Source organism: Streptomyces sp. NPDC043870 (assembly GCF_056435785.1).
This window is the reverse complement of sequence record NZ_JBWKDT010000025.1, coordinates 1-57,388: the sequence shown is the minus strand read 5'-3', so window position 1 is coordinate 57,388 and position 57,388 is coordinate 1. Positions and strand designations below refer to the sequence as shown.

48 protein-coding genes, 1 tRNA gene and 3 pseudogenes (1 of these 52 cut by a window edge) are annotated in these 57,388 nt (G+C 71.2%); 15 read left to right on the top strand and 37 right to left on the bottom strand.

The window, feature by feature from the left end:
• Positions 1-262, bottom strand: partial view of a DUF2000 family protein gene (locus tag AC0699_RS26600; RefSeq protein WP_478664817.1) — the 5' portion only. The gene continues 218 nt to the left of window position 1, outside the view; only the first 262 of its 480 coding nucleotides appear in the window; its start codon is at positions 260-262; its stop codon lies off the left edge, out of view.
• A 49-nt stretch (positions 263-311) separates the two neighbouring features.
• On the opposite strand from AC0699_RS26600, the gene AC0699_RS26595 reads away from it, so the two are divergent.
• Positions 312-1,181, top strand: coding sequence for a helix-turn-helix transcriptional regulator (locus AC0699_RS26595; RefSeq protein ID WP_478664814.1), 870 nt, complete (start codon positions 312-314; stop codon positions 1,179-1,181).
• A 176-nt stretch (positions 1,182-1,357) separates the two neighbouring features.
• On the opposite strand, the gene AC0699_RS26590 is transcribed toward AC0699_RS26595, so the two are convergent.
• Positions 1,358-2,134: an SCO2400 family protein gene (locus AC0699_RS26590; RefSeq protein WP_478664812.1), complete on the bottom strand. Its 777-nt coding sequence runs from the start codon at positions 2,132-2,134 to the stop codon at positions 1,358-1,360.
• Positions 2,135-2,529: 395 nt separating this feature from the next.
• Complete coding sequence (locus AC0699_RS26585) at positions 2,530-3,537, bottom strand: 1-aminocyclopropane-1-carboxylate deaminase/D-cysteine desulfhydrase (protein ID WP_478664809.1); 1,008 nt, start codon at positions 3,535-3,537, stop codon at positions 2,530-2,532.
• A 221-nt stretch (positions 3,538-3,758) separates the two neighbouring features.
• Between AC0699_RS26585 and AC0699_RS26580 the strand changes: the two are divergent.
• Both AC0699_RS26580 and AC0699_RS26575 read left to right on the top strand, forming a co-directional pair.
• Positions 3,759-3,995, top strand: a pseudogene (locus tag AC0699_RS26580) (cytochrome P450); the annotation flags it as partial.
• A 407-nt stretch (positions 3,996-4,402) separates the two neighbouring features.
• A complete protein-coding gene (locus tag AC0699_RS26575) occupies positions 4,403-4,918 on the top strand; it encodes a hypothetical protein (RefSeq protein ID WP_478664806.1) in 516 nt (171 codons plus the stop codon).
• Positions 4,919-5,390: 472 nt separating this feature from the next.
• Here the strand turns inward: AC0699_RS26575 and AC0699_RS26570 are convergent.
• From AC0699_RS26570 to AC0699_RS26485, 18 genes and pseudogenes are all read right to left on the bottom strand, one after another.
• Positions 5,391-5,475 (bottom strand) — tRNA-Leu (locus AC0699_RS26570).
• 182 nt (positions 5,476-5,657) lie between these two features.
• Positions 5,658-5,789, bottom strand: a pseudogene (locus AC0699_RS26565) (ATP-grasp domain-containing protein); the annotation flags it as partial.
• A 67-nt stretch (positions 5,790-5,856) separates the two neighbouring features.
• Entirely contained in the window at positions 5,857-6,498 is a 642-nt protein-coding gene (locus AC0699_RS26560) for an HAD family acid phosphatase (RefSeq protein WP_478664805.1), read from the bottom strand.
• A 216-nt stretch (positions 6,499-6,714) separates the two neighbouring features.
• Positions 6,715-7,749 carry a sugar phosphate isomerase/epimerase family protein gene (locus AC0699_RS26555; protein WP_478664803.1) on the bottom strand — a complete coding sequence of 345 codons (1,035 nt, stop codon included), beginning with the start codon at positions 7,747-7,749 and terminating at the stop codon, positions 6,715-6,717.
• A gap of 34 nt (positions 7,750-7,783) precedes the next feature.
• The gene (locus AC0699_RS26550; RefSeq protein ID WP_478664800.1) at positions 7,784-9,193 is read right to left on the bottom strand and encodes an alkaline phosphatase family protein; all 1,410 of its coding nucleotides are present in this window, start codon (positions 9,191-9,193) and stop codon (positions 7,784-7,786) included.
• Complete coding sequence (eboE, locus tag AC0699_RS26545) at positions 9,190-10,359, bottom strand: metabolite traffic protein EboE (protein ID WP_478664799.1); 1,170 nt, start codon at positions 10,357-10,359, stop codon at positions 9,190-9,192. The genes AC0699_RS26550 and eboE overlap by 4 nt, the downstream gene beginning before the upstream one ends.
• Before the next feature lie 13 nt (positions 10,360-10,372).
• A complete protein-coding gene (locus AC0699_RS26540; RefSeq protein ID WP_478664797.1) occupies positions 10,373-11,221 on the bottom strand; it encodes a TatD family hydrolase in 849 nt (282 codons plus the stop codon).
• The gene (locus AC0699_RS26535) at positions 11,221-11,847 is read right to left on the bottom strand and encodes an EboA domain-containing protein (RefSeq protein ID WP_478664795.1); all 627 of its coding nucleotides are present in this window, start codon (positions 11,845-11,847) and stop codon (positions 11,221-11,223) included. The genes AC0699_RS26540 and AC0699_RS26535 overlap by 1 nt, the downstream gene beginning before the upstream one ends.
• Positions 11,835-12,713 carry a sugar phosphate isomerase/epimerase family protein gene (locus tag AC0699_RS26530; RefSeq protein ID WP_478664793.1) on the bottom strand — a complete coding sequence of 293 codons (879 nt, stop codon included), beginning with the start codon at positions 12,711-12,713 and terminating at the stop codon, positions 11,835-11,837. Before AC0699_RS26530 ends, AC0699_RS26535 begins: the two co-directional genes overlap by 13 nt.
• Positions 12,710-13,744, bottom strand: coding sequence for an SCO3242 family prenyltransferase (locus AC0699_RS26525; protein WP_478664791.1), 1,035 nt, complete (start codon positions 13,742-13,744; stop codon positions 12,710-12,712). Before AC0699_RS26525 ends, AC0699_RS26530 begins: the two co-directional genes overlap by 4 nt.
• 461 nt (positions 13,745-14,205) lie before the next feature.
• Positions 14,206-15,336 (bottom strand): inositol-3-phosphate synthase, encoded by a 1,131-nt coding sequence (locus tag AC0699_RS26520; RefSeq protein WP_478664788.1) that lies wholly within the window; start codon positions 15,334-15,336, stop codon positions 14,206-14,208.
• 94 nt (positions 15,337-15,430) lie between these two features.
• A complete protein-coding gene (locus AC0699_RS26515; RefSeq protein WP_478664786.1) occupies positions 15,431-19,162 on the bottom strand; it encodes a ThuA domain-containing protein in 3,732 nt (1,243 codons plus the stop codon).
• 322 nt (positions 19,163-19,484) lie between these two features.
• Positions 19,485-20,489 carry a sugar phosphate isomerase/epimerase family protein gene (locus AC0699_RS26510; RefSeq protein WP_478664782.1) on the bottom strand — a complete coding sequence of 335 codons (1,005 nt, stop codon included), beginning with the start codon at positions 20,487-20,489 and terminating at the stop codon, positions 19,485-19,487.
• 13 nt (positions 20,490-20,502) lie between these two features.
• Complete coding sequence (locus AC0699_RS26505) at positions 20,503-21,699, bottom strand: Gfo/Idh/MocA family protein (protein WP_478664946.1); 1,197 nt, start codon at positions 21,697-21,699, stop codon at positions 20,503-20,505.
• Positions 21,700-21,802: 103 nt separating this feature from the next.
• Positions 21,803-22,849, bottom strand: a complete 1,047-nt coding sequence (locus AC0699_RS26500) for a substrate-binding domain-containing protein (protein ID WP_478664779.1) — start codon at positions 22,847-22,849, stop codon at positions 21,803-21,805.
• Between the two features lie 105 nt (positions 22,850-22,954).
• Positions 22,955-23,986: an ABC transporter permease gene (locus AC0699_RS26495; protein ID WP_478664775.1), complete on the bottom strand. Its 1,032-nt coding sequence runs from the start codon at positions 23,984-23,986 to the stop codon at positions 22,955-22,957.
• A complete protein-coding gene (locus AC0699_RS26490; protein ID WP_478664773.1) occupies positions 23,983-25,509 on the bottom strand; it encodes a sugar ABC transporter ATP-binding protein in 1,527 nt (508 codons plus the stop codon). Before AC0699_RS26490 ends, AC0699_RS26495 begins: the two co-directional genes overlap by 4 nt.
• A 228-nt stretch (positions 25,510-25,737) precedes the next feature.
• A complete protein-coding gene (locus AC0699_RS26485; protein ID WP_478664770.1) occupies positions 25,738-26,919 on the bottom strand; it encodes an ROK family transcriptional regulator in 1,182 nt (393 codons plus the stop codon).
• Positions 26,920-27,186: 267 nt separating this feature from the next.
• Between AC0699_RS26485 and AC0699_RS26480 the strand changes: the two genes are divergently transcribed.
• Positions 27,187-28,029: an NAD(P)H-binding protein gene (locus AC0699_RS26480; RefSeq protein WP_478664767.1), complete on the top strand. Its 843-nt coding sequence runs from the start codon at positions 27,187-27,189 to the stop codon at positions 28,027-28,029.
• 6 nt (positions 28,030-28,035) lie between these two features.
• On the opposite strand, the gene AC0699_RS26475 is transcribed toward AC0699_RS26480, so the two are convergent.
• From AC0699_RS26475 to AC0699_RS26460, 4 genes and pseudogenes are all read right to left on the bottom strand, one after another.
• Positions 28,036-30,618, bottom strand: coding sequence for a SpoIIE family protein phosphatase (locus tag AC0699_RS26475; protein WP_478664944.1), 2,583 nt, complete (start codon positions 30,616-30,618; stop codon positions 28,036-28,038).
• A gap of 28 nt (positions 30,619-30,646) precedes the next feature.
• Positions 30,647-30,724: pseudogene (locus AC0699_RS26470) on the bottom strand (GntR family transcriptional regulator); the annotation flags it as partial.
• Between the two features lie 12 nt (positions 30,725-30,736).
• Complete coding sequence (locus AC0699_RS26465; RefSeq protein ID WP_478664765.1) at positions 30,737-31,681, bottom strand: beta-ketoacyl-ACP synthase III; 945 nt, start codon at positions 31,679-31,681, stop codon at positions 30,737-30,739.
• A 115-nt stretch (positions 31,682-31,796) separates the two neighbouring features.
• Positions 31,797-32,153: a VOC family protein gene (locus tag AC0699_RS26460; RefSeq protein WP_478664763.1), complete on the bottom strand. Its 357-nt coding sequence runs from the start codon at positions 32,151-32,153 to the stop codon at positions 31,797-31,799.
• A gap of 2 nt (positions 32,154-32,155) precedes the next feature.
• Between AC0699_RS26460 and fdhD the strand changes: the two genes are divergently transcribed.
• Positions 32,156-33,259, top strand: a complete 1,104-nt coding sequence (gene fdhD, locus AC0699_RS26455; protein ID WP_478664943.1) for a formate dehydrogenase accessory sulfurtransferase FdhD — start codon at positions 32,156-32,158, stop codon at positions 33,257-33,259.
• A 67-nt stretch (positions 33,260-33,326) separates the two neighbouring features.
• Here the strand turns inward: fdhD and AC0699_RS26450 are convergent, their stop codons facing one another.
• The 5 genes from AC0699_RS26450 to AC0699_RS26430 all read right to left on the bottom strand — a co-directional run bounded on the left by AC0699_RS26450 (position 33,327) and on the right by AC0699_RS26430 (position 39,444).
• Complete coding sequence (locus tag AC0699_RS26450) at positions 33,327-35,027, bottom strand: PHP domain-containing protein (protein WP_478664761.1); 1,701 nt, start codon at positions 35,025-35,027, stop codon at positions 33,327-33,329.
• A gap of 132 nt (positions 35,028-35,159) precedes the next feature.
• Positions 35,160-37,076: a LamG-like jellyroll fold domain-containing protein gene (locus tag AC0699_RS26445; RefSeq protein WP_478664759.1), complete on the bottom strand. Its 1,917-nt coding sequence runs from the start codon at positions 37,074-37,076 to the stop codon at positions 35,160-35,162.
• Between the two features lie 173 nt (positions 37,077-37,249).
• Complete coding sequence (locus tag AC0699_RS26440) at positions 37,250-37,678, bottom strand: (2Fe-2S) ferredoxin domain-containing protein (protein WP_478664758.1); 429 nt, start codon at positions 37,676-37,678, stop codon at positions 37,250-37,252.
• Positions 37,675-38,196, bottom strand: a complete 522-nt coding sequence (locus AC0699_RS26435; RefSeq protein ID WP_478664755.1) for an isochorismatase family protein — start codon at positions 38,194-38,196, stop codon at positions 37,675-37,677. Before AC0699_RS26435 ends, AC0699_RS26440 begins: the two co-directional genes overlap by 4 nt.
• A gap of 204 nt (positions 38,197-38,400) precedes the next feature.
• On the bottom strand, positions 38,401-39,444 hold the full coding sequence (locus AC0699_RS26430; RefSeq protein ID WP_478664752.1) for a bile acid:sodium symporter family protein: 1,044 nt from the start codon (positions 39,442-39,444) through the stop codon (positions 38,401-38,403).
• A 116-nt stretch (positions 39,445-39,560) separates the two neighbouring features.
• On the opposite strand from AC0699_RS26430, the gene AC0699_RS26425 reads away from it, so the two are divergent.
• The 5 genes from AC0699_RS26425 to AC0699_RS26405 all read left to right on the top strand — a co-directional run bounded on the left by AC0699_RS26425 (position 39,561) and on the right by AC0699_RS26405 (position 47,496).
• Complete coding sequence (locus tag AC0699_RS26425; protein ID WP_478664749.1) at positions 39,561-40,448, top strand: LysR substrate-binding domain-containing protein; 888 nt, start codon at positions 39,561-39,563, stop codon at positions 40,446-40,448.
• A gap of 295 nt (positions 40,449-40,743) precedes the next feature.
• Positions 40,744-42,543, top strand: coding sequence for an AMP-dependent synthetase/ligase (locus AC0699_RS26420; RefSeq protein ID WP_478664746.1), 1,800 nt, complete (start codon positions 40,744-40,746; stop codon positions 42,541-42,543).
• A gap of 139 nt (positions 42,544-42,682) precedes the next feature.
• Positions 42,683-43,942, top strand: a complete 1,260-nt coding sequence (locus AC0699_RS26415; protein WP_478664742.1) for an ABC transporter substrate-binding protein — start codon at positions 42,683-42,685, stop codon at positions 43,940-43,942.
• 12 nt (positions 43,943-43,954) lie between these two features.
• Positions 43,955-46,732, top strand: a complete 2,778-nt coding sequence (locus tag AC0699_RS26410; RefSeq protein WP_478664739.1) for an ABC transporter permease subunit — start codon at positions 43,955-43,957, stop codon at positions 46,730-46,732.
• On the top strand, positions 46,729-47,496 hold the full coding sequence (locus AC0699_RS26405; protein WP_478664736.1) for an ABC transporter ATP-binding protein: 768 nt from the start codon (positions 46,729-46,731) through the stop codon (positions 47,494-47,496). Before AC0699_RS26410 ends, AC0699_RS26405 begins: the two co-directional genes overlap by 4 nt.
• Here the strand turns inward: AC0699_RS26405 and AC0699_RS26400 are convergent.
• A complete protein-coding gene (locus AC0699_RS26400; RefSeq protein WP_478664734.1) occupies positions 47,453-48,307 on the bottom strand; it encodes a helix-turn-helix domain-containing protein in 855 nt (284 codons plus the stop codon). The genes AC0699_RS26405 and AC0699_RS26400 overlap by 44 nt on opposite strands.
• 100 nt (positions 48,308-48,407) lie before the next feature.
• Here AC0699_RS26400 and AC0699_RS26395 point away from each other — a divergent pair, with 100 nt between their 5' ends.
• A complete protein-coding gene (locus tag AC0699_RS26395; RefSeq protein ID WP_478664731.1) occupies positions 48,408-49,010 on the top strand; it encodes an NADPH-dependent FMN reductase in 603 nt (200 codons plus the stop codon).
• A 206-nt stretch (positions 49,011-49,216) separates the two neighbouring features.
• Here the strand turns inward: AC0699_RS26395 and AC0699_RS26390 are convergent, their stop codons facing one another.
• From AC0699_RS26390 to pqqA, 6 genes are all read right to left on the bottom strand, one after another.
• The gene (locus tag AC0699_RS26390) at positions 49,217-50,008 is read right to left on the bottom strand and encodes a Tat pathway signal sequence domain protein (RefSeq protein WP_478664727.1); all 792 of its coding nucleotides are present in this window, start codon (positions 50,006-50,008) and stop codon (positions 49,217-49,219) included.
• A 143-nt stretch (positions 50,009-50,151) separates the two neighbouring features.
• Positions 50,152-51,273, bottom strand: a complete 1,122-nt coding sequence (pqqE, locus tag AC0699_RS26385) for a pyrroloquinoline quinone biosynthesis protein PqqE (protein WP_478664725.1) — start codon at positions 51,271-51,273, stop codon at positions 50,152-50,154.
• Positions 51,270-51,524: a pyrroloquinoline quinone biosynthesis peptide chaperone PqqD gene (gene pqqD, locus AC0699_RS26380; RefSeq protein ID WP_478664722.1), complete on the bottom strand. Its 255-nt coding sequence runs from the start codon at positions 51,522-51,524 to the stop codon at positions 51,270-51,272. Before pqqD ends, pqqE begins: the two co-directional genes overlap by 4 nt.
• Positions 51,521-52,252 carry a pyrroloquinoline-quinone synthase PqqC gene (pqqC, locus tag AC0699_RS26375; RefSeq protein ID WP_478664941.1) on the bottom strand — a complete coding sequence of 244 codons (732 nt, stop codon included), beginning with the start codon at positions 52,250-52,252 and terminating at the stop codon, positions 51,521-51,523. Before pqqC ends, pqqD begins: the two co-directional genes overlap by 4 nt.
• A 101-nt stretch (positions 52,253-52,353) precedes the next feature.
• Entirely contained in the window at positions 52,354-53,259 is a 906-nt protein-coding gene (gene pqqB, locus AC0699_RS26370; protein ID WP_478664719.1) for a pyrroloquinoline quinone biosynthesis protein PqqB, read from the bottom strand.
• 11 nt (positions 53,260-53,270) lie between these two features.
• A complete protein-coding gene (gene pqqA, locus AC0699_RS26365) occupies positions 53,271-53,381 on the bottom strand; it encodes a pyrroloquinoline quinone precursor peptide PqqA (RefSeq protein WP_478664717.1) in 111 nt (36 codons plus the stop codon).
• Between the two features lie 258 nt (positions 53,382-53,639).
• Between pqqA and AC0699_RS26360 the strand changes: the two genes are divergently transcribed.
• From AC0699_RS26360 to AC0699_RS26345, 4 genes are all read left to right on the top strand, one after another.
• Positions 53,640-54,476, top strand: a complete 837-nt coding sequence (locus AC0699_RS26360) for an aldo/keto reductase (RefSeq protein WP_478664715.1) — start codon at positions 53,640-53,642, stop codon at positions 54,474-54,476.
• 122 nt (positions 54,477-54,598) lie between these two features.
• Positions 54,599-55,504, top strand: coding sequence for a LysR family transcriptional regulator (locus AC0699_RS26355; protein WP_478664713.1), 906 nt, complete (start codon positions 54,599-54,601; stop codon positions 55,502-55,504).
• 169 nt (positions 55,505-55,673) lie between these two features.
• Complete coding sequence (locus AC0699_RS26350) at positions 55,674-56,240, top strand: cysteine dioxygenase family protein (protein WP_478664711.1); 567 nt, start codon at positions 55,674-55,676, stop codon at positions 56,238-56,240.
• A partial coding sequence (locus tag AC0699_RS26345) for a YeiH family protein (RefSeq protein ID WP_478664708.1) occupies positions 56,240-57,388 on the top strand: 1,149 nt, incomplete at its 3' end. The genes AC0699_RS26350 and AC0699_RS26345, both read left to right, overlap by 1 nt.

Genomic DNA, 57,388 nt, shown 5'->3' with positions numbered 1-57,388 from the left:
TCCCCTCGAAGACGAGCACGGGCTGGCGGAACATCGGCAGATACGCGGTGTCGTCGGCGTCCGTGTACGGTTCGCCGATCACCTCAGGTGACGCCGTGCCGAGCCCGCTGACGACGAAGGCAGTCACATTCAGCCGCTGCCAGGGCTCCAAGTCGTCGCGCAGCAGAACGGCGATCTTCGTGTCGAAGCGAACAGCCACGTTCTCGGCCCCTGCACCGCTCTCGTCCCCGGCCCGGGTCCCGGTCTCATCCCTCGTTCTCATGCTTTGAGACTGCAGGCTGCACGCCTGCGTCGTCTTGTACGTTCTTTGCATGGCGTCCCGGCAGGAAATCTGTGCTTGGCGCCCGTCGGTCTCGGGCGTCATGGAGGTCTTCCACGCCCACTTCACTGAGCACGTGTACCCGATGCATGTCCACGACGCCTGGACCCTGCTGATCGTCGACGACGGCGCGGTCCGCTACGACCTGGACCGCCATGAGCGCGGCACCCCGAACGACACCGTCAGCCTGCTTCCGCCGCAGGTCCCGCACAACGGCTCACCTGCCAGCTCTCGTGGATTCCGTAAGCGAGTGCTCTACCTTGACATGACGCAGCTGGACGAGAGCTTCATCGGGCCGGCGGTCGACGGCCCGGACCTCACTGATCCCGTCCTGCGCAGACGCATCGGACAGCTGCACACCGCCCTCGCCAACCGGGGAGAAGAACTCGAGGCGGAGAGCCGTCTGGCCCTCATCAGCCAGCGCCTGCGCGAGCACCTGCGCCCCAGGCCGGCCGTCGGCGACGCGATGCCCGACCGCGGCATCGCCCAGAGCCTGCGTGACCTCCTCGACGATCGATTCCCTGGAGGCACCACGTTGGAAGAGGCCGCGCGCTTGCTCCACGCCCACCCGGCGCATCTCGTACGTGCCTTCAGCGCCGCGTTCGGCGTCGCACCCCACCAGTACGTGACGTCCCGCCGCGTTGACCTTGCCCGTCGTCTGCTCCTCGATGGACGGCCACCAGGCGAGGCAGCAACTGCGGCCGGCTTCTACGACCAGTCCCACCTCACTCGGCACTTCAAGCGGATCTTGGGCATCACCCCGGGCCGGTACGCCCGTACTGGGCCTCATAAGTTGAGCAGGGCTCGCCCGCGCTCGATGCCGCACCTGCTCAAGAGCGCGCCGAACAGCCCAACGGCCTAGGCGGCCACCAACACGCGCGGCGAATCGTGGTGACAACACAGCTGCCTTTGTGAACCATCCTGCTTCGGCTCAAACCAGCAAGGTCACGAACCTACGGCTGGAGTTTGTCGAACTTCGGCAGCTCCAGCCGTCCCTCTCGCAGTCGAGGGAGCGTGCCACCGTCCGCCCACTGCCGATCAGCCCGGCAGCAACAGCTCCGTCAGTTCATTCAGCACATCGGTCCCTGGCTCACCTGTGGTGACGGGTGCAGGGCTGCCCGTTGGCGAGGCGCTTGCGCCGGCACTCGCTGAAGGACTCGGCGACGGCGTCACCGACGGCAAGGGCGGCTGGCTCGGGCGGCCGGAGGACGGGCTGGGGGTCGGCCTGGCCTTCACGGGTGGCGAACTGACGGGCGCGGCGGACGCCTGCGGAGCAGGTGATTCCCGGTCCGTGGGCGTCGCGTCAGGGCGCCGAGTCCCACCGTCATTCCGGTTGCGGGCCGTTCCTCTGCCCGGGTGCGTGGCCGGACGGTCCGGTGAACGCGAGGCTTTGGGGGGTTTGCCGGTGTCGTGTCCTTGGGGCTCGTCCGGGGATGCCAGCTCCGGGCTCGGTGCCGCTTGTGGAAGGCCTGCGGAGTGCTGGGGCACCAACGACGCGCTTGCCAGGCCACCGAGCACAGCGAAAGTGGCCGCGGCAAGAGTCCGAACACCGTGCCTCTTCCAGCGCTGAGGACCACGGCGCCGGACCTCGGACAGGTCGGCGGCCGGGACTTGGGGGGTGGCGGAGGAGGGAACACGGCGGGGCTCGGCAGAGTCCGGCCCCTGGTTGAAGAGGACCCCCATCCCCACCGTGTCGACCGCCGGAGCGTCGCCGCCTCCATCGCTCAGCGGTGCCATGCCGTGGTCGTACGCCCCGCATTCCGGGCACGTCACAGCGCCGTTGAGAGTGCGGCGGCAGGGTACGCAGTAGTCCATGGAATCGACCGCTCAGCGGGACAGTCGCTGGAACGAAGCCTGGTTCCCTGACCCGGCCCCGCAACAGCCGTGCGTCGCACAGCAGCGCTGGGCAATGTGCAGCAGGATCCTTGGCATGTGCGAACCTCACTCACTCACCGGTCTACAGGTGGGCACCTGTTGTCGAGGTCTACGGGTGACGGCGTGTGAGTTGCTCAACCAGCGGCTGAAACGTGAGGCAGGTAACTCCCGTAAACATTCTGTCTGTTCCCGAATTTGCCCCCCTGCTGGGGCGGGCTGATGCCGCGCAGCCGGCTTGCCGTCACGTCCCTGCCGCATGCCCGTCGGTGCTCCGTTCTCGGTTCGCAACGGTGCAGAAGGCGCTGACGTCTGCCCACGGCTGACCGCCCTGAAGCTCAGAAGGCGTCCCGGGGGCCATGGGTGTGGAGGAAGAGAACAGGCCCGGTGCCCAGACGGCCGTTGGCCGCCATGGCGAGCAGGGCGGCCAACCCCTTCGCCGTATACACCGGATCGAGCTCCAGCAGCCCGCTCTCGGAGGCAAGGCGCTGCGCCCTTTCGCCCTCCGGTGTGGCGTGACCGTAGCCCGGTCCCAGCCACTCCCGCACCATCGTCACCTCGTCGGGCAGGATCCGGGTCCGTGGAAGGTTCGCGCCCCGCGCACGCAGCAGATCCTCCGTCCGGTCGGCCAGCGCGACCACGGCCCGGTCGTCGAGCCGCAGCGTGTCGTTGACGACCACGCCCACGACACGGGTGCGCAGCCCGGCCAGCCGGAGGCCAAGAGCCAGCCCTGCGGCGGTACCCCCTGAGCCGACGGCGGTGACGATGTGCGAGGGCTCCGGCAGGGTTCCGTCCGCGACCTGCGCCGCGAGCTCGAGGGCCACCTCGGCGTAGCCGAGCGTGCCGATCGGCGCGGAACCGCCCGCCGGCAGGAAGTACGGCAGCCGCCGTCCCGTGGTGTGGCGGAGGAAGAGCCACGGTGCGGCGGCGACGGTCCGGGCCTTCGTCCGGGTGAGGTGCAGGGTGGCGCCGGATCGCCGCAGTCGGTCCAAGTGCGCCCGGACGTGGTCGTTGACGGGCTGGTCGATCAGCGCGAGGGCGGTGGACAGACCCTGTTCACGAGCGTAGAGGGCGGTGGCCAGACCCCAGTTCGTACCGAGACCGCCCACCGTCAGGATCGTGTGCTTCCCACGGCGCCGCACGTCGGGAAGGATCCACTCGAGCTTGCGGACCTTGTTGCCTCCCCACCCGCCGGAGCCGAATCCGCTCTCGTCCTTGCACCACAGCGATACCCCGTCCGCCATCCCGGTCAGCTCGCGCACGGGCGTCGGCCGGTCGCCGAGCGAGAGGTGCGGCAGTGAGGTGACCAGCTGGGGAAACACCCGGTGCAGCAGCGGTCCGCTCATCCCCGGACTTGCCCCTTCCTCTCGATGGATTCACGTGGCGCGGGCCCTGCCAGCGTAGTGAGCCGGCATCCTTCGGTGCTCAATACTTCTCATCAACCTTCTCATCAACGTTCATGCGTTCCCCGAACGACGAGTGATCCGGAACCGACCGGCAAGTGCTCTCGTTCGGCTCGTCACCTTCACCTCGACGGGCCGCCGGAGGGCTGAGGCCGTACGGTCGGGACAGGCACATGCTCGACCTCCACCGGCAGGACGGCGGGCACCTGGCCTTCGGCCACGGCAGCCACCTGTGCCTCGGTCAGCAGCCGGCCCGCGCCGAGATGCGGGGCGCGTTCCCCGCGCTGCTCAACCGCTTCCCCACGCTGCGCCTGGCCGTACCGGCCGAAGGAGTCGGCCTGCGCCCGGAGACCGCGGACATCAACAGGGTGAAGAGCCTCTCGGTCACCTCGGACGTGTGACCGCGAACCGATGACGGGTGAGTTCGCATACGGCCGCCCGCCACCGCTGCGGTCGCTCGCCTGCAATGATCGCGCCCGCGTCGTCCTCGCCGCGCAGCAGCTCGAAGTGCCGGCCGCCCAAGAGGGTCGGCGCGAGCTTGCCCGCGCGGGTGACCGGCGGCCCGCTCCAGCGACTCGGCCGCCTGGGCTACATCGGTGCTCCCCTCGGCTACGGCCCGGCGAATAGCCCTACGGGCTTGGTCGAACCGGTAGGACATCTCGTTGCGGTCGGCCAGGTCGTTCACCGTCTGTACAGCCGCCGGTGTCGCCGGCCCGGGTGATTGCTCCCCGGACCGGCCGGCTGCCAGCATGAACCTGTGCTTATGGTCCCGAGCTGGGTATGGCAAGGCGGTCCGGTTCGCAGAGCATTGAGCATCGGCCTCCCGGTCGGTGTCTTCTTGGGGATATTCGTGCTCGCCGAATCCGGATCGTGGGTGGGCGCAGCCTTGGCGGCCGTCTTCCTCATCCCTTTCTGCGGAATCAGGATGGCCCGCCGGATGAGCAGAGCCTGGCCCGGAGCCAATGACCTGGAGTCCGCCGACCGGGTAGCGGTGGTTCGCGCCACCCGACGTGGTGAGGACACCGGCGATTCCCGACTCGCGCCCGCCGTCATCGACTACACCGGCGCGCTGCGGACAACCCGGGAACGAGACCGCCTCCTCCAACGGGTGGTGCTGCTCTTCGCCGCACTGGCTGTGGCCCTCGCCCTGAGCGACACCCTTACGGGGTCAACCCGGGAGGCCTTGGTGTCGTGGTTGTGGGTCGCGATCTTTCTCGTAGAACTGATCTGGTGGCCCAGGAAGCAGGCTCGCATCATGTCCAACGCAGAACGGGCGGAGAGGTCGGCCCGTCACGTATTGCGACAGAAACCGCCCGGCGAGTGAGACACGCTTCCCCGATCCCGCCGAATCGGCCCTGGTTCTCCAGCGCACGGAGCGCACGCCGAGCGAGCGGAGCCAGCACCCAGCGGCCGTTGTCACCAAGGGGCGTCCTGACCGTGAAGCGGTGCCGTGGTCGCTCCAAGCACTCCGTAGACAGCGGGCCGGCAACCACGGACGGCAGGAACGGGCCGGAAAATACAGCGCACGCCCCTATGGATCAACGAGGCACAGAAAGACAAGGAGACGGCGCGCAAGGGACTCGACGCGCTCCCCGTCACCACCAAGAAGCAATCCCACTCGACGCCCAGCCGATCCGGAACTCACCGAGAGCCTCGGAGGCATCACACAGCGCATTCTCGAAGCCGGCAGCGAGAAGAGGGGCCCGCTCTACGAAGCCCTGGGCATCACCATCAGCCACGAAACACGAAACGAGGACCGCGACCGTAAGGTCGAGGCCCTCGAATCCGTGTGGTTGTGTCCGAGGGGGGACTTGAACCCCCACGCCCGATAAAGGGCACTAGCACCTCAAGCTAGCGCGTCTGCCATTCCGCCACCCGGACTAGGTGTTTTCGCCGCTCACAGGGTGTTCCCCGTGGCGACATGGATAACTCTACCAGGGGTTCGAGGTGCCTCTGAACCGCATTTCGCGTGGTCAGTGGGGTGGCGGAGCGCCGACGTCCCTGCTCGCACCGAGCCGGTAGGCGCCACCACGTGGGGAGTACGGAACGCGATTGGATGCTTACGCGGCGGGCCGGGTATCGGCAATCTTCTCGATGTCCATGCCGCCTTCCACGGAGGCGATGGCGAGGAAGCGGCCCACGGCGCGGTCGAGGACGTACGAGACCTTGGTGTCGATGTCGACGGGCTGGGCGAGCGGCCGACGCGATGGCCGGCGGGTGGCCGCGGGACCGGGGATCCCGTCTCCGCGGCCACCCCGCCTTTCAGGACAGCTGACCGTCGTAGTCGGGCAGCTTGAACGTCCGCTCGGCATGACCGCCCACCAGGTCGGTGGCGCTGTTGCCGATATTGGCGATGATCTTGTAGCCCTTGGCCTCGATCTCCGCGCGCTTCCCGGTCTTGTAGGCGCTGACCTCATGGAACAGGTCGGGCAGATCCCGCACGTACAGACCGTCGACCGGGTAGCCGGCCTTCTTCAGGTTCCAGTCGGTGAGCGAGTAGATGATGCCGGGGCGGGCGGTGACGAAGAAGATGGCGACGCCGCGGGAGTCGGCGAACCGGGCGAGGTCGCGGACCTGGCCGACCGCGGGGGTCGGCAGCTCCCAGAAGGGGTGGAAGTCGGTCTCGAGCGAGGTGTTGTCGATGTCGAGAACGATCGCCTGCTTCTCGCCGGAGGGCTGCGCGGTCCGCTGCTCGATGTACGGGCGGGCGACGGCGACGACGGCTGCCACATCACGCTGCCAGGTCGCGTAGTCGACGCCGGCCGCCTGTGCGGCGGTGGCCGCCGCACGGGGCTGGTTCACCGCGGTCGCCGGGGTCGCGGCCGATGCCGCCGGGGTCGCCGTGGCGAGGGCCGCGGCGGCGAGCACCGCCGCCGTTGCGGTCCTCCATCTGCGTGCATGCATGGGGGGTTCTCCTGGGTCGAGGGTGGTCGGGGAGAGCCGCTCGTTTCACGTACGAACGAAAGGCCTTGGCATGCTCGCGTCCAATGATGTACGGAATGCAACATTCCCTCTACTGGTCAGTAGAGAGAAGAGTCGGAGACGTGTTCGCGAACCACGCGACCGCCCGTCGGCGGCAGTTCGCCGACGGGCGGGGTCACCGGCGTGCGGTGCGGTGGCTCAGCAGTCCTCTTCCCGCAGCGAGTGGAGGTGCTCGCTCGACTTGCGGGCGAACGTGAACGACTCGCCGGGGTTGTCGTGTTCGGCCTGCCAGTGGTGGTCGAGGCGGCCGCCACGGGTGCGTGTCACCGCCGAGATGAACCTCTGGTAGTCGATGTCTCCGTCCCCGACGTCCACCATGCGGTAGCCGTCGCGGGCGGCGTCGTCGCGTTCGCCGTCCTTGACGTGGAACAGCGGATAGCGGTCGGGCTGCCTGAGCACATAGCGCAGCGGGTCGAAGGGGGCGGGCGTGCCGTCGGCACGCTTGGAGAAGCGGAACTGACCCGCGTACGCCCAGTAGATGTCCATCTCGAGGTGGACGAGCTCGGGTTCGGTTTCGGCGAGGAGCACGTCATAGAGGCGTACGTCCGGCCTGTCGGTGGCGAAGGAGAACTCCTCGGCGTGGTTGTGCTGGTAGAACTTCATGCCGCGGGCCTTGGCGGCGGCGCCGTACTCGTTGAACTCCTCGGCGCAGCGCTTCCAGCCGTCGACGGTGGCGCCGTAGCGCCAGGGGCCGGAGGCGGTGCCGATGTGCTCGAGGCCGAGCGCCTGGGCGTCGTCGAGGACCTTGTCGAGGTTCTGGGCAAAGGTGTAGGCGTTCGGGTCGGACGAGTAGTAGCCGACGTGGCTGCCGATGGCGCGCAGCCCGTGGTCGCGGGTGAGCCTGCGGAGCTCGGCAAGGGTGATGGGCCCTGCGGAGCCCTGCGTGTAGCCGGCGTACTCGACCTCGTCGTAGCCGTACTTCTCGAGTTCGGCGAAGACGGCGGCGAAGCCGAGCGTGGAGACCTTGTCGCGGAGCGAGTAGAGCTGGATGCCGAGCCGTCCCGGGGGCAGTACGGGGCGGCCCCGGCCGCTTCCGTGGGCGGCGGCGGTGGCCGGGGCGGCCGCCGTGCCGAGGAGGGCGGCTGCGGTGGCTCCGGCGGCGACACCGAGCATGCCGCGTCTGCTGAGCTTGTGGCTGAGCTCGGGGTCGGGGGTCCTGCTCGTGCGGCTCATTGTGGATAACTCCTCGTTGTCAGTGGCGTCTGGTTCAGTGGAGTCCAGCGAGTTGAAGCAGCAGGGACTTCACATCGGTGGCCGCGACGCGGCCGGTTACAGCGCGGGGGGTGGAGCACAGAATGAGCGGCCCGTTGTCGGTGTCATCGCTCGTGGGGAGGCGGCCATGGCTGCCGCGAATGGGTGAGGGGTCGAGCGGTACGACGGCCATGCGGTAACGCATACCGAGTTTCTTGCGGGCGAGGGCCGTGGCGGCTTTGACGCGGACGTACGGGTCCTGGGGGTCCATGAAGAGCTCGACGGGGTCGTAGCCGGGCTTGCGGTGGATCTCGACGAGCTGGGCGAAGTCGGGTGCCTTGTCGTCGTCGAGCCAGTAGTAGTACGTGAACCAGGCGTCGGGATCGGCTACGGCGACGAGTTCGCCGGAGCGCGGATGGTCGAGGCCTTGGCTCTTCTTGCCTTCGTCGCCGAGGAGTTCGGCGATACCCGGAAGTCCGTCGAGGACTTCCCTGGTGGCGTCGAGATCCTCGGGCCGGCGTACGTAGACGTGGGCGAGCTGGTGGTCGGCGACGGCGAAGGCCCGGGACGCCATTGCGTCGAGGTACTCCATGCCGTCCTGCGTGTGCACTTCGAGGAGTCCGGCGCGGCGCAGTTCGCGGTTGATGTCGACATGCCGTGTGACACGGGTGATGCCGTACTCGGAAAGGGCGACGACGGTGCGGCCCTCGGCTCGCGCGTCGTCGAGAAGGGGGGCCATGGCCGTGTCGAGGTCGGCGGCCGCCTGGAGGGAGCGCGGGTCGTCGGGGCCGAACCGCTGCAGGTCGTAGTCGAGGTGCGGGAGGTAGCAGAGCGCGAGGTCGGGGTTGCGGGTACGGAGGATGTGGCGGGTGGCGCTGATGATCCAGCGGCTGGAGACGATGTCGGCGCCGGGTCCCCAGAAGTGGAAGAGGGGGAAGGTGCCCAGTTTCTCGGTGAGTTCGTCATGGAGGGCCGGCGGCCGGGTGTAGCAATCGGGTTCCTTGCGTCCGTCGGCGTAGTAGACGGGGCGGGGGGTGACGGTGATGTCGGTATCGGCTCCCATGGCGTACCACCAGCAGATGTTGGCGACGGTGTAGCCGGGGTGGGCGCGGCGGGCGGCGTCCCAGAGTTTGTCGCCGCCGACGAGGCCGTTGTGCTGCCGCCACAGCAGGACGTCGCCGAGTTCGCGGAAATACCAGCCGTTGCCGACGATGCCGTGCTCGGAAGGGAGGGTGCCCGTCAGGAAGGTGGACTGGGCGGCGCAGGTCACGGCGGGCAGCACGGTGCCGAGGGGGGCCTGGGAGCCGCTCGTGGCGAGCCGTTTCAGGTGGGGCATGTGGGTCAGGAGCCGCGGGGTGAGGCCGACGACGTCCAGGACGAGGAGGGGGGTGGGTCGCGCGGAGTCGCCCGGGGTGATGTCGCTCATGGGAGTTCCTTGAGGCCGAGGTCGATGAGCAGGTCGCGGGCGAGGGTGAGTTCGGCGGCGATTCCGTCGGTGAGCTGAGTGCGGCTGCGGGGGCGCAGCTCGGCAGGCAGTGCCTGCCAGGTGTACGTCTCGACCTCGAGGTGCCGGGTGAGCGGAGCGGGGCCTCCGACGAGGCGGGCCAGGGTGTCCTGGAGTACGGGAAGAGTGGAGGTGAGCGGAGGGGCGGGCGGTGCGTGCAGGGGGACGTGGAAGTGGGCGCGCCAGGGAGCACCGTCGGGGAGGGTGCCGGCGGCCAGGGCCTCGTGGAGGTCGTCGGTGCCGCGCAGTCCTGCGGCGGTGCGGGTGCGGGTCTGGTGGAGGAAACGGGGTTCGGCGAAGGCCGCGAGGGCGTCGCGTACGTCGGGGAGGTGGGGGTGTTCGGCGTGCAGTGCGGCGGAGAGCTGCGCCTTGGGGATGGTGATGCCGGCGCCGGTGAGGGCGTCGAGGGCGGGACCAGGTTCTTCGAAGGAGGTGGCGAGATGGCAGGAGTCGACACAGATGCCGATGCGGCTGCTCGATATGGCGCTGAGGGGGCGGATCGCGTCGGCCGTGGTTTCGACGGTGCAGCCCGGTTCGGGTTCGAGGGCGATCCGGATGGATTTGCCGGTGAGTTCTTCGAGCGCGTCGAGGCGTTCGGCGAGCGTGCTCAGTGCGGTGCGGGCGGTGGTTGCGGCGTGGCCGTCGAAGCGGGTGCGCCATGCCAGCGGCAGGGTGGAGACGGACCCTTCGCCGACGTCGTCGGGCAGCAGTGCGGCAAGGAGGCGGGCCAGGTCTCCGGTGTGGGTGAGCCGTTCCGGTTCGGTCCAGTCGGGCCGGTAGACGCGGTACTTGACCTCGTCGGCGGCGAATCCCTCATACGGGAATCCGTTGAGGGTGACGACCTCCAGCCCGCGCCGGTCGAGTTCGGCGCGCAGGCCGCGCAGTGCCGCCGGGTCGGTGATCAGCGCCCGGGCAGCGTCCTTGGCGAGCCAGAGGCCGATCCCGAGGCGGTCACGCCCGAGGCGTTTGCGGACGGGCTCGCAGTGGTCGCGGAGCTGGGCGATGACGCCGTCGAGGGTCTCGGCCGGGTGGACGTTGGTGCAGTAGGAGAGGTGGACGGTGGTGCCGTCGGGGTGGCGGAAGCGCATGCGTCTCGCCTCCTCATTCCCCGCCGCGGAGGATGGAGTTGCCCTCGTGCAGGGCCTCGGCGGGCGGGACGTCGAGCTGGAGGCGGCCGCTCTGGCCGTAGAAGGCGACGGGGTTGCGCCACAGCACCTGGTCGACGTCGTCGTGGGTGAATCCGGCGGCGAGCATGGCGTCGGCGACCTTGCGGGTCTTCAGCGGGTCGCTCTTGCCCCAGTCGGCGGCCGAGTTGACCAGGACGCGTTCAAGCCCCTGGGCCTTGAGGACGGTGACCATCCGGTCCTCGTCCATCTTGGTGTCCGGGTAGATGGAGAACCCGAGCCAGCAGCCGGCGTCGGCGGCGTCCTTCACCGTCGTCTCGTTGAGGTGGTCGAGCAGCACGCGCTCGGGAGCGAGTGCGGATTCACGGACGACGTCGACGGTGCGGCGCAGGCCGGCCGGCTTGTCACGGTGCGGGGTGTGGACGAGGGCGGGCAGTCCGTGGTCGGCGGCGAGCTGGAGCTGGGCGGCGAGGGCGGTGTCCTCGGCGGGGGTCATCGAGTCGTAGCCGATTTCACCGACGGCGACGACGTTGTCCTTGACGAGGTAGCGGGGCAGTGCATCGAGGACGGGGGTGCAGCGGGGGTCGTTGGCCTCCTTCGGGTTGAGGGCGAGGGTGCAGTGGTGGGCGATGCCGTACTGGGCGGCGCGGAACGGTTCCCAGCCGAGGAGGGAGTCGAAGTAGTCGAAGAAGGAGGCGGGTGAGGTGCGGGGCTGACCGAGCCAGAAGGACGGTTCGACGAGGGCACGGACGCCCGCGGCGTACATCGCCTGGTAGTCGTCCGTGGTGCGGGAGGTCATGTGGATGTGCGGGTCGAAGATGCGCATCAGGACTCCTCCGTGGGGGACGTCAGGGTGAGGACGCGGTGGAGGTCGGCGGGTACGGGGCGGCCTGCGGCGATGCGTTCGGCGGCGTAGTCACCGAGCATCCGGGCGAGTTCCGCGTCGCCCCGGGCACGGCGTTCGAGACCGTCGGCGGCGTCCACGGGCACTCCGGTGAACAGACACTTCAGGAGGGCGTGGCGCCAGGAGTGCGGGTCGAGGTGTTCGGCGGCGTAGGGGCCGACGGCGGCTGCGACGAGCCGGGTGTCGTTGGTGCGCAGGGCGTCCTCGACGAGAAGGAGACCGACGGCGGGGTCGGGCGCGAGCTGCGGCAGGGCGAGGAGCACGGCGCGGCGTTCGGCGGCGGTGCCCTGCTGGTAGAGGCGGGTGAGGGTGGCCGCGTCGGCGTGGGCCTCCCGGAGGAGGAGGGTGCGTACGGAGTCGGAGTGGTCCTGGCCGCAGTGGCGGCCGGCGGAGGCGAAGCGGAGTTCCCAGGCCGGGACGGCGTAGAGGGTGGTGGCGTCGGCGGGCGCGGCAGCGGTATGGGCGGCTTCGGCCAGGGCTTCGTGCAGCCAGGCCCGGGCGGCGCCACCGAGCCGGGTGTCGAGTTCCTCGCGGGTCAGGATCGCCATTCCGGTGCTCCGTTCATGGGGGCCGGGGCCGGGGCGTTCCGGCGGAGGAACTCGATGGAGGCGCGGGCGAGTTCTGGGCCCGCGTGGGAGTGGCGGGGCAGTTCGACGACGGTCAGGCCCTGGTAGCCGGTTGCGGCCAGGGCGTCGAGGACGGGCGGGAAGTCGATCTCGCCGTCGCCGAACGGGAGGTGTTCGTGGACACCTCGGCGCATGTCCTCGATCTGGACGTGCCGCAGCCAGGGGGCGGCCTGCTTGACGCAGTCGGCGGGGGATGCCGGTTCCAGGCACTGGCAGTGGCCGATGTCGAGGGTGAGGCCGAGGGGTTCGGGGTCGCCGAGGAGGGTGCGGAGGTGGTCGAAGTCGTCGATGGTGGCAAGGAGGTGGCCGGGTTCCGGTTCGACGGCGAGCGGGACACGGGCAGTGGCGGCGGCGTCCAGGACGGGAGTGAGGGCGGCTTCCAGGCGCTGCCAGGCGGTGGTGGCGCCGGTGCCGTCGGGGGTGATGCCGCTGAAGCAGTGCACGGCGTGCGCGCCGAGGTCCGCGGCGACCTGAACGGCACGGACGAGGAGTCCGGCACGGGCGGCGCGGCCGTCGGGATCGGGGTCCAGGAGGGACGGGCCGTGCTTGCGGCGCGGGTCGAGGACGTAGCGGGCGCCGGTCTCGACGGTGACCTCCAGTCCGAGGTCGGCGAGGCGGCCCGCGAGGCGGCGGGTGCGGGAGGCGAGGTCGGGGGCGAGGGGGTCGAGGTGCATGTGGTCGAGGGTGAGGCCGACGCCGTCGTAGCCGAGGTCGGCGAGGAGCGCGAGGGCGTCGTCGAGTCGGAGGTCGGTGAGGCCGTTGGTTCCGTAGCCGAGGCGCAGGCTCATGTGGGGCTCACCTTCCGGGCGAGGCGTCGGGCGACGGGGATGAGCGCGAGAACGGCCAGTCCGAGGCCGGCGGCCCCGGCGCGGGCGGCGAGGGCGGCCTGCAACGGGATCATGGCGCGGATACCGGCGCCGACGGCGCGCTGGGTGAGGGGTGGGGACGGGTTGAGAGCGGCGTGGAGGAAGGGGGTGACGGTGGTGCGGGCGTAGGTGGTGGCGGCGAGCGCGGCGAGGAGTTCCGCAACCGGGGGCGAACCACCGGGCCCCTGCGAGGGGGTTGGTGGGCGGGGCAGGCTCCGCTCCCCGGTGCGCGGGGGCAGCGGCGTCCCGCCGTGAATGCTCGGGGGCGGCGCCGCCCCGCCGTCCGCGCTGTGCGGCGCGGGCCGGCCGGGCGTACGGACGTGGGCCGTCAGGGTGGCGAGCGTCAGGGCCGTCGCCAGGGCCGCGAGGGGCGCCTTGGTGGAACCGCCCTGGACTTCGTGGCGGGAGACGGAGGTGATCGCGTAGGTGTGGGCACCCAGGAGACCCGCGTGCGGGAGCGCGCGGGCCAGGCCGGTGGGGTGAGTTGCCGTGGCGCCGAGCAGGAGGTCCAGGGCGCGGGCCGATGCCATGGCGGCCGGGCCCGCCGGGGTGTGCTTGAGGCGCAGGTCGTACGACCAGACGGTCGCGGTCAGTGCCGATGCCACGAGCAGGGCCGGACGACCGGCCCGCGCGGCGAGGGCAAGCCCCGCCGCCGTGAGGGCACCCGCGGCGGCCAGGGCCGCGGCCTGGCCGATCCGGCCCGAGGGGATCGGCCGGTGCGGGCGGTCGACGGCGTCCTCGTCGCGGTCGGCCCAGTCGTTCAGGGCCATGCCCGCCTCATAGAGGCACAGGGAGGAGCCGATGGCGAGGGCGGTGCCCCGGTTGGCGCGCAGGCCGGCGGAGGCCGCGCCCGCGAGGGCGTCACCGGGGACGGTGAACAGGGCGGAGACGCGCAGCAGTTCGGCCCACGCCTTGAGCCGCCCACGGCACACCTCGGCAGCACGTGGCCCCACCGCTCCCGGCTGCTTCGCCCCCGTCGGATCTCCCGTCGGATCTCCCGTCGGATATCCCGTCGGATATCCCGTCGGTCCTCCTGTCAGTCCTCCCGTCAGATCTCCCGTCGGCGCGGCCGCACACCCGGCCAGGCCGCGCCCGGCCGTGGCCCCGCGCCCGGCCCCCCGTGCCGTGCCCGGGTCGCCGTCGCCCGCCGCGGTCCCTGGCGAGGCGGTCCGCGCTTCCGCGGACCCCGGTACGGTGCCCGGCCGCTCCGTACGCCCGCGGTCGATGCTTTCCGCGGGTGTGGGCTCACCGTGCGCCTGCGCACGTCGCGGCGCGGCCCTCCGCGCCCCGCGCCGAGGTGCGGGGTCCGGGTGTGCCGGTGACAGGTGTGCCGCTGTCCCGCGCAGAAAACCCAGAAGAGCCAGGGCGCCCAGGGCGCCCAGAGCACCGAGGGCGCTCCGTCGACGGCGCCCCGTCACCGGGACTCCCCCAGCCGCGCCGCGAAGGCGAGCAGCGCGGCGTACTGGTCGGGCAGTGCCGCCGGGGCGCCTGCGTCCGGGTCCTTGAAGTAGAAGGCGAGTTCGGGGAGCGGGCCGGACAGGCCGGCCTCGTGGGCGCGGGCCACCAGTCGCGCGAGGTCGAGCACCAGTGGCGCCGCGAGAGCCGAGTCGCAGCCCTGCCAGATGGTCTGGAGGACCATCCGCGAGCCGAGGAAGCCGTCGAAGGCGATGTGGTCCCAGGCGGTCTTCCAGTCGCCGAGGGCCGGTACGTCGTCGATGTGGACTTCGCCTTCGGGGGCGGCGCCGAGCGTGTCGGTGAGGACACGTTCCTTTCCGGCGTTCTTCGCGGCGGCCGCCGCGGGGTCGGCCAGCGCAGCCCCGTCCCCGCCGCCCAGGAGATTGGTGCCGGACCAGGCCCGTACGGACAGGGCGCGTTGTACGAACATGGGGGCGAGCACGGAACGGAGCAGTGTCTGGCCGGTCTTGCCGTCCCGGCCGGCGTGGGGCAGTCCGCCGGCACGGGCGGCGTCCTCGAGGGCCGCGGTGCGCAGCCCGGTGGAGGGGGTGAAGTTGACGTACGGGCAGCCCGCCCGGATCGCCGCCGCCGCGTAGAGGGAGCTCGCGGGGAGTCGTTCGGATTCCTGAGCCGGTGCGGGCTCCGTCGAGGCGACGTTCACCACGACGACCCGGGCGAGTGCGTGGCGCTCGCGGAAGGCGACGATGTCGGTGGTGAAGGCCGCGATCAGCTCGGCGTCGCCGCGCGAGTCGCCCGGCAGCGGGCCGCCCGCCCGGATCTCGTCGTTCGCGGCGGCCAGTTCGCCGTGGACCGCCGACGGCAGACCGTGTGGCAGGACACCACCCTCGGCCAGCACCTCCGCCCGCTTGGGCAGGGGGCAGCCGGCCGTGTCGTGACCGCCGAAGACCAGGGAGGACAGCGGCGGCAGCCCGGATCCGGCGAAGGGCGCGGTTTCCGTCACCATGCCCGTCGCCGGGTGCAGCCCGGCGGTGACCGCCGCGCATCCGGCGACCGCGGCGGTGGCGACGGAGCCTCGTGCTCCGACCAGCCAGACCCCGGTGCGCGACACCGATTCGTTCCTGCTCGGCACGGCTGCCTCCCTGCTCTTCCTGTGGTGGGACGGCGGGCGGGGGTACGGCGTCTCCCCGCCCGCCGCCGGCTTGTGGAGTCCGGCAGGGGCCGCCCTACGAGGAGGAGGGCAGCTCCTTGAGCTGGATGTTCCGGAAGGACACCTGGTCGTCGGCCCCGTGGTTCTGGATGCCGATGTAGCCGTCCTTCAGGCTGCGGGCCGGGTCGGTGTTGGTGAAGTCGTTGATCTTCACCCCGTTGAGGAAGACCTGGAGCCGCTCACCCTGGACCTTGATCTCGTAGCTGTTCCACTGGCCGGGCGGCCGCAGCACCCGGTCGCGGGCCTGGATGTCCGCCGACTTGAAGCCGTAGACGGCGCCGGTGGTGCGGTCGGCGGCGTCGGTGGCGTCGATCTGCACCTCGTAGCCGTTGTTCACCGCGGACCAGGGGTCGTCGGAGGCCGGGAAGCCCACGAAGACACCGGAGTTGTCGTCGCCCGCCATCTTCCAGTCGAGCTTGAGCGAGTAGGACTTCAGCTCCTTGGCCTGGTACCAGAGCATGCCCATGCCGCCCTCGGACCGGAGCTCACCGTCCACGACGCCGAACTTCCCGGGCCCGGCCTGCTTCCAGCCCTCCAGCGTGTGGCCGTTGAACAGGTCCCGGTAGCCGGTCTGCGGCTTGCAGTCGGCGTTGACCTGCCCGGCGGCGTAGCGCAGTCCGCCCAGCAGATGCTGCCGGAAGGCCGGTTCGGCGTAGGACTCCTTGGTGTGTCCGCCGCCGGTGTAGAAGGCGCGGCCGCCCTGATAGGTCTGGCACCAGGCGATCGGGTGGTCGCCCTTCATGGTGCCGCCCTGATAGGTGGTCTCGTCGAGGGTGGCGAGGACGCGGGCCTGAGCGCGCGGGTTGGTGCGGTAGTTGTACCACTCGTCGGTGCGTTCCCACGCCTCGTCGAGGTGGGAGGTCGCCGGGTGGTCGCGGTCCTCGACCCGTACCGTCGCCTTCTGGATCTGCGGGTGCGAGTGGAAGTACGCGCCGACGAGTCCGCCGTAGAACTCCCAGTCGTACTCGGTGTCGGCGGCCGCGTGCACGCCCATGTAGCCGCCGCCGGTGGCGACATAGTTCTCGAACGCCTTCTGCTGTTCGGCGCCCAGCACATCACCGGTGGTCGACAGGAACACCACGGCGTCGTACCGGGCGAGGTTGTTCGTCGTGAACTGAGCGGCCTCCTCCGTGGCGTCGACCGTGATGTTGCTGGACTGCCCGAGCTCCTTCAGCGCCGCGACGGCGGTCGGGATGGAGTCGTGGCGGAACCCGGCCGTCCTGGAGAAGACGAGGACCCGCTTGGCGGTCCGGTCGACGGGCGTGTTGGAGATCTCGAAGTCGTCGAGGTCGTAGAGCGCTCCCGCCCCGCCCTTGAAGACCAGGAAGAGCTCGGTGGTCGCCCTCGGCACGCCGCGCAGCAGCACGTCGATGTCCTGGAACGTCTCCCAGCCGCCGGTGACCGGCACCGGCGCCGACCCGAGCAGGGTGCCGGTCGCCGAACCCGTGCGCACTTCGAGGAAGCCGCCGGCACCACCGGAGGAGACACGAGCGGTGAGCTTGGTGGATCCGGTCAGGTTGTACGGCTTGAAGGAGATCCAGTCCCCGTTGTCGATGTCGCCCACGGTCTTGCCTCCGTTGGCGGGCGGCTTGTTGATGACACTCACTCCGGACTGGCCGGTGAAGTGCTCGGCCTGCCGGTGGCGCGGCTGCAGCTGCGCCTGGTCGTGGCTGGTGAGCGCGGCCTGGCCGCCGCCTCCGCCGTCCGTGTACTCGGCGTCGAAGACCCCGAAGATGTTCGCGTTCGGGTCGTGGCCGCCGTCGGCGGACGTCTTGATGGTGCCGGTGCAGCCGTTCGCCGACGTCACGGGGTGGCCGTGGCTGTCATGGCCGAGGACGTACGTCACCTTCACCTTGGCGCAGTCGATCGAGCCGGCCGCGCTGTCCTCGGGGTCCGTGACGGTCACCTTGAACGGGATCTCGTCGCCGAAGCCGAACAGCGCGCCCTCGGCAGGCAGTTGCAGGGTCACCTTGGGCGCGGTGTTGCCGACGACGACCTGGACGCCGGCGGAGCCGGTGCGCCCGGTCGCGTCCTTCGCGGTCAGCGTCGCCGTGTAGGTGCCGTTCTTGCGGTACGTGTACGTCGGGTCGGCGGCCGTGGAAGTACCGCCGTCGCCGAAGTTCCAGCTGTAGGTGAGTGCGTCTCCGTCGGCGTCGGTCGTGCCGGCCGAGGAGAAGGCGACCCGCAGCGGGGCCTTGCCGGACGTCTTGTCCGCGGCTGCCTCGGCGACCGGCGAGTGCCCGTCGGTGGAGTTCTCGATGCGGTAGAGCGCGGAGTGCTCGTTGCCGCCGAACCAGGCGGTGCCGTAGTCGAGGACGTACAGCGCCCCGTCGGGACCGAACGACATGTCCATGATCTGTGTCCCGGTCCACGGGACGGGGTTGACGGACCGGACGGTACCGTCGGCGCCGTGCTCGATGCGCTTGATCCAGCGCCGGCCGAACTCACCGGCGAAGAAGTCGCCGTCGTACGCCTCGGGGAACTTCACCGGGGAGTCGAGGTCCGCCTCGTAGTGGTAGACCGGTCCGCCCATCGGGGACTCGGAGCCGGTGCCGAACTCGGGCACGGATCCGCCGTCGTACGGGATCCAGGCGGGCTGGGCGGGCGGCAGGTCGACGAGGCCGGTGTTGTGCGGTGAGTCGTTCTTCGGAGCCGCACAGTCGAACGTGGCTCCGGACGCCTTCGTCGCGAAGTCGTAGTCGACGTAGGCGTCGTTCTTGCCGGTGCAGAAGGGCCAGCCGAAGTTGCCCGGCTTGGTGACCCGGGCGAACTCGACCTGTCCGGCCGGACCGCGCTTGGGGTCGGCCGCACCGGCGTCCGGCCCGTAGTCGCCGACGTACAGCACACCCGTCTTCTTGTCGACGCTGAAGCGGAACGGGTTGCGGAAGCCCATCGCGTAGATCTCGGGGCGGGTCTTCTCCGTGCCCGGGGCGAAGAGGTTGCCGTCGGGGACGGTGTACGAGCCGTCGTCGGCGACCTTGATGCGGAGGATCTTTCCGCGCAGGTCGTCGGTGTTGCCCGAGGTGCGGCGGGCGTCGTACGCGGGGTTGCGGTCGGGCCGCGCGTCGATGGGCGTGAAGCCGTCCGAGGCGAACGGGTTGGAGTCGTCCCCGGTAGACAGATACAGGTTGCCCTGTGCGTCGAAGTCGATGTCGCCGCCGACGTGGCAGCAGATGCCGCGGGTGGCGGGGATGTCGATGACCTTCTTCTCACTCGCGTTGTCCAGGGTGCCGTCGGCCTTGAGGACGAAGCGGGAGAGCCGGTTGACGCCGTCGTACTTGGCGAAGTCCGCGGCGGTTCCCTCGTTGGGGGCATCGCCGGCGGGCGTGTCCAGCGGGGGCGCGTAGTAGAGGTATATCGCCCGGCTCTCGCTGAACTCCGGGTCGATACCGACGCCCTGGAGGCCTTCCTCGTCGTGCGCGTAGACGGGAATGGTGCCGACGACGCGGGTCGTTCCCGCGGCGTCGGTCATCCGCAGCTCGCCGTCGCGCGAGGTGTGCAGCACACTGCGGTCGGGCAGGACGGCGAGCGACATGGGCTCGCCGACCTCGGGTTCGCCCTTCGCGAGCGTGACCTGCTGGAACTCTTCGGCCGCCGGCTCGGCGGCAGGCGCGTCGTGCGCGGGCGTCACGGCCCCGACGGGGGCGGGTGTCACGGCCCCGACGGGGGCGGCGAGGGCGAGCGAGGTGGCGGTGAGAAGCGCGAGTCCCGAACGGACTCTGCCTGCTCCGGGCCGTTTTCTGTGCACGTGTGTCCTCCGGAAGTAGCCGGTCGTACGAGCGGGTGCTGCCGTGCGGCTCCGCGCGCGAGGTGGCCGCGGAGACTCCGGGGACCGGCGTGCGCCGTTCACGCTGGTCGAATCGCTGGTCGAATCGCTGGTCGGGGTCAGGGTTGTGTCCTGTACACCTCAGGGACCGTAGCCGTGTTCGTCCTGAGTCGAAAGCCCTTGCGCAACAAGGAAGTTGAACTTTCTCCCGCGGCAGGACAAAGCCGTGCCGGGGCAGGCCGGACCGGCCCGGTGGCGGCTGCCGCCACCGGGCTCCGGCCTGCGGTGATGCCGGTGGACGCGGCTAGTCGTTGCCTCCGAAGGCCGCGTCGAACGAGGCCGACGGCGGATCGAAGTCGTACCTCCTCAGCGTGGCAAGCGCTTCCGGTGCGCCCGCCAGCCGGTCCATCCCGGCGTCCTCCCACTCCACCGATACGGGGCCGTCGTAGCCGATCGACCGCAGCATCCGGAACACGTCCTCCCAGGGCACGTCACCGTGCCCGGCCGAGACGAAGTCCCAGCCGCGCCTCGGGTCGCCCCACGGAAGGTGCGAGCCGAGCCGCCCGTTGCGGCCGTCGAGGCGCTTGCGCGCCTCCTTGCAGTCCACGTGGTAGATCCGGTCCCGGAAGTCGTAGAGGAATCCGACCGGGTCGAGGTCCTGCCAGACGAAGTGGCTGGGATCGAAGTTCAGCCCGAACGCCGGACGGTGGCCGACGGCTTCCAGCGCCCGGTGCGTGGTCCAGTAGTCGTATGCGATCTCGCTGGGATGGACCTCGTGGGCGAACCGCACGCCCTCCGCGTCGAAGACATCGAGGATCGGGTTCCACCGCTCGGCGAAGTCCTCGTAGCCGCGCTCGATCATCCTCGTCGGCACCGGAGGGAACATGGCGACGAGATGCCAGATCGAGGAACCGGTGAAGCCGATGACGGTGCGCACGCCGAAGGCGGCCGCGGCGCGTGCGGTGTCCTGCAGTTCGCGTGCCGCCCGCTGCCGTACGCCTTCCGGCTCTCCGTCGCCCCAGATCCGGGCGGGCACGATCGCCTTGTGCCGCTCGTCGATCGGGTTGTCGCAGACGGCCTGCCCCACGAGATGGTTGGAGACCGCCCAGCACTTCAGTCCGTACTTGTCGAGCAGGGCGCGCCGCCCGTCCAGGTAGGAGGGGTCGGCGAGGGCCTTGTCGACCTCGAAATGGTCGCCCCAGCAGGCGAGTTCAAGGCCGTCGTAGCCGAAGTCACGGGCGAGCCGGCAGACCTCCTCCAGCGGAAGATCGGCCCATTGGCCGGTGAAGAGGGTGAAGGGACGTGGCACGGCGAGGACCTCCTCAGACAGGGACGGGTGTGTAGACGGCGTTCTTCTCCGCGCTCTCCTCCACCGCCGCGAGCACCCGCTGCACCTGCAGCCCGTCGGCGAACGACGGCGTCGGGCCGGTGCCGCCGGCGATGGCGTTCACCAGGTCGCGCGCCTGGTGGGTGAAGGTGTGCTCGTAGCCGAGCGCATGGCCGGGCGGCCACCATGCCGCCAGATACGGGTGGTCCGGCTCGGTGACGAGAATCCGCCGGAAGCCCGCCGAGGAGGCGGGCTCGGTGTGGTCGTGGAAGGACAGTTCGTTGAACCGCTCCAGATCGAAGGCGAGCGAGCCGCGCTCCCCGTTGATCTCCAGCCGAAGCGCGTTCTTGCGGCCGGCGGCCATCCGGGTCGCCTCGAAGGAGGCGAGCGCCCCGGAGGCGAGCCGCCCCGTGAACAGGGCCGCGTCGTCGACGGTGACCTGCCCGCGCCCGTCCGCCGCGGCCGCCGACAGGCCCGTCGACGCCCCCGCGAGCAGTGGCCGCTCCCGGACGAAGGTCTCGGTGAGCGCCGACACCCCCACCAGCGGCTCCCCCGCCAGATACTGCGCGAGGTCCACGGCATGCGCCCCGAGGTCCCCGAGCGCCCCGGATCCGGCGTGCTCACGCTCCAGCCGCCAGGTGAGCGGGAAGTCCGGGTCGACGAGCCAGTCCTGCAGATACGTGATCCGTACGTGGCGCAGCACGCCGAGCCGGCCGTCCGCGATCAGCCGGCGGGCGTACGCGATCGCGGGCACCCGCCGGTAGTTGAAGCCCACCATGGCCACCTGGCCGCGCCCGGCGGCCGCTTCGGCGGCGGCCACCATCGCCTCGGCCTCGGCGACCGAGTTCGCCAGCGGCTTCTCGCACAGGACGTGCTTGCCCGCCTCCAGCGCCGCGATCGCGATCTCCGCATGGCTGTCACCCGGTGTGCAGACGTCGACGAGCTGCACGTCGTCGCGGGTGACGAGGGCGCGCCAGTCGGTCTCCGCGGCCGCCCAGCCGTGTCTGGCCGCGGCGGCCCGGACGGCGGCCGCGTCGCGGCCGGCGATCGCGGCGAGCACCGGCCGCGCCGGCAGATCGAAGACACGGCCGACGGTGCGCCATCCCTGGGAGTGGGCGGCGCCCATGAACGCGTATCCGACCATGCCGACGCCGAGTGTCGGCGGGGCGGCCTCACTGTCCCTCTGTTCCATACCGGCCATACGGGTTCCTCCTCGTCGCTTGCTCGGTGGGGGCGGGCCAGGGCCTGTCCTGCGGACCTTGCCGGGCCGATCCGCAAGGCAGGCCCTGGCCCGATCAGCTGAAGCCCGTCGGCAGGTACTCGTCGACGTTCTCCTTGGTGACGACGGCCGAGTAGAGGGTGATCGAGGCGGGGATCTCCAGCTCCGCCATGCCGCCGACGCCCTTGCCCTGGCCCAGCGCCCTGGCCAGGTCGATGGCGGAGGCGGCCATCGTCGGCGGGTAGAGGACGGTCGCCTTCAGTACGCCGTTGTCGGCCTTGATGGCGTCCATCGCGGCCTTGGCCCCGGCGCCGCCGACCATCAGGAAGTCGCTGCGGCCCGCCTGCTGGATGGCGCGCAGGGCGCCCACGCCCTGGTCGTCGTCGTGGTTCCAGAGCGCGTCGAACTGCTTCTGCGCCTGGAGCAGCTGAGCCATCTTGGCCTGGCCGGACTCGACCGTGAACTCGGCTGCCTGGCGGGCGACCTTCTTGATGTTGGGGTAGTTCTTGAGTGCGTCGTCGAAGCCCTGGGTGCGCTGCTTGGTGAGCTCCAGGTTGTCCATCCCGGCGAGCTCGATGACCTTGGCGTTCGGCTTGTCCTTGAGCTGCTCGCCGATGTAGCGGCCGGCGTTGAGGCCCATGCCGTAGTTGTCGCCGCCGATCCAGCAGCGGTAGGCCTGCGGGGACGCGAAGATCCGGTCCAGGTTGATCACGGGGATACCGGCCTTCATGGCCTGCAGTCCGACCTGGGTGAGGGCCTTGCCGTCGGCCGGCAGGATCACCAGCACATCGACCTTCTTGTTGATCAGCGTCTGGATCTGGCCGATCTGGGCCGCGGTGTCGTTCGAGCCCTCGGTGATCTCCAGGGTCACCTCGGAGTACTTCTTCGCGCGCTCCTTGGCGTTCTCGTTGATGGCGTTGAGCCAGCCGTGGTCGGCCTGAGGTCCGGCGAAGCCGATGGTGACGGGCTTGCCGGGCTTGTCGTCGGCCGCCGGGACATTGTTCGTGGCCGTGTCCTGCTTCCTGGGCTCATTGCTGGTGCAGGCGGCGAGGAGCGCGCCGGTGGAGACGGCGGCGGTGCCGAAGAGCAGTCCTCTGCGGCTGGTGGCCGGGATTTCTGGCATGGCGACAAACCCCTTTCGGGACAGGGTGCGATCGGGCGTGCGGGGAGGGGGAGATGGAGAGGTGTTACGTACGCGATGTCACACGCGCTGTGTCAACGCGCACTGTCACGCCTCGCCGTTGCGCAAGGTGCTGCGCTGGACCAGGACGGCGGCCACGATGATCGCTCCCTTGGCGATCTGCTGGACGGCGCTCTCCAGATTGTTGAGGGCGAAGATGTTGGTGATGGTGGTGAAGACGAGCACACCGAGGACGGAGCCGACGATGGTGCCGCGGCCGCCGCTGAGCAGGGTGCCACCGATGATCGCGGCGGCGATGGCGTCGAGTTCGTACAGATTGCCGTTGGTGTTCTGACCGGAGCCGGACAGGATGATCAGCAGGAAGGCCGCGATCCCGCAGCACAGTCCGGAGAGCAGATAGAGGTGGAGCCGCTGGCGGCGTACGTCGATGCCGGCGAGCCGGGCCGCTTCCGCGTTGCCCCCGACGGCGACGGTGCGGCGTCCGAAGGTCGTACGGTTCAGCAGCAGCCAGCCGACGACGGTCACGGCGGCGAAGACCAGGACCAGCGGCGGGATGCCGAGGATGTAGGCGTCGGGGACGCCGAGGTCGAGGACCGACTGCACGGTGACGATCTGGGTCTTGCCGTCGGTGATCTGCAGGGCGAGCCCGCGCGCCGAGGCGAGCATGGCGAGGGTCGCGATGAACGGCACCATGCCGCCGTAGGCGATGAGCAGTCCGTTCACCAGTCCGCAGCCGAGACCGACGACGACCGCGGTGAAGAGGATGCCGGCGAAGCCGTATCCCTGGGTCGCGACCGTCGTCGCCCACACCGATGCCAGGGCCACGATCGCCCCGACGGACAGATCGATGCCGCCGCTGGTGATGACGAAGGTCATGCCGACGGTGACGACGCCGATGACGGACGCCTGGGTGAGCACCAGCTGGAGGTTGGAGGTGTCCAGGAAGGTGTCGGGCCTGGTGATGCCGCCGACCGCGATCAGTACGACGAGGACGCCGAGGAGGGACAGGTTGCGGACGTCGGCGCGCAGTCCCATCGACGGCCGACCGCGCCTGGCGGCCGTGGACTTGACCGTCGCCGGCGGCGGTGCCTGCGGGGCCTCGGAGGCAGGCTGCGTCATGAGCTGGGGCTCCCTTCCAGGACAAGGTCGAGTACGCGGTGCTCGTCCAGCTCCCCGGCGGGCGCCGTGTGCACGACGTGGCCCTCGCGGAGCACCAGCACCCGGTCGGCGAGCCCCAGCACTTCGGGGACCTCGCTGGAGACGAGGAGGACGGCGAGTCCGTCGTCGGCGAGCCGGCGGATCACGGCGTACAGCTCGGCGCGGGCGCCGACGTCGACGCCGCGGGTCGGCTCGTCGAGCAGCAGGATGCGGCAGCCACGCAGCAGCCAGCGGGCGAGGACGGCTTTCTGCTGGTTGCCGCCGGAGAGGGTACGGACGCGGGCGTCGGGGTTGTCGGGTCGCAGCGAAAGCTCCCGGGTGGCCTGCTGCGCCGCCCGGCGCTCGGCGCCCCGGTCCAGCCAGCCGCCGCGCGAGAAGCGGGAGAGCGAGGACACCGACACATTGCGGGTGACGGATTCGAGCATGAGCAGGCCCTGGGCCTTGCGTTCCTCGGGCGCGAGTCCGAGTCCGGCGTGGACCGCGGAGCGCACGCTGCCGGGGGTGAGCGGGCGGCCGTCGACGGTGACCCTGCCCGCGCTGGGCTTACGGGCGCCATAGATGGTTTCCAGGATCTCCGAGCGTCCGGAACCGACCAGTCCGGCGAGGCCGACGATCTCTCCGGGCCGCAGTTCGAGGTCGACGGGGGCGAACTCGCCGTCTCTCGCGAGGCCTTCGACGCGCAGTAGGGGTTCGCCGCGGGGCGGGGTCGTGGGCCGGTCCGGGAAGACGTACTCGACGTCGCGGCCGGTCATCATGGCAACGATGTCGCGCGTAGGGGTGTCCTTCGCGGGAAGCCCCCCGGCAACGGCCCGGCCGTCCTTGAGGACGGTGACGCGGTCGCCGATCCGCCGGATCTCCTCCAGCCGGTGGGAGATGTAGACGACGGCGACGCCGTCGGAGGTGAGGTCGGCGACGATACGGAAGAGATTGGCGGTCTCGTCCGGGTCGAGGGCCGCGGACGGCTCGTCCATGACGATGAGGCGCACATCGTGGGAGAGCGCGCGGGCCATGGAGACGATCTGCTGCTGTGCGGCGGAGAGTTGACCGACGGCGCGCCCCGGGTCGATCTCGGGGTGGCCGAGGCGGCGCAGGAGCGCGGCGGTGGTCTGGCGGGCCTCGCGGCCGCGGACGACGAATCCGGCGGCGGTCGGTTCATGCCCGAGGAAGACGTTCTCGGCGACCGACAGTCCCTCCACCAGGTCGAGTTCCTGGTAGATGGTGGCGATGCCGAGCCGCATGGCGGCGACGGGCGACTTCAGTGAGACGGGGTCTCCGCGCCAGGTGATCTCTCCGTCGTCGGGCTGGTGGGCTCCGGCGAGGACCTTGATGAGGGTCGACTTCCCGGCGCCGTTCTGGCCGAGGAGGCAGTGGACTTCGCCGGCCCGGACGTCCAGGTCGACGCCGTCGAGAGCACGGACACCGGGGAAGGACTTGGTGATGCCGGACATGGTGAGGAGCGGTGGTGCGGGTGGATCTGGTGCCATGACGAATCCCCTCGGCGGGTGCGGGTGCTGCGCGTGCCGTTTCGGGTGGTGCCGTGGTTCCGGTGGTGCTGTCCGGTGCGGGCCGGTGGTGGTGCGTGCCCACCCTCCCCCGTAGCCCTTCGGGCATGGGAGGTTCCCCCGCCTCCCCCTGGGACTCCGTCCTGGGGGACCCCTGGGGGCATCTCCCAGGCGGAGCTCTGGGGGGGAGGAACGCCTGCCTTCAAACCCTCACGCAGGCGAGAACAGGTGGTCGCTGATGAGCCGGGCCGCGCCGATCACTCCGGCGGTGGGGCCCAGTTCGCCCAGCACGATGGGGAGATTGCCGGTGGCCAGCGGCAGTGACTGCCGGTAGACCTGGGTGCGGACGCTGGCGAGCAGGGTGTGTCCGAGGCCGGTGACCCCGCCGCCGATCACGACGAGACCCGGGTTGAAGAAGCTGACGAGTCCGGCGATGACCTGGCCGACGCGGTTGCCGCCCTCGCGGATGAGATCGAGCGACGTGGCGTCGCCGGCGGCCGCGGCCGCGGCGACATCGGCGGCGGTGAGCTTCCCGGCCGCCTCCAGTCGTGCGGCGAGTTCCGGCGACTGTCCGGTACGGGCCGCGTCCTCGGCGTCGCGGGCGAGCGCGGCACCGCTGAAGTGGGCTTCCAGGCAGCCCCTGTTGCCGCAGGCGCAGGCGCGTCCGTCGGCCTCGACCTGGATGTGGCCGATGTCGCCGGCGCTGCCGGTCGTACCGCGGTAGACCTCGCCGCCGACGACGATGCCGCAGCCGATGCCCGTACCGATCTTGACGCAGAGGAAGTCACCGACGGAGCGTGCGACGCCCGCGTGCTGCTCCCCCATCGCCATCAGGTTCACATCGTTGTCGACCATGACGGGGCAGCCGAGTTCCTGGCTGAGCGCCTCGCGGACCGGGAAACCGTCCCAGCCGGGCATGATCGGCGGTGCGACGGGCACGCCTTCGGGGAAGCGGACGGGGCCCGGCACTCCGATGCCCGCTCCGTCGAAGCCTTCGGCGAGCCCGGAGGCCCTGAGCTTGGCAGCCATCGCGAGGACCTGCTCGAAGACGGCGACCGGGCCCTCGCGGACGTCCATCGGGTGGTTGAGGTGGCCGAGGACCTCCAGTTCGGCGTTGGTGACGGCGACATCGACGGACGTGGCGCCGATGTCGACGCCGAGGAAGCGCAGGTTGGGGGCGAGCCGGATGTTGTGCGAGCGGCGGCCGCCGCGGGAGGCGGCGAGCCCGTCCGCGACGACCAGGCCGGTCTCCAGCAGCCGGTCGACCTCGACGGCGAGCTTCGACCGCGAGAGATCGACCTGATCGCCCAGCTGGGCACGGGAGTTGGGCCCGCCGTCGCGCAGCAGCCGCAGCAGTCGCGCCTGGTGCGCGTTGGCGGGTCGAGCCGTCATGCGTCTCACGCGCCCCTCCCCGCCCTTCCAAAGGCCGTCTCCGGCGATGTGTCCGCCGGCTTTCGAGGGGAACGTAGCAGCGCTTTCCCAGGGTGGGAAGAAGTTGAGCATGAATCCACCACAACTTTCTCCACACCGAGGACAAAGCCGTTCGGGTGCGTCCGTCCGCGTAGATCGGGCCCCGTGCGGTGCCGTGCCGCTGGTGTCGCCACAGGTGGCGAAGCACGATGGGCCGGACGGGACAGGGAACGACGGAAGGACTGCCGCATGATTCTGGTCACGGGCGCCACGGGGAACGTCGGCTCCGAGCTCGTTCGCGCACTGGCCGAAGCGGGCGCTCCCGTGCGGGCGTTCAGCAGATCGGGTGGTTCGGCCGCGCTGCCCAAGGGCGCCGAAGGGGTGTCGGGCGATCTGAACAGCGCGGAATCGGTGGCCGCGGTCCTCAAGGATGTACGGGCCGTCTTCCTGATGCCGGGCTATCAGCAGGCGCGCGAGTCGCTCGCGGCCCTGCGTACGGCGGGCGTCGAGCGGGTCGTGATGCTCTCCGGCGGAGCGGTGGCGACCGGCGACATGACGAACGCGGTGACCCGCTACCTCACGGAAGCGGAGTCGGCGGTCGAGGAGTCGGGACTGCCGTGGACGTTCCTGCGGCCGTACTCGTTCATGTCCAACACCCTGGAGTGGGCGGAGGGTCTGCGCGCCGGGGACGACACGGTGCGCGCGCCGTTCGCCGGGGTACCGGTGGCCACCGTCGACCCGTACGACATCGCCGCCGTGGCGGCGCTGGCGCTGACGTCGTCCGGGCACGAGGGCAAGGCCTACGCGCTGTCCGGCCCGGAGGCGCTGCTGCCCGCCGACCGGGCACGGATTCTCGGTTCCGTGCTCGGCCGTGAGCTGGACTTCGTGGCCCTGTCCGACGAGGAGGCCAGGGTGCTGATGGAGGAGCAGATGCCTGTCGCGTACGTCGACGCCTTCTTCAGCTTCTACGTCGACGGGACGCTCGACGAGTCACAGGTGCTGCCGACCGTCGGCGATCTGCTGGGGCGGCCACCGCGCACGTTCGGGCAGTGGGCGGCAGCGCACGCCGACGCGTTCAGGGCGCGGCCCTGACCGCCGTCACTGCGGGCCCGGCAGGGTCCGGCCGGAGTCCTGGGCCGACCAGCGGGCCGTGAGCAGCAGCGCGATGTCGTCGGGGCGGTCCGTGGCTTTGCGTGCCTCGCGGATCAGACGGTCGGCGGTCTCCGCGATGGTCTGGGCACCGGTCTCGGCGAAGGTGGCGCGCAGCAGCTCGATGCCGATGTCGATGTCCGTGCCCGGCTTTTCGATCAGTCCGTCGGTGTACAGGGCCAGCACCGCCCCGGGCTCCAGGGCCAGCTCGCTGACGGGGTACGTCTCCTCGGCGTCGACGCCGAGGACGAGGCCCCCGGGGAGGTTCAGGACCTCGGTCCCGCCGTCGGGCCTGCGCAGCAGGGGCTGCGGATGTCCGGCGCGCACGGCTTGGGCGGCGCCCGTCGCCGGGTCGAACCGGACGTAGCAGCAGGTGGCGAACTGTGCGGGGTCGAGGTCGATGAGGAGCCGGTTGGTGCCGCTCATGACCTCGTCCGGTTCCCGGCCGGCCAGTGCGAACGCCCGTACGGCGCTGCGCAGCTGTCCCATGATCGCCGCGGCGGCGACACCGTGGCCCTGGACGTCGCCGATGACGAGGGCCAGGCCGGCTTCGGTCTCGATGACGTCGTACCAGTCGCCGCCGACGTCCATGCCCTGGGTGCCGGGGAGGTAGCGCCCTACCGTCTCCACGTTCTCGACCGTGGGCAGCCGGTGTGGCAGAAGGGCGGACTGGAGACCGCGGGCGACGCCGGCTTCGGTGTCGTAGCGCTGGGCTCGTTCGAGGGCCTGCGCGATGAGTCCGGCCAGGGCGGTGAGGACGGTGCGCTCCTCGGGTGCGAAGCCGCGCGGCTGATCGAAGCCGAGGATGCAGGAGCCGACGGGACGGCCGGAGGCGATCAGCGGGAGGAAGGCACGGGCGCCGACGGAGGCGTCGAGGGCGAGACCCGGATAGGCCGCGGCCAGCTGCTGCATGGACTCGAAGAAGATCGGGCGGCCGGTGGTGAGCGTTTCGACGCCGGGGATGCGGGCGTCGAGTGCGACGCCTTCGAAGGGGGCGAGGAAGCCGGGCGGGAATCCGGTCTCCCAGGCCAGATAGAGGTGACGTTCGTGAAGGACGTAGATGGCCAGTTGGCGGCCGCCGAACGCGGGCAGCAGCTCTTCGGTGACGACGGCGGACACCTGACGGGCGGTGACTGCCTCGGTCAGCGCGATGGCGAGGGCGACCGGGCGGTAGAGCGCGGTGGCCCGGTCGGCGGGTGAGGCGAAGGTGCCGATCCCGCTGCCCGGCCGGCTGACGGAACCCGGTGCGTAGGCGGGGCTTTCGGCGGCGGCGACCGTGACGGTCAGTGCGCGATGCCCGGGGTAGAGGGTGACCGACACCCAGTCCTGCTCGCCGCGGTTCGCCTGGAACTTGACGGGTTCGTGGGAGATCAGCGCCGCCCGGTAGTAGTCGTCGTAGGCGGGCCGGGCGAGCCAGGGCACGGCTTCCCACAGCACCCTGCCGGCCAGTTCGGTGCGGGCGAGCCCGAGCAGCTCCTCGGCCTTGGGGTTGACGTAGGTGATCCGCCCGCCCCGGTCGAGGGAGAAGACTCCGTCGGGAAGGCGGTCCCCCGCCTCGGTGGCGATCGCACCCGCGCCGAGGTCGATGAGGGATCCGGCGATGCGGCGCGTCGCGATGCCCTCGGCCGGGTGCACCGGGCGGCCGGTGAGCTCCACGAGGGAGGGCGGGCCCTCGCCGTGCTGGATCCGGAGTCTGCGGACCACCGGACGGCCGTCCTGGGCGGCTTCCCGTGCGACGGCCCACAGCTGGTACGCGTCCTCGGAGGTGACCTTCGCGGTGAGGGCGTCGATGGTGCCGTCGAAGTGGGCGGGGTCGATGCCGAGGATCGCGCAGAGTTCCTCGTCGGCCGTGAGGGCCCCGCTGCCGAGGTCCCAGTCGAAGGTGCCGATCCGGACGGGGCGGACTGCGGGTTCGGGGGGCTGGACCACGATCGGTTCCCCCCGCCACAGCACCTCGGTGCCGCCCTTCTGCAGTTCCGCGAGGGCGGCGCCGAGGCGATGGCCCGCGTCGTCCATGCGGCGCTTGTCGGCCTCGTCGACCGGCTTCCCGGGCGTGGCGGGGCGCAGCACCATGAGCACCCCGAACCGGTCGGTTTCGCTCAGGACGGGCACGTAGAGGGACCCGAACGGGAACGGCAGACCGGCGATGAGCTGCGGGAACCGCCGCATTGCCTCTTCGCCGTCGGCGAGGTGGATGGGCTGACAGCTGCGATAGCACTCGGCCACGGGGAAGGGCCGGTTCACATGCATACGCCACCAGGGACGGAACATCATGCCCGGCAGCCCCGAAAGCACGGCGAGCCGCAGCCGGCCCTGCGTCTCGGAGCGCAGGTACACCCCGCCCGCGTAGCCGCCCACCGCACCGGCCGCCTTGACCGCGGCCTCGGCGAGCACCAGGCCGAGCTCGTCCGGGCCGCGGACGGCACTGCCGCTCGTCCCGCGCTGCGGCCCGCTCTCAGCTTGCGGGCCAGCCCTGGCCGCGCCGTACCAGGTCACATAGCAAGGATGCGTCAGTGCCGCCCGGAAACGCACCTCCAGCGCGGCTGCACGCAGGCCGGGCCTCACGCTGGTGGTAGGTCCTGCGCGTGTGTTCGGTGCGCGCCCGCATGATCTCGGTGGCCCGCTGCTCGTCGCCGGCAGGCCGATCCGCTCAGGGGCAGCGAATGACCTGGCCCGCGTACGAGAGATTTCCGCCGAAGCCGAAGAGCAGGGCCGGCGCTCCCGAGGTGACCTCGCCGCGCTCCACCAGTTTGGACAGGGCCATGGGGATCGAGGCCGCCGAGGTGTTGCCCGATTCGACGACATCGCGGGCCACGACCGCGTTCACCGCGCCGATCCGGCGGGCTACGGGCTCGATGATCCGCAGGTTCGCCTGGTGCAGCACGACGGCGGCCAGGTTCTCGGGAGCGATGCCGGCCTTCTCGCACACCCGGCGGGCGATCGGCGGGAGCTGGGTGGTGGCCCAGCGGTAGACGGACTGGCCCTCCTGGGCGAAGCGGGCCGGGGTGCCCTCGATCCGTACGGCGTGGCCCATCTCCGGGACCGAACCCCACAGCACGGGCCCGATGCCCGCATCTGCCTCGTCGCACGCCTCCACGACCGCGGCGCCCGCACCGTCGCCGGTGAGGACGCAGGTGGTGCGGTCGGTCCAGTCGGTGACCTCGGACATCTTGTCGGCGCCGATGACCAGGGCGCGGGCCGCGGACCCGGCGCGTACGGCGTGGTCGGCGGTGGCGAGGGCGTGGGTGAAGCCCGCGCAGACGACGTTGAGGTCCATGACCGCGGGAGCTGCCATGCCGAGCCGGGCGGCGACGCGCGCGGCGGTGTTCGGGGAGCGGTCGACGGCGGTGGAGGTGGCGACCAGGACCAGATCGATGTCGGCGGGGGTCAGTCCGGCCGCGGCGAGAGCCTTCGCGGCGGCGTTGGCGGCCAGCTCGTCCACCGGCTCGTCCGGGCCCGCGACATGGCGGGTCCTGATACCGACCCGGCTGGTGATCCATTCGTCGCTGGTGTCGACCATTGCCGCCAGGTCGTGGTTGGTGAGCACCTTGGCGGGCTGGTAGTGCCCGAGCGCGGCGATACGAGTGCCGGTCATGCCCGGGAAACCCCCTCTGCTGTCGACGTCAGGAGCCATCCAGTCTGGTCAGCGACTCACGGGTACGAGGGCAGGTAAACCGACAGGATTCGCCCGCGCGTCTTGGAGACTCCGCTCAGCGCACCGGCGGCTGGTGCACCCCGAAGGGCGAGCCCTGGTCGTCGCGGCAGAAGCGGAAGCGCCCGAAGCGCTCGACGCTCTCCTGGCCCTCGCTGTCGGGGCCCTCGACCGTGCCACCCAGCTCGACGACCCGGGCGAGCGCGGTGTCGAGGTCGTCGACCTTGAAGAAGAGGTACGGGTCCGCTTCGGTGTCGGCGCCGTGGACGCCGCCGGGGACGGTGGGCGTGGTGATCGAGAAGCCGGTTCCGGTCGGCACCTCCTCGAAGGTCCAGCCGAAAAGGTTTCCGTAGAAGGTGCGGGCCTTCTCGGGGTCGTCCACACCCAGTTCGAAGAACGAGATCTCCCCGGCCATCGCTGGCTCCTGTCGTTCGACGGGCTGTCGTTCTCCACGCTGCCACACGCCTTGTCGGCGGCAAATCGGCGCAGACGGAGACGACGACGGTCTGCGCGTACTGCGGAGTGGGGTGCAATGTGACCCTGCACGTCCAGGACAATGAGCTCGTCGACGTCACGTCGTCGCACACCGGCCCCGTGACCCACGGCAACCTCCGCATCAAGGGCCGCTTCGGCTTCCAACACGTACAGAATCCAACACGTACAGAATCGGGACTGATCACCATGGGACGGGTCACCGAGCGCCGCCGCACCATCCGCGTCCGGGACGGGGCGGTCTCCGCCCGGACGGACACGCTGGTCGCCGAGGAGCCGCTGGAGATCCGGCTGAACGGACGGCCCCTGGCGATCACCATGCGCACCCCTGGCGACGATTTCGCGCTCGCGGCCGGTTTCCTCGTCAGCGAGGGCGTGATCGGCGCCGCGGCCGAGGTGCGGTCGATCGTGTACTGCGCGGGCGCCAAGGACGACGGCTCGAACACGTACAACGTGGTCGATGTGCAGCTCGCCCCGGGCGTCGAGGTCCCGGACATCACGCTGGAACGGAATGTGTACACGACGTCGTCGTGCGGTCTGTGCGGCAAGGCCAGCCTCGACGCCGTGCGCACCACCACCCGCTTCCCGGTCGCCGACACTCCCCCGGTACGGGTGGAGCCCGCACTGTTGTCCGCCCTCCCCGACCGGCTGCGGGCGGCGCAGCGGGTCTTCGACCGGACCGGGGGGCTGCACGCCGCCGCGCTGTTCTCGGAGGACGGCGAACTGCTCGACGTCCGCGAGGACGTGGGCCGCCACAACGCGGTCGACAAGATCATCGGCCGGGCACTGCGGGAGGATCTGCTGCCGCTGTCGTGGGCGATCCTACTGGTGTCGGGGCGGGCGTCGTTCGAGCTGGTGCAGAAAGCGGTGATGGCCGGGATTCCGGTGCTGGCGGCCGTCTCGGCGCCGTCCTCGCTGGCCGTGGATCTGGCCGCCGAGACCGGGCTGACGCTGGTCGGCTTCCTCCGTGGTCCCGACATGAACGTGTACGCGGGTGAGGAGCGCATCGCCCTGCGTTCGGGGGTGTGACGGGCCCGGCCGGCGGGGAGCGCCCCCTGCGCCGGCCGGGGCCTTTTCCGGACCGCCCCGCGACGGTCTACCGCACGACGTCGATGAACACCGGGTTGGTGTAGCACCAGGTGTCCAGCCACGGGTCGCCGTTGCCCGGCTCGTGCGCGATCGGCCCGTGCGGGTCGACCGCCGCGCCGAGGAGGCCGGGGCCGTTGCGCTTCCCGTCGCTGCCGCGCAGCCGTACGTAGCAGGACTCGTCGATCCGGCCGAGCGGGATGCGCAGCGTGTAGCGTCCGCGGCGGCCGGAGACGTCGGCGGTGTGCACGACCCGCGTGTCGGGGGCGCGCCACTCGTCGCGGTCCGTGACCGCGCCGCGGACCGCGCCCCGGATGACGTCGAGATGGGCGAGGCCGGGCACTTCACCGTGGTGGTTCGGGCGGGACGCGGTGGTGACGGTGACGGTCAGGGTCACCTGCTCACCGCGGCGGACCCGCAGCCGGCCGCCGAGTGTGACGCCACGGCCGGTCCCGTACGGGCGGTGGACGCGTACCTCGATGCCGTCGACGAGCTGACCGTGGTCGACCCAGACCCGGCCGGCCCGCAGTCCGGCCATGACGTGGCGGTAGCCATAGCAGGTCACGCCGACGTGCGTACGGCTGAACTGGCCGGGCCACAGATCGCTGCCGGGCTGCGGCTCGGTGGTGTCGACCGGGTCGGGGAGGCGGCCGGTGTTGTCGAAGTTCTGGCCCGGCAGCCAGTCGCCGTTGCGCCAGGTGTCGAACACGACCCGGTGCACATCCGAGTTGGAGGTGATCGAGAAGAGCTTGCCCTCGGCGAGCATGGCGTCCCAGAGGCCGCCGACGGTGGCGGTCGCCCAGTCGAAGCCGCCATAGGTCACGTACGCCTCCCGCGGGTAGCCGGGGAAGGAGTGCGCGGAGGGGGCGTTCTCGTACTCGCCGCGGATGCTGTACGTGCCGCGGCCGGGGTGTGCGGCGCCCTGGGCGCCCGGTGCACCCTCCATGCCGATCATGATGCCGGGTGCGGCGTCCCGCCAGGCCCGCAGCTCGTGCGGGGAGTCGATACCGAGGCGCAGCGGGTGGTTGGCGAGGACGAGGACGTCGTCGACGTATCCGCTGTTGCGCTGCCGGTCGAGCCACTGGAGGGCCTTGACGGCGTGCGCCTCGTTGCGCGGGGTGTCGGGGTGGCCGGGGGCGCCCGCGGTGTATCCGAGGAGTTTGCCGTCGTACTCCCGCTCGAAGCGGGTGAGCAGGTCGACCTCGTGGCGGCTCGGGGCGGAGAAGACGGTGGCGTGCTCGGCTCCGGGTATGTACCACTCCAGGCCCTGGAAGATCAGCATGCGGCGGTTCTCGGCGCGGGCCCTGAGGATCTCCCGGTGCTCGGCCTCGGCTCCGCCGGCCTGATGGTGGCCGATGTTGCTGTGCTCGGTGAGGACCATCCAGTCGAGGCCGTAGCGGGAGGCCGCGGTGGCGAGCTGGGAGAAGGTGTACTTCGCGTCGTGGCTGTACACCGAGTGGATGTGGTGGTCGCCGACCAGGTACACGAGGTGCGGGTCGTCCCCGCCGTGGGACGGGTGGTGCGACGGGGTGCGGGCCTCGGCCGGGGTCGGGGCGAGTGCGGACGCGCCGGTGTACGCGGCGCCGGCGAAGGCGGCGCCGTACAGCCCCGCGCGGCGCAGGAGGCCGCGGCGGGACAGGCTCTGCGGGTCGAGCGACGCGGCGGGGACGTCGGGGTCGGCCCAGCGCGGCAGGGGTTGGGGGCTGTGCATGGCTCGTGCTCCTTGCGAAGGGTCGGGCGGCGGCCAGGCGTTGACGGGTCGGACGTTGACGATCAGGCGTTGACGGTCGGACGTTGACGATCAGGCGTTGACGGTCGGACGTTGACGGTCTGGCGTTGACGGTCAGGCGTTCATGAACGCGCGTACGGGAAGGGCGCGTTCGGTGACACGGACATCGCCGATCCAGCCGCGGAACAGCTGGTCGAGACGACCGCCGTACTCGTAGCCGCCGAGCAGCCAGGACAGTCCGAGGGTGGTCAGGCCGTTGGTGGCGGTGGCGGGGTTGCGGGCGACCGGGCAGCCGTCGACGTACATCGTGGTGTGGCGGCCGTCGTTGACGACGGCGACGTGCCACCAGCTGTCGAGCGGCAGTTCATGGCCCCAGTTGGTGACGAGGCCCTTCTGGTCGAGGGGGGCGGCGGCCCACTGGAGGGCGTGGCCGTCGGAGAGGGACAGGGTGACGGCGGGCTCTTCGGGGTCGCCGGTCTTTCCTGCCGCGCCGAGGGTGCCCTGGCGGCTGAGGAGCGCCGACCAGGCGTTGCGGGAGCTGGTCCAGTCGGCGGGGAGCTTGAAGAACGCCTCGATCGTGTAACCGGAGCGGAAGGTCGCCGTGTTGAGCGGGGCGTCCTGCACGGTCTGCAGGAAGGCGCCGCGCAGCGGGGGCTTGCCGCCGTCGAACCAGAGGCTGCCGTGGCCGGGCTGGTCGGGGTGGTGGCCTGCTGACCAGCGCAGGGCGCCCGCGGGACTGCCGGGGACGGCGGTGCGGGTGAGGTCGTTGCCGTGGCCGGACAGGTCGGGGACACGGAGGGTCTCGTCGGCCGCGGATCCGTCGGGCCGGCCGTTGTCGAAGCGCCAGTACGCGACGGTGCCGGGGATCAGCATCCGGGAGGCGGGGCGGGGGCGGCGCGGGGTGACGGGGGCGAAGCCGGCGAACCGCTTCTCGAAGTCGAGCGGCACGGAGAAGGAGTTCGCGGCGTCGGTGAGTTCCAGCTCGCGGCGCTCCAGGGCGTTGAGCCTGCCCGACTCCTCCTTGGCGAGGAGCCACGGGGAGAACGTGGAGACGTCGATGGTGTTGCGCGCCAGGTCGAAGCGGTAGAGGCGGATCATCGCGCTGCCGCCGAAGTAACGGTCCTGGTAGTTGGTGATGTGCAGATGGACGTCGTTGCCCGCGGCGTTCTCGCGTACGGTGCGGGCGGCCGGCCAGAAGTGGCCGTTGAGTGCGAGGAAGACCTGGTCGTGGCCGTCGATCAGCTCGTCCCACAGGCGCTGCCCGAACCCGGAAAGCCGGGCCTCGTCCCCTGCGTGGTCGGCGTACACCAGCTCGTGCGTGGTGAGGATGACCGGCGTCTTCGGGTGCTGGGCGATGACGCTCTTCGCCCAGGCGATGCCGGCCGCCGAGGGACGCCAGTCGAGGGCGAGGACCAGCCATTCCCGGCCCGCGGCGCGGAAGCGGTGGTAGGTGTTGTAGCCGTCCGGGGACGCGCCGCCGAAGGTGCGCATCCGGCGCAGCCGCTGCGGGCCGAAGGCATCGAGGTAGGGGGTGCGGCCCCGCTGGTCGTCGGTGCGCGAGTCGATGTCGTGGTTCCCGGCGAGGACGCTGTACCCGGCGCCGCGCCGGTCCAGGATCCGGAACGCGTCGCTGAGCGGGGCGAATTCCTCCGGACGGCCGTTCTCGGTGAGGTCGCCCAGATGGGACAGGAACACGATGTTCTCGTCGTGGGCGTGGCCGAGGACGTATCGCAGTGCCGCCTCGACGGGCTCCTTGTGGATGCTCGCGCCGTCGAAGAGGTACTGGGTATCGGGCATGACGGCGAGCGTGAAGCGGGGGCTGTCGGGGTCGGACCGCCATCCGGCAACGTTGTCAGACGTCGTCGCGGCTGCCGGGGTCGCTGCGGCTGCCGTGGCCGCCGTGGTGCCCGTGAGCCCCACGGCTGCGGTCGCCGCGCCGACGGCACCGGCCGCCCGCAGAACCGAGCGCCGGCTGGTCCCACTCGCGCCGCCCGCATCCGGCGCGTCCGGCTCAAGAAGCTGACTGGACATCTCTTCTCCCCACCCTTGGCCCATGTGACGCCCCGCACGCTATGTGCGCCTCGCACGTCCCACGCCTCTCATCGGCAACACCGGGAAGAAGACTGCGTGAACGGGTGCGGGGTTGGGGAACCGGGCTCCCAGGGGGCGCGCGGGCGGCAGGCGTGGGGCCGGGATCAGCGGGGTCAGCGAGTTCCGCGGGGGCGGGTGGCGGGTGGCGGGATCAGCTGGAGCGACAGGGTCGGCGAAGGCTCCGCGAGGCCCGGTCCCCCGGCCTCGACCCAGGCGAGGATGTCGTCCGTGGCGTCGTCGTCCAGTACCCAGCCGACCCAGACCGCGCGGGCACCGCGGGCGCGGGCGGCGGAGGACGGCTGCACCACGACCACGTTGGCCTGCCCGCACGGGCCGAGACACTCGCTGGTCCGGACGGCGAACCGGCCGGCCGAGCCCGCCGCGGCCTCGCGCAGCCGGCGGAGCTGGGTCTCGTGGTCGGTGCCCGGATGCTTGCGGGCATCACCGCAGCAGCAGCCACGGCAGACGACGAGTGTGCACGGGCGGGAGGCGCCGGGGCGTATCCAGGTACGGGTGCCTCCGGCCGTCGCACCGGCCGTCACTGCGCGGCGCCCAGTGTGATGGCCGAGGCGGCGGCCACGGTACCGAGGCGCGGGAAGTTCAACTCGACGGCGGCGCGGTGCTCTTCGGCGGTGAGGGCCGCCATGGCGTCCTCGGCGAAGACGAGTTCGTAGCCGAGGTCGGACGCGGCGCGGGCCGTCGACTCGACGCCGAGGTTCGTGGCGATGCCGCCGAACACGACCGTACGGATGGAGCGTCCCGCCAGGATGTCGTGCAGCCCCGTGCCGTGGAAGCCACCGACGGTGCGCTTGACGACCACGATGTCGTCGGGCGCGGCGAGCGCGGCGACAAGACCACTGCCGGGCGGCTGGGTGCCGGCGCCCGGCCGCTCCGTGCGGATCAGGACGACGGGCGCATCCGCCGCGCGGAAGGCGGCGGCCAGCCGGCCGGCGGCGGCGAGCGCGGCGTCACCGGTCCGGGGTGCGAGCGGGAGCGCGACGATGCGTTCCATCGGATCGACGAGGACGAGCGCGGTGGTGCGGGCATCGAGTGCGGGCATGGGCTCACGCTATCGGCCGGTGATCTCGTACCCCTGGTGGGGGCGGGGACGAGACGTCTGCGGCGGGGCTGGATTTCCCATCCCGTCCGGCAATGAGGAAGGAGGAACGAGGAATCGGCCGGAGGCCGTACGGGGGTCCGGGCCGCACGAGGTCCGGGCCGCACGGGGTCCGGGCCGCACGGGGTCCGGGGGCGAACCCCCGGATCAGTCGCGCACCGTCGCGCGCGGGCGCGACGGTGCCGGCGGGGCCGTCGGGCCCGCCGGAACCGGCTGCGGGTCCTTGGCCCGCCGCTTCGCGATGACCGCGCAGACCATCAGCTGCATCTGGTGGAAGAGCATGAGCGGCAGCACGGCGAGGCTCGCCTGGGCGCCGAACAGGACGCTCGCCATCGGGAGTCCGGCCGCGAGGCTCTTCTTCGAGCCTGCGAACTGGATCGCGATGCGGTCGGCGCGGCCGAAGCCGAGCCGCTTCGAGCCGTACCAGGTCAGCGTGAGCATCACCGCGAGAAGCACCGCCTCGACGAGGAGCAGCGCACCCAGCCGCACCGGTGTGACCTGGTGCCACACTCCCGCGACCATGCCCTCGCTGAACGCGGTGTAGACGACGAGCAGGATCGAGCCGCGGTCCACGTAGCCGAGAAGCCTCTTGTGGCGGGTGCGGAATCCCCCGGTCCACCGGCGCAGCACCTGCCCGGCCAGGAACGGGACCAGCAGCTGCAGCACGATCTTCACCAGGGAGTCCGCGGAGAAGCCGCCCGCGCTCTGCCCGAGGAGCAGCGCCGCGAGCAGCGGGGTGAGGAGGATTCCGGCGAGGCTGGAGAAGGAGCCCGCGCAGATCGCCGCGGGTACATTGCCGCGGGCGATGGAGGTGAAGGCGATCGACGACTGGATGGTCGAGGGCACGAGACACAGGAACAGCAGACCGCTGTGGAGCTGCGGGGTCAGCAGCGAGGGGACGAGGCCTTGCGTCGCGAGCCCGAGCAGCGGGAAGGCGACGAACGTACTGACCAGCACGGTCAGATGCAGCCGCCAGTGCCGAAGTCCGTCCAGTGCCTCCCGGGTCGACAGCCGTGCCCCGTAGAGGAAGAAGAGCAGGCCGACCGCTCCGGTGGCGGCACCGTCGGTGACCGTGGCGGCCGTGCCCGAGGCGGGGAGGAGTGCCGCGAGGAGCACGGTGGCGAGCAGCGCCACGATGTACGGGTCGACCGGCAGCCAGGACGGCGGTCGTAGGGGGGTGCGGCGGCTCATGTGCTCCACTTGCTCTCGGTTCAGGTCGTGCCCTCTCCATCGTCCACACCGCCGAGCCGATCGGGAATCCCGTACACCACTCTGACTGTCATCACGATCGGCGATAGGCTGGTCTCGTGTACGACCCCGCACAGCTGCGTACCTTCCTCGCCGTCGCCCAGACGCTGAGCTTCACCCAGGCCGCCCGCAGGCTCGGCGTACGGCAGTCCACGGTCAGCCAGCATGTGCGGCGCCTGGAGGATGCGGCGGGCCGGCAGCTCTTCACCCGTGACACCCACAGCGTGGAGCTCACCGAGGACGGCGAGGCCATGCTCGGCTTCGCCCGGACGATCCTGGAGGCACACGAGCGTGCGGCGGCCTTCTTCACCGGCACCCGGCTGCGCGGCCGCCTCCGCTTCGGCGCCTCCGAGGACTTCGTGCTCACCCGGCTCCCGGAGATTCTGGAGTCGTTCCGCCGCGACCATCCCGAGGTCGATCTGGAGCTGACGGTGGAACTCTCCGGCACCCTGCACGAGCAGCTGGAGGCGGGCCGCCTCGACCTCGTCCTCGCCAAGCGCCGCGTCGGCGGGACGCACGGCGAGCTGGTCTGGCAGGACGCTCTGACCTGGATCGGCGCGCCTCGGCTGCGCCTCGACCCGGACCGCCCGGTGCCCCTGATCGTCTTCCCGCCGCCCGGCATCACCCGCGCCCGCGCCCTGGAGGTCCTGGAGGCGCACGGCCGCGCGTGGCGCATCGCCTGTACGAGCACGAGCCTGAGCGGTCTGATCGCGGCGGCGCGCGCGGGTCTCGGCGTCATGGCGCACACACGCGGGCTGATCCCGCCGGGCCTTTCGCCCGTCCCGGCCCGCGCCGGCCTGCCGGAGCTGGGCGGGGTGGACTTCGTCCTGCTGCACGGCCACCGGGCGGGCGCTCCGGCCGGCACCCGGGAGGCGGCGGACGCCCTCGCCGCCGCGGTCCTCGCGGGCGGCGACCGGCTGCACCGCCCGTCCGGCGGCCCGCACTGATCCCGCAAGCCCGCACTGATCCCGTAAGCCCGGTCACACCGGGAGGAGGCGTGGGGCAGAGGTGTCTGCCGCGTACAGATTCGGTGCAGATTCCACCGGACGTTACCTACTCTTCGGTTCAGGGCTGGTCCCGGGGTTCCCCATGTGGCTGGATATAGACGGCTGACCAGCGCCAATGCGATATGTGCCGAGTTGTTGAAGGCCCTCCCGCAGGAAAGTCCCTTGGGGTACCGTCACCGGCGCTGTGCGGAGCGCCACGAGGAGCAGGTCATTGCGTGAGTTCACGGTTCCACCCTTGGCGACGACACCCCCTGTCGGCGGGCTGGCGGATGCCGTGTTCGATCACGCCCAGGCCGATCCGGAGCGGGTCGCGCTCGGCCGCAAGGACGACGAGGGTCAGTGGCGTGATGTGACCTCGGGCGAGTTCCGGGACGAGGTCCTCGCCCTGGCGAAGGGGCTCCTCTCGCAGGGCGTACGGTTCGGCGACCGGGTCGCGATCATGTGCCGTACCCGCTACGAGTGGACGCTCTTCGACTTCGCGCTGTGGACGGTCGGGGCCCAGTCCGTCCCTGTCTACCCCACCTCCTCGGCCGAGCAGGTCTTCTGGATGCTGCACGACGCCGAGGTGTCCGCCTGCATGGTCGAGCACGAGGACCACGCCATGACGATCGGCTCGGTCATCGACCGGCTGCCTCATCTGAAGCGGCTGTGGCAGCTGGACAAGGGGGCCCTCGGCGATCTGCTCGCGGTGGGTGCGCACGTCGACGACGACGTCGTGCACCGGCACCGGCGGGCGGTGACGCCGGAGTCCGTAGCGACGGTGATCTACACGTCGGGGACGACGGGCCGGCCCAAGGGGTGCGTGATCACGCACGCCAACTTCATGTACGAGACCGACACGCTCATCGAGCGCTGGGAGCCGGTCTTCCACTCCAAACCGGGCGACGAGGCGTCGACGCTGCTCTTCCTGCCGCTCGCGCATGTCTTCGGGCGGATGGTGGAGGTCGCGGCGATCCGCGGGCGCGTCAAGCTGGGCCATCAGCCGGTGCTTCAGGCCAGCGCGCTGCTCCCGGATCTTGCGGCGTTCCGGCCGACGTTCATCCTGGCCGTCCCGTACATCTTCGAGAAGGTCTTCAACGCCGCCCGGCGCAAGGCGGAGGCCGAGGGCAAGGCCGGTCCGTTCGACAAGGCCGTCGATGTGGCGGTGCGGTACGCGGAGGCCCTGGAGCACCGGGAGTTCGGGCTGGGCCCGGGCCCGTCGGCGGCTCTGCGCCTGCAGCACCAGTTCTTCGAGAAGGTCGTGTACCACAAGGTCCGCGCGGCGATGGGCGGCCGGGTGCGGCACGCGATGTCCGGCGGGTCCGGCATGGACCGCCGGCTCGGCCTCTTCTTCGAGGGCGCGGGCGTGACCGTCTTCGAGGGGTACGGACTGACGGAGTCGACCGCGGCCGTGACCGCCAACCCGCCGGAGCGCACCAAGTACGGCACGGTCGGGCAGCCCATTCCCGGGACGACCGTCCACATCGCCGAGGACGGCGAGGTGTGGGTGCACGGCGGTCAGGTGTTCTCCGGCTATCTCAACGACCCGAAGTCCACCGACGCCGTGCTGAACGACGGCTGGCTGGCCACCGGCGACCTGGGCTCGCTCGACGAGGAGGGCTATCTGACGATCACCGGGCGGAAGAAGGAGATCCTGGTGACCTCGGGCGGCAAGAGCGTGTCGCCGGTGGGTCTCGAGGAGCGGGTACGGGCGCATCCGCTGGTGGCACAGTGCATCGTCGTGGGCAACGACCGGCCGTACATCGCGGCGCTGGTCACGGTGGACCAGGAGGCGGTCGACCACTGGCTGACGATGCGCGACAAGGCGCCGCTGCGGCCGGCCGAGCTGGTTCGTGACCCGGATCTGGAAATGGAGATCCGGAGGGCGGTGGTGGCCGCCAACACACTGGTGTCGCAGGCCGAATCCATTCGTACGTTCCGGATTCTGGCCCATCCGTTCAGCGAGGAGCACGGGCTGCTGACTCCGTCGCTGAAGCTGAAGCGGAAGGCGATCGAGACGGCGTACGCGACGGAAGTGGACGCGCTGTACCACTGACACCCCGCACGCCATCCTGTGCTGACGCACCATCAATTGATGATGCGTCAGTTATTGACGGTTCATCAGGTCGAGCACAGAATCTCCGGGGGTCGGGGGTGTCCCCCGAGATGGCGCAGTCTCGACGGAGGGACCTACCGTGTTGCGACCGATCCGCACCATCGCCGCAGCCGCCGCAGCGCTGCTGCTCGCCACCGCCTGCAACTCCGCCTCCTCGTCCGGCGAACCCAGCGGGAAGGGCGCAGCCTCCGCGCGCGGCGTCACGGCCGACTCCATCAAGGTCGGCGGCATCGTCTCCATGACCACCGCCAGCGGGTACAGCAAGAAGGACACCGACCTCGGAGCCAGGGCCCGCTACGACCGCGCCAACGCCGAAGGCGGCGTCAACGGCCGCAGAATCGAGTACCTGGGCGCCGAGGACGACGGTCAGGATCCGGCCAGGAACCTGGCCGCCGCCCGGAAACTGGTCCAACAGGAAAAGGTCTTCGCCGTCGCCCCGATGAGTTCGGTGACCTTCTCCGGCGCCGATTTCCTGGAGCAGCAGAGGGTGCCGACCTTCGGCTGGGGGACGCTGCCCTCGTTCTGCGGGCCCAAGCACATCTACGGCTTCAACGGCTGTCTCGTTCCCATGCCGGGCGGGACCCTCAACCAGACCTGGCCGGAGGGCCTCGGATCGGTCCTCGGCGGCACGAGCGGCAAGTCGGTCGCGCTGATCGCCACCGACAACGACGCGGGCAAGTTCGGTATCCGCACCTTCACCCAGGGCTTCACGGCGGCCGGCTTCCAGGTCTCGTACGCGAAAGCCCTCGTGCCCGCCACGTCGATGCCGAGCGACTGGTCCGCGTACACCAAGGAGATCCTGCGGTCGAACGGCGGCAAGGCGCCGGACGCGGTCGTCTCCGTCATGCAGACCCCCTACAACATCGGACTGTTCACCGCCCTGAAGCGGTCCGGCTTCAAGGGCGTCATCTCCGATCCGACCGACTACGACCCGGGGCTGCTGGCCAAGGACGCGACACGGCAGGCGCTCGACGGGGTGCATGTGCTGCTGCAGTTCGAGCCGTTCGAGTCGCCGAGCCCCGCGATGAAGCAGTTCAAGGAGGACATCCGGAAGGCGGCGGGCGGCAAGGACGTTCCGCTCAACATGCACATGATGACGGGCTACATGTCCGCCGACCTGTTCCTCGCGATCGCGGAGAAGGCGGGCAAGGGTCTGACCGTCGAGTCCTTCCAGAAGGCGGCGTCCTCCTTCTCCGACACCGGGACGTTGGTCGGCGACCGGGCCGAGCCCAAGGGGCGTAAGGAGAGCTTCGGCTGCGGTGCGCTCGTACAGCTGAGGAACGGGCGGTACGAGGTGTCGTCGCCCTTCACGTGCTACCCGCCCGTCCCCTTCAAGTGAGGGTCGTCAGTCGTGGGTGATCTGCTGGGCTTCGTGCTGAGCGGACTGGTCTCGGGTGCGCTGTACGCCCTGCTGGCGACAGGGCTCGTGCTGTCCTACTCCGCGTCCGGTCTGTTCAACTTCGCGCACGGCGCGACCGCGTACCTCTGCGCGCTCGCCTTCTACGAGCTGCACTCCGGATTCGGCCGGCCGGCCGTGCCGACCGCGCTGCTGCTGGTGTTCGTGGTGGCCCCCGGGATCGGGTGGGGACTCGACCGGCTGATGTTCCGGGGGCTCGCGCGGGTCGGCGAGACCGCACAGATCGTCGCGACGATCGGTCTGCTCGTCGCGCTGCCCGCGGCGGGACTGTGGGCGGTGGAGCTGCTCGCGGACGCCGGCGCACCGGTGCTTCCCGCGGAGAACCAGTACGGACTGCCGGGTGTCGGGCCGAGCCCGGCCGTGTCCTGGCAGCCGGTGGACGGTGTCGGCATCGACTCCGACCAGTTGATCACCTGGGTGGCGACCGCCGTCGCCGCGGTGGGGCTGTGGGTGCTGATGCGGCACACCCGGCTCGGGCTGCGGCTGCGGGCGGCCGTCGACAACCGGGGTCTGGTCGAGCTGCGCGGCATCAGCGCGGACCGGCTGTCGTCGATCGCGTGGATGCTGTCGTCGGGTCTGGCGGGCCTGGCCGGGGTGCTGGCCACCCCGCTGCTCGGCCTGTCCGCCCACGACTACACGCTCTTCCTCTTCGTCTCGGCGACCGCGGCGGTCCTCGGCCGCTTCGTTTCGGTGCCGCTCGCCTTCGCGGGCGGCCTGGGGCTGGGGGTGCTGCAGAACCTGGTCGCCGGGTACACGTCCTTCGCGGAGGGGATCACGGGGTTCCGGACCGCCGTGCCGTTCCTGATCCTGTTCGCGGGGCTCCTGGTGATGGCGCAGCGGCGCCGGGCGGCCGGGACGGCGGCGGCCGACGCCCCGCCCGTCGACTATCTGGCGGGGCGTTCGTGGCGCCGCAGATGGGGCCCGTGGGCGCTCGCCGCTGTCCTGCTGGCCACTGCCTTCTACACGGTGACGACCCCCTTCTGGAGCGGGATCCTCGCGCAGGGATTGGCGATCTCGCTGGTGTTCCTGTCCTTCACGGTGGTGACCGGGCTCGGGGCGATGGTGTCGCTGGCGCAGGCCACGTTCGTGACGAGCGCGGCGCTGGTGGCGGGACTGCTGATGAGCCGGGGCTGGCCGTTCGTGGCGGCGGCCGCGGTGGGCACCTGCGTGGCGGCGGTCCTCGGGGCGGTGGTGGCGCTTCCCGCCCTGCGCCTGGGCGGCCGCTCCCTGGCGCTGGCCACACTGGCCCTGGCCTTCCTGGCGGACCAGGTGCTGTTCCAGTTCCGCCCGCTGCGCAACGGCGACACCGGGTGGGAGATCCCTCGTCCCGTGTTCGGCCCGGTGGACCTCGGCGACGACCGGGCGATGGGCGTGGCGCTCGTGGTGCTGGTGACGATCGCGGTCGCGGCGCTCGGCGCGCTGCGGACCTCACGCGCGGGGCGGGCGATGCTGGCGGTCCGCTCCGCCCCGGCGGCGGCACTGGCGTCGGGAGTGTCGGTCGTCCGTACGAAGCTGCTGCTGTTCACGCTGTCGGCGGGGCTGGCGGGGTTCGGCGGCGTGATGTACGCGTCGTTCAACACGCGTATCACGGCAACGGACTTCACCGCGATGACCGGGCTGGTGTGGCTGGCGGTCGTGGTCGCGGCGGGGGTACGGCGGCCGCAGTTCGCGGTGGTGGCGGGGCTGGTGTTCGCGCTGGTGCCGCATCTGATGGCGGAGTACGTGACGGAGTCCTCGCACCTCCCGGTGATCCTGTTCGGGCTCGCGGGTCTGGCGCTGGCGAACGATCCGGACGGGTATTGCGCGGCGATCCCGATGCGGCTGCACGCGCGGCGGGAACGGTTGCGGGGGCGGATTGTTCCGGAGATTCCGGAACAGGGGGCGAGCCCCCGGCCCCCGTCGGGACGGGAGGAACAGGTACGGGAGCGGGCTCCCCGTACCACCGGCACCGGCGGCTCCGCGCCGCTCCCCGGGAGCCCGAACCCGACACGGACGGAGACCACCGTCCCCGCCGCACTGGAGTTGCGCGGCGTCCACGCCGGTTACGGCGGAGCGCCCGTCCTGCAAGGGGTGGATCTCGCGGTCCGCGGCGGGGAGATACTCGCCGTCCTCGGGCCCAACGGCGCCGGGAAATCCACCGCCTGCCGCGTCGCCGCCGGAGTGCTCGCCGTGGAGCGCGGGGGCGTGTACCTCGGCGGGCTGGAGGTCACCCGCGACCGGGCCGTACGGCGGGCGCGACGGGGCGTGCTGCTCGCGCCCGAGGGGCGGGGAATCTTCCCGGGGCTGACCATCGAGGAGAACCTGGCGCTGCGGCTGGAGGAGAAGGAGGCGCGGGAAGCGGTCCATGAACGGTTCCCCGGGCTCGCCGCCCGCCGCACCGTGCACGCGGGCTCCCTCTCCGGCGGTGAACAGCAGCTGCTCGCCCTCGCCCCGCTGCTCCAGCACCCGCCCGCCGTGCTCATCGCGGACGAGCCGTCGCTCGGTCTCGCCCCGCGCATCGTCGAGGAGGTCTTCCAGCTGCTCACAGAGCTCCGCGCGGCGGGCACGGCGCTGCTGCTGGTGGAGGAGAAGGCATCCGAGGTCCTCGGGATCGCCGACACCGTGGCGTACCTCGCGCAGGGCCGGGTCTCCTGGTGCGGCCCACGTGCCGAAGTGGAGGCGGACCGGCTCACCGAGGCGTACCTGGGGATCAAGGAAGGGGTCCGGCGATGACGCGGTACGTACTGGAGGCGGACGCGATCGGGGTACGGTTCGGCGGGGTGCGGGCGCTGAACGGCGTGGGCATCGGTCTGCGCGCAGGCGAGATCTGCGGTCTCATCGGACCCAACGGGGCGGGCAAGACCACCCTGTTCGACGTACTGTCCGGGATCCGCCGGGCCGACGAGGGCCGGATCGTGCTGGCGGGGTCGGACATCACCCGCCGCTCCCCCGTCTGGCGGGCCCGCCACGGAATGCGCCGGACGTTCCAACGCCAGCAGCTCTTCGGGCAGTTGACCGTCGCGGACAACCTCCTCGTCGCTCAGGAGTGGCGGCGCGGCTCGGCACCCGCCCGCCGCGACCGGGCGGCCACCGTGCTGCGCGAGTGCGGCCTCGACGCGCTCGCGCAGACGTACGCCGGCGGGCTCCCCGTCGGCCGGGCCCGCATGGTCGAGCTGGCCCGCGCGCTCGCCGACCCGCCCCGCGTACTGCTCCTCGACGAGCCGGCGTCCGGCATGTCCGCGCCGGAACGCGCCCAACTGGCCGCCGTGGTACGGCACATGGCCCACGAGGAGGACTGCGCGGTGCTGCTCGTCGAGCACAACGTCGCGTTCGTGATGGAACTGTGCGCCCGCGTCGTCGTCCTCGATCTGGGCGAAGTGCTCGCCGAGGGCAGCCCGGCCGAGGTGCGGGCCGATCCCAAGGTGCGGGACGCCTACCTCGGCACCACGCCCGTCAGCCGGACACCGCCCGCAGCGCCCCCGGCCGCCGCCCGGTGAGGCGGTCCAGCGCCGCCGACGTGGCCTCGTCCGCCGGCAGGTGGACGAGGAGGCGCTGATCGTCGTCGGCGGGCAGTTCGAGCGTTTCGTAGGCGAGGCGCAGCTCGCCGGCCTCCGGGTGGTGCAGCCGCATGATGCCGCTGGACCTGGGGAGGCCGGGCACGGTGTCCAGGCGTCCGGTGAAGTCCGCCCCGGCGGTGACCGTCAGCTCGTCGGCGAGGACCGCGACATGCGGGTCGGCGCGGAACGGCCCCTGCTTGAGGGCGGCCACCTGTTCGTCGGCGGCGTGGTCCCAGTCGGGGAACGCGGTGCGTGCCCGCGCGTCGGTGAAGACGTAGCGGGCGAGGTTCGGCGGGTCGCCGTCCAGCAGGCCGATCGGGCCCGCGAGCCGCGCGTACCCGTCCGTCCAGGAGAGGATCTCGCTCAGCCGGTTGAACAGTACGGCGGGGGCGGGCTCCAGGCGTTCGAGCAGGGCCTGCACGGTGGGCCGGACGGTGCGGGCAGGCAGCGCCCCGCCCATGCAGTTGAAGCCGCCGTCGGCGGCCTTGGTCAACCGGTGCAGGTGGATGCGTTCGCTCGGGGGCAGCCGGAGCGCCTCGGCCAGCGCGGACAGCACTTGCGGCGACGGCCGGCGGTCGCGTCCCTGCTCCAGCCGGGTCACGTACTCGACGCTCACACCGGCGAGCATGGCCAGCTCCGCCCTGCGCAGGCCCGGGGTGCGGCGGCGCAGCCCCGTGGGCAGCCCCGCCTCGGCCGGAGTGACGGCTTCCCGGCGGCTGCGCAGAAACAGACCCAGCTCGTTGTCGCTCACCCTTCGAACGTAACAGCCGGGCCGCCGCGGAGGGTGGCCCTGCCACTACCAGTCCCGGCCCGGCCTTCCTGCTCGCCGCGCAGCCCGCCAGGTTGGAGCCATGACCTCACGGACTCTCAATCTCGCAGTGATCACCGGCAGCGTCCGGCAGGGCCGGTTCGGACCCGTCGTCGCGAACTGGTTCGCCGAACAGGCCCGGCACCACGGCCGCTTCGCGGTGGACCTCATCGATCTGGCGGACACGGAACTGCCACTGGAACTGCCGCCCGTCCCGCCGGCGCTCGAGCCCGGCATGGCCCGCCCCGGCACGATGGCGGAGCTCACCCGGCGGCTCGACGCGGCCGACGCGTTCGTCGTGGTGACGCCCGACTACAACCGCAGTTTCCCGGCGTCCCTCAAGTCCGCGATCGACTGGCACTTCACCCAGTGGCAGGCCAAGCCGGTCGGCTTCGTCGGCTACAGCGGCGCGAGCGGCGGCCTGCTGGCGATCGAGCAGTTGCGGCAGGTCTTCGGCGAGCTGCACGCGCACACGGTCCGTGACTATGTCTCGTTCCCCCGCTACTACGAACTGTTCTCCGCCGACGGCACCCTCATCGATCCCGAGGGCCCGAACGGGGCGGCGAAGGTCCTCCTCGACCAGCTCCAGTGGTGGGCGGCGGTCCTGCACGACGCACGCCGCGACCGCCCCTACACCGCCGCCTGACTCCGCCTCACTCCGCCTCACTCCGCCTCACTCGCCTGACGTCGCCTGACTTCGCCTGAAGCACGCCGCCCGGCACGGAGCGGGACTCCGCGCCGGGCGGCCGCGTACGCCCTACCCGATCGTCACCCGGAAGATCTTGTCAGGGGAACGTGAGCGTGGCGCCGGGCCCAGGTGGTCCAGGCGCCGGCCGGTCCTCTCGGACGGGCTCAGACGAGCTGGTAGGCGCGCAGGCCGGTGAGGAGCAGGTGGCAGTTCTGCAGGGATCCCGAACTGTCGCCGAGAGAGCGGTAGATGCCCCACTTGGGGCGCACCCGGTCCGCGAGGAAGGTGTCGACGCCCGACTTCGACTTGTCGACCACGGTCGTCGAGCCGTTCTTGAGGATCCAGCGGACCGAGCCCGACGTCCCGTTTCCGATCCTGATCCGGAAGTCGACGTCGATCCACTTGTTGTGCAGGGGCTCCAGGTTCGTCCGGCCCACCAGCGTGTCGGAGCCGAATAGCTTCAGTTCGATCGTCTGGACCCCGCTCACCCGGCGCAGTGACTGCACGACGATCGGGGAGCTGCCGGTGCCGGGCTGCTTCATCTGCATGATGTGGGTGAAGCTCGTGGTCGCCTTCAGGCTGCTGGGGATGTACATCGCGTAGGTGATCCGCCAGGTCTCGCCCTGCAGCCACTTCAGGTACGAGGAGCCGTTGCGGCAGCCGGTGACCTCCTGGCGCTGGCGGTCGGTGCTGGTGTCGCGGTCGACGGTGTGCATGGTGAAGCGCCAGTTGTCGCCCTCGGCGAAGATGTGCGGCTGACCGGCCGTGTGCGAGTCGGCGCGGTCGTCCTCGATCGTCTCGAAGGCCTTCAGTCCGTCGCCGCTCGCGGAGGGCGACCAGCGCAGCTGCCAGGAGGCGGCGGACGCGGCCGGCGCGGCGGGCAGTCCGGCCGCGACGGCGCCACCGAGGGCTGCGCCCAGTACGGCCCTGCGCGATGTGCCATGTGATGCGGTCATCTCGTACGTCACCTCGCTCGGAGTTGTTCGGTCATGACCGGGAAGGTGCCGAGGACGGGGAAGTCGTTCGTCGCCCTCGCGCGGCCGATCGGGTGCGCCGGTGGCCCGGTCCCTGGTATCGCTCGATCCCGGCTGCCGGCGCTTCATGGTGCTCGTTGGCCTTCCTCGCGGTAGGCGTACGCGGGAACCGGCTGCTCGTCCGCGCCGCCGCGGGGCGCGTCCACCAGTGCGCGTACGAGTCCGTGGTCGGGCGAGAGCCGGCAGACCGGGTCGGTGCGCGCCGCGTTCCCCGTGAGCGCGTACGCCTGGCAGCGGCAGCCGCCGAAGTCCTTGGTACGCAGGTCACAGGTGCGGCACGGTTCGCTCATCCAGTCCTCGCCGCGGTAGAGGTTGAACGCCCGGGACTCGCGCCAGATCCACTCCAGCGGGCGGTCCTTGACGTTCGGTGCGTCGAGGCCGGGCAGCGGGGCCGCGGCCGGGCAGGGGTAGACGGTCCCGTCGGGGGCGACCGTGAGCGAGACGGCACCCCAGCCGCCCATGCAGGGCTTGGCCGTGCCGTCCACGTAGTCGGGCACGACCCAGACGAGGTCCACGCGCCCGTCGAGCCGGGCCCGCCAGGACTCGACGGAGCGCCTGGCCCGCGCGACTTGCTCGCGGCCGGGCAGCAGGGTGTCGCGGTTGACCAGGGCCCAGCCGTAGAACTGGGTGTTGGCCAGCTCGATCCGGTCGGCGCCCCAGGCGAGGCCCAGTTCGACGATGTCGTCCAGTGCGTCGAGGTTGGCCCGGTGCAGTACGACATTGAGCCCGAGGGGCAGTCCCGCCTCCCGTACGAGCCGGGCCGCCCGTTCCTTCGCCGCGAACGAGCGGGCGCCCGCGACGAGTTCGGAGGCGACGGCGTCCGCGTGCTGGACGGACAGCTGGACACTGCGCAGGCCGGCCTCGGTCAGCGCCGTGAGCCGCTTCTCATGGAGGCCGACCCCGCTCGTCACCAGTTGGGTGTGGATGCCGTACGCGTCGGCTGCCGCGACGATCTCGGTGAGATCGCGGCGCAGCAAGGGCTCGCCGCCGGACACATGCATCTGGACGACTCCGAGGCCGGAGGCCTGCCGCAGCACGTCGGTCCACTGCCGCGTGGTCAGTTCCTCTGACCGACCGACCAGTTCGACGGGGTTGGAGCAGTACGCGCAGCGCAGTGGACAGCCGTGGGTGAGCTCGGCCAGCAGCGCCCATGGCGGCGCGACGGGGGGCGGTCCGGCGGTGGTCATTGCAGCCACCCCTCCGCCTTCAGCCGGCCGAGGAACGCGGGGACCTCGGCGGCGACCGGCGCACCCGGATGACGTGCGGCGAGCTCCGCGACGATCGCGTCCACGTCGTGCTCGCCGTCGCAGAGCCGCACGATGGAGCCCGCGTTGCCCTTGAGGACGACGACGCGCTCCGGCAGGACCAGGAGATCCGTCGTGCGCACCGGGTCGTGGCGGAGCATCACCGACCGCGACAGCACCGGTTTCCACGTCATGTCCGCTCCCCCAGATCCCCCAGCTTCCTCAGATCCTGCGGCTCCTCCGGCTCCCCCGCGCGCTCGATCGCGTCCAGCAGCGACCACAGCACGTCGCACTTGAAGGCGAGCGCCGCGACCGCCGCCTCCTGCTGCTCGCGCGTGCGCGCCCACTCCAGAACCAGGCCGAGCGCCTCCTCGCTGTCGCGGCCGCCCTGGCCGATGCGGTTGCGGAAATAGGTGAGCCCGTCCGCCTCGATCCAGCGGTAGTGGCGTTCGAAGGCGGCGATGCGGGTGCGCATGATGCCGGGTGCGGAGAGTTCGGTGAGCGAGGCGGCTACGGCCTCGAGCGGACCGCGCAGCCGGCAGAAGTTGACGTACCCGTCGACCGCGAGCCGGACGCCGGGCAGAACTTCGGCCCCTGACCACAGCCGGGCGCGGTCGATTCCGGCGGCCTCGCCGAGACGCAGCCAGCGTTCGATGCCGCCGTCGCCGTCCTTCTCCCCGTCGTGGTCCTGGATCCGGCGCAGCCAGGCCCGGCGCAGCGCCGGGTCGTCGAACTTGGCGAGGATCAGTGCGTCCTTGACGGGGATGTGGCGCTGGTAGTGGAAGCGGTTGACGATCCACCGACGCAGTTCGGCGGGAGTGAGGCTGCCTTCGTGCATCCGTACGTTGAAGGGGTGGCGGTCGTGGTAGCGCTCGGCGGCCACGGCGCGCAGCCGCGCCGTGAGCTCGTCCTGGCTCCAGATGCCTGTGCCCGCTCCTGAGGTGCCCGTACTCGGTCCTGTAATGGGTCCTGCACTCGGTCCTGTACTCGCTCCTGTGCTGGTTCCATTGTTCGTTGCCGTACTCACAGCTCGATCACCATCCGGTCGGCGGCGACTTCGAGGCCCCAGCCGGACAGCAGCGCGTGCTGTGCGGCATCCGGGTCCCCGAGGGGGTTGGTGTTGTTCAGGTGGGTGTAGAGGCAGCGGGCGCGCAGCCCGGTGAGCCGCCGGGCGGTGCCGTTCGGGCCGCTGATGGGGAGATGTCCCATGCCGGTGGCGGACTTCGCGGAGATCCCGGTGCGTACGGGTTCGCCGTCGTCCCAGAAGGTGCCGTCGAGGATGACGCAGTCGGCGTCCTCCACGGCGTTCTGGAGGCCGTCGGTCCAGCGGGCGAGGGCGGGGGCGTAGACGAGGCTCTTGCCCGTCGTCGTCTCACGCAGCCGTAGGGCGACGACCCAGTCGGGGTCCTCCGGGAGGAGGGTGTCCTCGGTGGCGGCGTACCGGGGCCGTTTCGCCGAGACGGGCACGGCGTCGATCTCGACCGTGCCGCCCTTGACGAGCGGCTGCGGATCCGCGCCCAGATCCCGCCACCCGAGCCGGGTGTAGGGGTCGAGGATGTCGCCGAGCCGGAGCCGCCCGAGGAGGGCTTCGCGTACGGGCGCGGTGGCGAGGATCTCGAAGCCGTCGGCCTCGCGCAGCCTGGCGATGCCGAGGGTGTGGTCGAGTTCGGCGTCGGTGAGGACGATCCCGGCCACCGGTGTGTCGCGCCGTCCGGGTCCGGGCCGCAGTGCGGGGGTGTCCTCGATCTGGTCACCGATGTCGGGGGTGGCGTTGACGAGGTACCAGCGCCCCTCGTCCGCGCGCAGGGCGAGTGAGGCGTGACGGCGGCGCCGGTGCGGGTGTGCGCGTGCCCCGGCGCAGCCGGGACACGCCCAGTTCCACTGGGGCAGCCCGCCGCCCGCCGCGGTGCCGAGCACCTGCAGCAGCATGGCGGCGGGGACTACCGGTCGGTGAGGGCGTAGGCGGTGACCTCGAGCGCGGTGTCGACGACCACGTACTCGGGGGTCTGCCAGACGGCCGCCTCCTCTGATGTTTCCTGTGTCTCCGTCATTTCTGTACCTGCCTTCCTGAGAGGTGGGGTTCAGGAGCTGCCCAAGGGGCGGGCGGTGGGACAGGACCGAGCGCGGCGTTCACATGGATGTACCGCGTTCAGCGATGTGCAATAGGGTTGCGCCATGGCGGGTCGCGGTCAATGGTTCCGACCAATAAGGTCGGAGCTGTATCGGCCAACTTCCCGGACGGGAATGCCCCCGCCGGAGTGATCGTTGACCGAGGGAGCACCACCCGACGACGTAAGGATCGACCGCTCGTGAGCAAGGTCCCCTCCATCATCCTCAACAACGGTGTCTCCATGCCGCAGCTCGGCTTCGGCGTGTGGCAGGTTCCGGACAACGAGGCGGCGAAGGCCGTCGGTACGGCCCTGGAGGCCGGTTACCGCAGCATCGACACGGCAGCCGTCTACGAGAACGAGAAGGGCACGGGCCAGGCCGTTGCCGCCTGCGGGATCCCCCGCGAGGAGCTCTTCGTCACCACCAAGCTCTGGAACGGCGATCAGGGCTACGACTCGACGCTCCGCGCGTTCGACGCCTCCCTCACCAGGCTGGGCCTCGACTACGTCGACCTGTACCTGATCCACTGGCCGCTGCCGGCCAAGGGCGCGTACGTGGACACGTACAAGGCCTTCGAGACGATCCTGGCCGACGGCCGCGCCAAGGCGATCGGCGTCTCCAATTTCCTTCCCGCACACCTGGAGCGGCTGCTGGGCGAGACCTCGGTCGTGCCCGCGGTGAACCAGATCGAGCTCCACCCGCAGCTCCAGCAGGCCGAGTCGCGGGCGTTCCACGCCAAGCACGGCATCGCCACCGAGGCCTGGTCCCCGCTGGGCCAGGGGCGGGGCCTGCTGGAGGTCCCGACGATCGTCGCGATCGCGCAGAAGCACGGGAAGACCCCGGCGCAGGTCGTGCTCCGCTGGCATCTGCAGCTGGGCAACGTCGTGATCCCCAAGTCCGTGACCCCGTCCCGGATCCGGGAGAACATCGACGTGTTCGGCTTCGAGCTGGACGCCGACGATCTGGCGGCGTTCGGCGCCCTGGACGAGGGCCGGCGGCTCGGCCCGGACCCGGCGACGTTCGCCATGGGTGCCTGAGCTGCCGCTCCGTGCCGCCCGGCGGGCGACGCTACTTTGAAGCCACTCCCTGGCTGAGGTCGGCTCAAAAGCGGCGCCCGCACATTCTTCTGCGCTCCCAATTTCTGCTTATGCTTTCTGCTGTGTTCGACTCCCGGTACATCAAGACCTTTCACGAGGTCGTCAGGACCGGTTCCTACTCGGCCGCCGCACGCGCGCTGGGCTACACCCAGCCGGCCGTCAGCCAGCAGATGAAGGCGCTGGAGCGGGATGTCGGCACACCACTGTTCACCCGGGTCGGACGGGGCATCCGGCTCACCGAGGCCGGGGAGGCGCTGACCCGGCACGCCGGGACGATCCTGGACAGTCTGACGGTGGCTCAGCAGCAGATCGACGCCATTGCGAGATTGCGCTCCGGGCGGGTGCGGGTGTGCGCGTTCCCCAGCGCCGGGGCGACCGTCATTCCCGAGGCCATGGCCCGGCTCGCTGCCGAACACCCCGGCATCAGGGTGGAGTTGGTGGAGAGCGAGCCGCCCGAATCAGTGCGGCTCGTGGCCCAGGGCGCCTGCGACATCACCCTGGCTTTCCGCTATCCGGGCCAGTCGGCGGAGATTCCGGATGAACTGTCGGAGATCCGGCTGCTGGAGGACCCGCTGACCGTGCTGCTCCCAACCGGGCATCCGCTGGCCCGGCGCCGCGCCGTGCGTCTGGCCGATCTTGCGCACGAGAAGTGGATCGCGGGCTGTCTGCGCTGTCGTGCCAACTTCCTGCACGCCTGCGCCGAGGAAGGGTTCTCGCCCGATGTCGCGTGCACGACCGACGACAACCTGGTGATGCAGAGCCTGGTCGCGGCGGGGGTCGGTATCGCCATGGTGCCGGCGCTGGTGCTGTCGTTCCTCTGCCACCAGAAGGTCACGGGCCGGATCCTGGAGCCGCACACCCGCCGTCAGGTCTATGCGTATGTGCTCCGCGACCATCAGCGGATCCCCGCGACCGCCCGCGTGCTGGACCAGCTCGTGGCGGTGGCCGAGCGGAAGCTCGGCTGCTGAGCGGAAGCCCGGTCGCTGAGCGGAAGCCCGGCCGCTGAGGTGCAGTCCGGCCGCTGAGCGGGCCGTCTGCGCCCCCACGGTCCCACATCCCCACCCATAAGCGCTTGTTGGATGCCCGGCAAGCATTCCTCCTTGGACGCGTGTGAGCGGGCGGGCGGACGCTGCCTCCATGACGCCTCCGAACGCGGCCACGGCCACCACTCCCCGGACCACCGCACGCATGCGTGCCCTCGTCGCGGAGATTCGCGAGACCGTGGACCGCGGGCTGCCACCGGAGCCCACGGCGCGGCTCGTCGCGGAACGGCTCGTCCCGCACCTGGGCATGGCCGACCTGCTCACCGCCGAGCAGTGCGAGGGCGACCCCGAGTGCTACCGCCAGCATGTGCTGCACGCCGAGCACGACGGCAGCTTCTCCGTCGTGGCCCTGGTCTGGCTGCCCGGGCAGGTCACACCGATCCACGACCACGTCTCCTGGTGTGTGACCGGCGTTCATGAGGGCGAGGAGCACGAGCGCCGCTATCAGCTGGTCCCGCACGGCGACACGGCCCGGCTGATCGCCACCCAGGACGTGGTGAACCCGCGCGGCGCGGTCTCCGCCTTCGCCCCGCCCGGCGACATCCACCTCGTGCGCAACGCCGGAACCTGCACCGCCCTGTCCCTCCACGTGTACGGAGCCGACATCTCCCGTCTGGGCACCAGCATCCGGCGCGTCTACCGCCTGCCGGCCAACCGCTGATGGCCCTCGCCGGTTCACGCGCGCACGGCAGCGCGGCTCCCGGCAAGGCCGCAGGGCCGGCCGGGGCCACCGGCCCCGGTCCGGGGCTCGTGCTGGCGGCCGCCGGTGTGGGCGCGGCATGGCTGGTGCACTCCGCACTGCCCGCCGTGCCGATGCTCACCGCCGCCGTCGTGCTCGGCATCGCCGCCGCGCACAGCCCCTGGCTGCGTACCCGCGTCCGCGGCCGGTGCCGTACGGGCCTCACACTGGCCGCGAAGCGGCTGATGCGCATCGGAGTCGTGCTGCTCGGTCTCCGGCTGAGCATGGCGGACGTCCTGGGTCTGGGCTGGGCGACGGTGGGCATGGTGCTCGGCGTGGTGGCCGCCACGTTCTGGGGCACCTGGTGGCTGGGGCGCCGGCTCGGACTGCCCGGTGATCAGCCGCTGCTGATCGCCACCGGCTACTCCATCTGCGGTGCCTCCGCGATCGGCGCGGTGAGCGCCGTGCGCGACAGCGACGACGAGGACGCCGTCACGTCGGTTGCTCTGGTGACCTTGTGCGGCACCCTCGCCATCGCCGTACTCCCGCTGCTGCACGGCCCGTTGGGGCTGACCGACGCGGAGTTCGGACGCTGGGTGGGGGCCGGCGTCCATGATGTGGGGCAGGTGGTGGCCACCGCCCAGACCGCCGGAAGCGGCGCGCTGGGCGAGGCGGTCCTGGTCAAACTCATGCGGGTGGCACTGCTGGCCCCGCTGGTCGCGGGCTTCGTGGTCGCCGCCAGGCGCCGGGGCCGAGGCGCCCCCGCTGCCGGACGCCCCCCGCTGGTACCGCTCTTCGTCCTCGGATTCCTCGCCATGGTGGCGCTGCGCACGACGGGACTGCTGCCCGCACCCGTCCTGGCCACCGCCGGCACGGCACAGGAACTGCTGCTCGCCGCGGCACTCTTCGGCCTGGGCAGCGCGGTGCATCTGCCGTCCCTCACCCGCACCGGAGTACGGGTCGCCGCCGTCGGGCTGACCGCCTGGGTGCTGATCGCCACGGCGTCCTACGCGGGCGTGGGGGGGGGGGGGGGGGGGGGGGGGGGGCGGGGGGGGGGGGGGAGGGGAGGGGGGGGAGGGGGGGGGGGGTGGGGGGGGGGGATGGGACGGGTAAGGCCAGACGGATGGGTA

Coding starts and splice junctions, on each gene's coding strand:
- AC0699_RS26590 (WP_478664812.1), bottom strand. CDS start 2,134: ATGGACTACTGCGTACCCTGCCGCCGCACTCTCAACGGCGCTGTGACG.
- eboE (WP_478664799.1), bottom strand. CDS start 10,359: ATGCGCTTCCGCCACCCCGACGGCACCACCGTCCACCTCTCCTACTGC.
- AC0699_RS26350 (WP_478664711.1), top strand. CDS start 55,674: ATGACGCCTCCGAACGCGGCCACGGCCACCACTCCCCGGACCACCGCA.
- pqqD (WP_478664722.1), bottom strand. CDS start 51,524: ATGACGTGGAAACCGGTGCTGTCGCGGTCGGTGATGCTCCGCCACGAC.
- AC0699_RS26550 (WP_478664800.1), bottom strand. CDS start 9,193: ATGAGCGACATCACCCCGGGCGACTCCGCGCGACCCACCCCCCTCCTC.
- AC0699_RS26535 (WP_478664795.1), bottom strand. CDS start 11,847: ATGGCGATCCTGACCCGCGAGGAACTCGACACCCGGCTCGGTGGCGCC.
- AC0699_RS26560 (WP_478664805.1), bottom strand. CDS start 6,498: ATGCATGCACGCAGATGGAGGACCGCAACGGCGGCGGTGCTCGCCGCC.
- AC0699_RS26390 (WP_478664727.1), bottom strand. CDS start 50,008: ATGACCGCATCACATGGCACATCGCGCAGGGCCGTACTGGGCGCAGCC.
- AC0699_RS26405 (WP_478664736.1), top strand. CDS start 46,729: ATGACGCGGTACGTACTGGAGGCGGACGCGATCGGGGTACGGTTCGGC.
- AC0699_RS26430 (WP_478664752.1), bottom strand. CDS start 39,444: ATGAGCCGCCGCACCCCCCTACGACCGCCGTCCTGGCTGCCGGTCGAC.
- AC0699_RS26595 (WP_478664814.1), top strand. CDS start 312: ATGGCGTCCCGGCAGGAAATCTGTGCTTGGCGCCCGTCGGTCTCGGGC.
- AC0699_RS26500 (WP_478664779.1), bottom strand. CDS start 22,849: ATGCCAGAAATCCCGGCCACCAGCCGCAGAGGACTGCTCTTCGGCACC.
- AC0699_RS26435 (WP_478664755.1), bottom strand. CDS start 38,196: ATGCCCGCACTCGATGCCCGCACCACCGCGCTCGTCCTCGTCGATCCG.
- AC0699_RS26540 (WP_478664797.1), bottom strand. CDS start 11,221: ATGCGCATCTTCGACCCGCACATCCACATGACCTCCCGCACCACGGAC.
- AC0699_RS26490 (WP_478664773.1), bottom strand. CDS start 25,509: ATGGCACCAGATCCACCCGCACCACCGCTCCTCACCATGTCCGGCATC.
- AC0699_RS26395 (WP_478664731.1), top strand. CDS start 48,408: ATGACCTCACGGACTCTCAATCTCGCAGTGATCACCGGCAGCGTCCGG.
- AC0699_RS26505 (WP_478664946.1), bottom strand. CDS start 21,699: ATGGAACAGAGGGACAGTGAGGCCGCCCCGCCGACACTCGGCGTCGGC.
- AC0699_RS26485 (WP_478664770.1), bottom strand. CDS start 26,919: ATGACGGCTCGACCCGCCAACGCGCACCAGGCGCGACTGCTGCGGCTG.
- pqqB (WP_478664719.1), bottom strand. CDS start 53,259: ATGCTGCTGCAGGTGCTCGGCACCGCGGCGGGCGGCGGGCTGCCCCAG.
- AC0699_RS26495 (WP_478664775.1), bottom strand. CDS start 23,986: ATGACGCAGCCTGCCTCCGAGGCCCCGCAGGCACCGCCGCCGGCGACG.
- AC0699_RS26460 (WP_478664763.1), bottom strand. CDS start 32,153: ATGGCCGGGGAGATCTCGTTCTTCGAACTGGGTGTGGACGACCCCGAG.
- pqqA (WP_478664717.1), bottom strand. CDS start 53,381: ATGACGGAGACACAGGAAACATCAGAGGAGGCGGCCGTCTGGCAGACC.
- AC0699_RS26445 (WP_478664759.1), bottom strand. CDS start 37,076: ATGTCCAGTCAGCTTCTTGAGCCGGACGCGCCGGATGCGGGCGGCGCG.
- AC0699_RS26555 (WP_478664803.1), bottom strand. CDS start 7,749: ATGAGCCGCACGAGCAGGACCCCCGACCCCGAGCTCAGCCACAAGCTC.
- AC0699_RS26480 (WP_478664767.1), top strand. CDS start 27,187: ATGATTCTGGTCACGGGCGCCACGGGGAACGTCGGCTCCGAGCTCGTT.
- AC0699_RS26585 (WP_478664809.1), bottom strand. CDS start 3,537: ATGAGCGGACCGCTGCTGCACCGGGTGTTTCCCCAGCTGGTCACCTCA.
- AC0699_RS26530 (WP_478664793.1), bottom strand. CDS start 12,713: ATGAGCCTGCGCCTCGGCTACGGAACCAACGGCCTCACCGACCTCCGA.
- AC0699_RS26450 (WP_478664761.1), bottom strand. CDS start 35,027: ATGCACAGCCCCCAACCCCTGCCGCGCTGGGCCGACCCCGACGTCCCC.
- pqqE (WP_478664725.1), bottom strand. CDS start 51,273: ATGACCACCGCCGGACCGCCCCCCGTCGCGCCGCCATGGGCGCTGCTG.
- AC0699_RS26465 (WP_478664765.1), bottom strand. CDS start 31,681: ATGACCGGCACTCGTATCGCCGCGCTCGGGCACTACCAGCCCGCCAAG.